Source organism: Leifsonia sp. 21MFCrub1.1 (assembly GCF_900107895.1).
GTDB lineage: Bacteria > Actinomycetota > Actinomycetes > Actinomycetales > Microbacteriaceae > Leifsonia > Leifsonia soli.
The window spans coordinates 1,238,949-1,295,568 of sequence record NZ_LT629867.1 but is presented as its reverse complement, the minus strand read 5'-3'; the positions used below and the strand labels follow the sequence as shown (position 1 = coordinate 1,295,568).

Sequence of the window (56,620 nt, the reverse complement as noted above, 5' to 3'; positions counted from 1 at the left end):
GACGCCTTGGCGGATCACCACGAAGCGGTAGACGGTGATGCCGATCTCGCGGACCAGGATGACGATCGTCACCCACCAGGGCAGCTCGCCCAGGATGGAGAGCGCGATGAGCGCTCCGCCGGTGAGCACCTTGTCGGCGATGGGGTCGAGGAGCTTGCCGAGATCGGTGACGAGTCCCTGGCGCCGGGCGAGGGCCCCGTCGACGCCGTCCGTCGCGATCGCGACGATGAACAGGGCCGCGGCGGCCCACCGGAGCCAGCCGTCGTCACCGCCGTCGGCGAGCAGCATCCAGACGAACAGCGGGGCGAGCAGGATGCGCACGACCGTGATCGCGTTGGGCAGGTTCCAGTTGCTCACGTGCTCAGTTCCGCCGTCCGCCGCGGCGGGCGGAGGGGTGTCGGGCACCGACATCGCGGTCGTCTACTCTCTGTCGGTCAGCTGCCAGGCGTCCTCGTCGGAGTCGCCCTCGACCTCAGGATAGCCCGCCGTCATCGCCGCGACCGGATCGTTTCCGTAGCGGTCGTCGATGTCGGAGCCTCCTGCCCCTGCTGCCGGGCCCGGCACCGCGGCCGCAGCGGCGCCGGCGCCTGCACCGACTCCGGCGGCCGCGCTCGGCGCGGACGGCGCCGCACCCGCCGGCGGCTCCTCGCCGCGCAGCCGGGCGATCACCTGCGGGAGCTGTTCGGCCGTCGCCAGGACGTCGCGCGCCTTGGACCCCTCGGACGGCCCGACGATCTCGCGGGACTCCAGGAGGTCCATGAGGCGACCGGCCTTCGCGAAGCCGACGCGCAGCTTGCGCTGGAGCATCGAGGTGGAGCCGAACTGCGACGACACCACGAGCTCGGCGGCGGCGAGGAGGAGTTCCAGGTCGTCGCCGATGTCGGAGTCGATCTGCTTCTTCTCGGCCGACACCGTGACGTCCTGGCGGTACTCGGGTCGCGCCTGCCGGGTGACGTGGTCGACGACCTTCTGGATCTCGTCCTCGTTCACCCACGCACCCTGCACGCGGATGGCCTTCGACGCGCCCATCGGCAGGAACAGGGCGTCGCCCTGGCCGATCAGCTTGTCCGCGCCGGGCTGGTCGAGGATGACGCGGGAGTCGGTGACGCTGGTGACGGCGAACGCGAGGCGCGAGGGGACGTTGGCCTTGATCAGACCGGTCACGACGTCCACCGAGGGCCGCTGGGTGGCCAGCACCAGGTGGATGCCGGACGCGCGCGCGAGCTGGGTGATGCGGACGATCGAGTCCTCGACGTCGCGCGGGGCGACCATCATCAGGTCGGCGAGCTCGTCGACCACCACGAGCAGGTACGGATACGGCTTGAGCTTGCGTTCGCTCCCGGCGGGCAGGACGATCTCGTCGTTCACGACCGCGCGGTTGAAGTCGTCGATGTGGCGGAAGCCGAAGCTCGCCAGATCGTCGTACCGCATGTCCATCTCCTTCACGACCCACTGCAAGGCCTCCGCGGCCTTCTTCGGGTTCGTGATGATGGGGGTGATGAGGTGCGGAACGCCGCCGTAGATCGTCAGCTCGACGCGCTTCGGGTCGATGAGCACCATCCGGACCTCCGACGGCTTCGCGCGCATCAGCAGGCTGGTGATCATCGAGTTGACGAAGCTCGACTTGCCCGAGCCGGTCGAACCGGCGACGAGGAGGTGGGGCATCTTGGCGAGGTTCGCGACCACGAAACCGCCGCCGACATCCTTGCCGACGCCGATCGTCATCGGGTGGACGCTCTTCGTGGCAGCGGGAGACCGCAGCACGTCGCCGAGCGACACGATCTCGCGGTCGCTGTTCGGGATCTCGATGCCGATCGCGCTCTTGCCCGGGATGGGCGACAGGATGCGGACCTCGTTGCTCGCCACGGCGTACGAGAGGTTCTTGCTGAGCGCGGTGACCCGCTCGACCTTCACGCCGGGCCCGAGCTCGATCTCGTACTGCGTGACCGTCGGGCCGCGTGAGTAGCCGGTGACCTTCGCATCGACGCCGAACTGGGTGAGGACGGACGTGATCGCTGCGACGATCTCGTCGTTCGCGCCCGAGCGCGTCTTCGCCGGTGTTCCGGCGGAGAGCATCGTGGCGGACGGGAGGTTGTATGGAGCAGACGGCTCGGGGAGCGCCGGCGGGGCGACATCCTCGTCGAAGTCTTCGGCGCCCGCCTGGAAGCCGGGGAGCACGGCCGCACCGCCGGGCGCTCCGCCGACGGGCGGGAGCGGCGCGACGGCCGTCGGGGGCTGCTCGCCGGTGAAACGGTGCAGGGCGTCCTCGGCGTTGGCCAGCTCGCTGAGCACCTCGGTGTTGTAGTGGTCGCTCGCGGGGTCGGGCTCGAGGGCGGTCGCGAACTCGCCCTTCCCTCGCCCTCCCGCGCCGAAGACCTCGGTGAGGCCGTCCGCCGGCGCGGCGTCGTACTCCGGGTCCTCTTCGCGCTGGGACTTGTTCCGGCGCCACCAGGGCAGGTTCGCCTCCTGCTCCTGTTCGCCGACGCCGTCGAGCTCGACCTGCTTCGTCCGCGCCTCCTTCGCCTCCTGGCGCTCGTCCTCCGTCGGGAGCTGCGCGCCGAAGAGGTAGGCGTACAGCTCGCGGATGCGCTCGGGCAGCTTGTTCGGCGGCGTCTTGGTGATGATGAAGAGGCTGAGGATCAGCAGCAGGATGATGACGGCGCCCGCGCCGTACGGGGTGATCAGCAGCGATAGCGGCGCCGCGATCAGCCACCCCAGCACACCGCCCGCCTGCGCGAGTGCGTTCACGCCGTCGCTCGGCGACGGGTGCGGGCTGAACAGATGGCACAGTCCGGACACCATGAGCAGCAGGATGCTCAGGCCGATGCCGATGCGCGTGTTGTCGTGCACCGAGCTGGGATGCCGGAACAGCCAGGCGGCGAACAGCACCATGACCACCGGGAGAGCGAACGCGACGCGCCCGAACAGTCCGCCGAACGTCCACGCGTCGAGGGTGCGCGCGACCTGGTCGTTGATCAGGAACCACTCCACAACCGCCCCGACGATCGCCAGCAGGACCAGGAAGAACGGGAAGCCGTCACGGCGCTCTTCTTTCGCCAGCTTCTCCGGGCCGAGCGCGCGGAACGCCCCGCCGGTGAGGTGGGCGAGGCCCATCCACGCGCGGACCAGCGGACTGGGCCCCGCATCGGCTGCCGGGTAGGCGACCGTCTTCTGCTGCGCGGTCTTCGACGCCGGCTTGCGCGCGGTCGACCCGCCGCGACCGGAGTTCCGGGCGCGTGCATTCGACTTGGTGCTCGTAGCCATGGCACAACGCTACGTCGTGCCCCCGTCATCACGCGGTTCCCGCGCCTGAGTTGTGGAAATCCGGCCGGGTCAGCGGACTGTGCGCACCATCGTGTCGGAGCCCTCGCCCGAGGCGACCGTCACGTAGCCCTCGCTGACGTACAGGCGCTGGGCGAAGTTGGAGCGCTGGACGCTGAGGCTGAGACGCGCGTGGCCGCGGGCTGCGGCCATGCGGGCCAGCTCGCGCAGCAGCGCCCGGCCGACCCCCTGCGCCCGCCAGTGCGGGTAGACGCCGAGCGTGAGCTCCGGGACGCCGGGCGCGACGAAGCCGTAGCCCGGATCGCTGGGCGAGAACAGCCGTGCCCACGTGGCGCCCACCGGAACACCGGCGGCATCCTCCGCCACGCAGCCGAAGTCGCCCGGCCGCTGCCAGCCGGCGATGTAGTGGCGGACGGACGGATCGTCGAGGACGGTCACCCGCGGCCTGGTGCGGCCCGGATTCCAGTTGGCGGCCTCCACCAGCATGTCCGCGAGCACCCGCGCGTCGCCGGGGACGGCGGGTCGGATGCGGAACGCGTTCATGGACGAACGGTACCCGCCGCCGTGTTTCGGGCGGGTAACGATCCCGGCCACGCCGCTCCCGACCGGGTCAGGCCTCGATCACCAGGGGCACGATCATCGGACGGCGGCGGTAGCTGGTGTTGACCCAGCGGCCGACGGTCCGGCGCACCACCTGCGAGAGCGCGTGCGAGTCGCGGACGCCGTTGTGGGCGGCCTCCGCGAGCGCGGCGGCGATCTTCGGCTTGACGTCGTCGAACACCGCGTCGTCCTCGGCGAATCCGCGGGCGTGCACCTCCGGGCCGGTCACGATGCGACCGGTGGCGGCCTCCACGACGACGATGATCGAGATGAAGCCCTCCTCCCCCAGGATGCGGCGGTCCTTCAGATCGGCGTCGGTGATCTCGCCGACGCTGGAGCCGTCGACGTACACGAAGCCCAGGTCGAGCTGGCCGACGACACGGGCGACGCCGTCGCGCAGGTCGACGACCGAGCCGTCCTCGGCCAGGATCGTGTTCTTCTCGGGAACGCCGGTGTCCATGGCGAGGCGCGCGTTCGCCACGAGGTGGCGGTACTCGCCGTGCACGGGCATGACGTTCTTCGGCTTCAGGATGTTGTAGCAGTAGAGCAGCTCGCCCGCGGCCGCGTGACCGGAGACGTGCACCTTCGCGTTGCCCTTGTGCACCACGTTGGCGCCGAGCTTGGTGAGCCCGTCGATGACGCGGTAGACCGCGTTCTCGTTGCCCGGGATCAGGCTCGACGCGAGGATCACGGTGTCGCCGGGGCCGACCTCGATCTGGTGGTCGAGGTTCGCCATCCGGGCGAGGACGGCCATCGGCTCGCCCTGCGAACCGGTCGACATGTAGACGATCTCGTCGTCGGGGAGGTCGGCGGCCTTCTTGTAGTCGATCAGCACGCCCTCGGGCACCTTGAGGTAGCCGAGTTCCGCCGCGATGGTCATGTTGCGGACCATCGAACGCCCGAGCAGGGCGACGCGGCGGCCGTTCGCGGCGGCCGCGTCGAGCACCTGCTGCACGCGGTGGACGTGGCTGGAGAAGCTCGCGACGATGACGCGGCGCGGCGCGCGGGCGATGACGGCGTCGAGCACCGGACCGATCGATCGCTCCAGCGGAGTGAAGCCGGGGACGTCGGCGTTGGTGGAGTCGGCGAGGAACAGGTCGACCCCCTTCTCGCCGAGCCGCGCGAAGGCGCGCAGATCGGTGATGCGGTCGTCGAGCGGCAGCTGGTCCATCTTGAAGTCGCCGGTGTGGAGGACGACGCCGGCCGGCGTGGTGATCGCCACGGCGAGCGCATCCGGGATGGAGTGGTTGACCGCGACGAACTCGAGGGAGAACGGTCCGAGCTGCTCGACCTGCCCCTCCTTGACCGTGAGCGTGTACGGCTGGATGCGGTGCTCCTTGAGCTTCGCCTCCACCAGGGCGAGCGTGAGGCCCGAGCCGATCAGCGGGATGTCGCGCCGCAGCTTGAGCAGGTACGGCACGGCGCCGATGTGGTCCTCGTGACCGTGCGTGAGGACGACGCCGACGACGTCGTCCAACCGGTCGCGGACCGGCTGGAAGTCGGGGAGGATCAGGTCGACGCCCGGCTGGTCCTGCTCCGGGAAGAGGACGCCGCAGTCGACGATGAGGAGCTTGCCTTCGTATTCGAAGACGGTCATGTTGCGGCCGATCTCACCGAGACCGCCGGTCGGGATGATGCGGAGTGTTCCGGGTTCGAGCGCGGGAGGCTCGGCGACGAGGTTGGGCATGTGCCCTCCTATTTCTGTGTTCTTCGCGGGGCTTCGCGCGCCCGCCATGTGTTCGACCGCCTGTGCGGTCGTCAGCGTGTGGTCCCGGCGATCTTCGGGAGCGCACCGCCCGCGGCCGCATTGCGGTCGGGGCGGAAGTTCGAGAAGTCGACACCGGGGATGTCGTGGACGAGGTCGAGCTCGTCTTCGATCTGAGCGGCCTCCCACTCCTCGGGCCCGACGAGCGGGAGACGCACGCGGGGGCTCGAGATGCGGCCGAGGCCGTGGAGGATGTACTTGGCAGCAACGGTACCGGGCACGTGCGTCATCACGGCGCGCACGAGCGGCTCGAGCTTGCGGTGGGCTGCGGTGGCGGTCGCCAGGTCTCCGGCGTTCACCGCATCCACGATCTGGCGGTAAGGGGTCGGAGCGATGTTCGCCGTGACGCCGATGAGCCCGCTCGCCCCGATGGAGAGGTGCGGAAGGACGTTGGCGTCGTCGCCCGAGAAGTAGAGGAGGTCGGTCTGGTTGAGCACGCGGCTGACCTCGCTGAAGTCGCCCTTCGCGTCTTTGATCGCGAGCACGTTCGGGTGCTTGGCGATACGGAGGATCGTCTCGTATTTGATGGGGACCCCGGTGCGGCCCGGGATGTCGTAGAGGATGACCGGCAGGTCGGTCGAGTCGGCGATCATCCGGAAGTGGGTGAGGATTCCGGCCTGCGTCGGCTTGTTGTAGTACGGCGTGACGACCATGACGCCGTCGGCCCCGGCCTTCTCGCTCTGCTGGTACAGCTGGATGGCGTGCGCGGTCTCGTTGGACCCTCCGCCGGTGATGATCTTGGCCCGGCCGGCGGCGACCGACTTGCCCACCTCCACCAGACGGAGCTTCTCCGCGTCGGTCAGCGTCGAGGTCTCCCCCGTCGTGCCGGTGACGACGATCCCGTCAGCACCCGCCTGGATCACGTCGTCGATGTGCTTCTCGACCGCCGCCCAGTCCACTTCGCCATCGGCGGTGAACGGGGTGACCAGGGCGACGAGGACCTGGCCGAACGGATTCTCGGAAGCAGCCATGCCACCAGGCTATCGGGTCGCCGTCACAGGAGGTCACATTCGGTGCGCTGTGGACGACGTCGGCGTAGCGTCCCGGGCTGTGAACGGATTCGCAGCTCTCGGCATCCTGCTCGGGCTCGTCGCCGTCGTCACGGCGGCCGGCCTCCTCTGGCGCGCGACGACCGGGCGCGCGCGGACGGTCGGCGGGCACGACGTCGTCGCCCCCTCCGAGGTCGGCGTCGACGCGTTCGGCGGCCGCGCCACCCTCCTGCAGTTCTCCACCGAGTTCTGCGCGCCCTGCCGCTCCACCGCGCGTGTGCTCGACGGCGTCGCGGCCGGCACCGACGGCGTGAGCCACACGGAGGTCGACCTGACGGACCGGCCCGAGCTCGCGACACGCTTCGGCATCCTCCAGACGCCGACCACCCTCGTCCTCGACGCCACGGGCGCCGTCCGCGCCAGGATCGGCGGCGCGGCACGCGCGGACGACGTCCGCCTCACCCTCCACCGCATCCTCGGGAGCGACCATGTCTCAGCCTGATCCGGCGGCGTCCGCCGCCACCGCCGCATCCCCCTCGACGGCGTCCGGTGCATCCGGCCGCCCCGGCATCGACCCGCGATCGCCGCGATTCGGCGCGGGGATCACGGCGGTGCTGCTCCTCGTCGACCTGTTCCTCTCGCTGATCGGGGCGACGACCGCGGCGGCGGTGCTGCTGCTCGTCATCGCGCTCCTCTTCGCCTGGGGCGCCGTCGCCGGCATCCGCCGCCACCCGTACGGACTGCTCTTCCGCGCCGTGATCCGTCCGCGCCTGGCGCCTCCCGCCGAGCTCGAGGACCCGGCGCCGCCCACCTTCGCGCAGGCTATCGGGCTGCTCGTCACCGGGGTGGGCCTCGTCCTGTTCGTGGCCGGTGTGCCGCTCGCGCTGCCGATCGCCGCAGCGCTGGCATTCGCCGCGGCGTTCCTGAACTCGGTGTTCGGATACTGCCTCGGCTGCCAGCTGTACCTCCTGCTGGTGCGCGCGCGACTCATCCGGCGCTCCGCCGGGGCCTGACCGCCCGCCGGGGCCTGACCGCCCGTCGAGCCGCGACCCCCGCCGGCCCAGCCGGGAATCCGCCCAGCACCCGGTGACGGCGCCGGAACCCGTCAGTAGGGTGGAGAGGCCCGGCCGCGCTCGGCGGCAGAGGGTCACGAGGAGGTCTTCATGGCAGTCACCAGCGCATCCACCACCGTCTGGAACGGCGATCTCACGAGCGGCTCCGGAACGGTCACGCTCGACTCGTCGCACGCGGCGGAGCTCTCCGTCAACTGGAAGGCCCGCTCCGAGGGCGGCGCCGAGGTCACGACCCCGGAAGAGCTCCTGGGCGCAGCGCACGCCGCGTGCTTCTCGATGGCGTTCTCGAACGTGCTCGCGCAGTTCGGCAACGCGCCGGAGAGCATCCGCACGACGGCGGCGGTCACCTTCGATCCCGCACAGGGCATCACCGGCAGCCACCTGACCGTGACCGCCCAGGTCCCCGGCCTCTCCGAGGAGGACTTCCAGCGCCTCGCCGACGAGGCCAAGCGCACGTGCCCCGTGTCGCGAGCCCTGGTCGGCATCCCGATCACCCTCGACGCGTCGCTGGCCTGAGCCGCAGGCGGCCGCACATGCGCGTACTGCTCGCCGGCGCGTCCGGCATGATCGGCGGCGAGCTGCGTCGTCAGCTGGCCGAAGCCGGACACGAGACGCGGAGGCTGGTCCGGCGTGAACCGGCCGGCTCGGACGAACTCCGCTGGGCGCCGGAGGAACGCTCCGTCGATCCCGGCGTGTTCGACTGGGCCGACGCGGTCGTGAACCTCTCCGGCAGCTCGCTGCAGCACCTTCCGTGGACGCGCGCGACCAAGCGGCGCATCCTGTCATCCCGGCTGCAGGCGACCGGGACGCTCGCCGAGGGGATGCGCCGGGCCGACAGCCCGCCCGCGGTGTTCGTCAGCGGGTCGGCGGTCGGCTACTACGGCGACCGCCCCGGCCAGCAGCTGACCGAGGCGGCGACGAAGGGACGCGGGTTCCTCGCCGACGTCGTCGACGCCTGGGAGGCCGCCGCCCGGCTCGCGCCGCCCGCCACGCGCGTCGCCCTCGCCCGGACCGGCGTGGTGATCGGCCGCGGCGGTGCACTCACGCCGCTGCTCCCGCTCGCCAAGGCGGGACTCGCCGGTCCCCTCGGCGGCGGTCGCCAGCACTGGCCCTGGGTCAGCCTGCACGACGAGGCGGCGGCGCTCGTCCACCTGCTGACCTCGTCGCTCGAGGGGCCGGTGAACATCGCGGGGCCGACGCCGGCGACCGCCGGGGAGATCGTGCGTGCGCTGGCGCAGGCGGTGCGCCGGCCGTACCTCCTGCCGGTGCCGCGGTTCGCGATCGAGCTGGTCCTGCAGGATGCGGGCCGCGAGCTGCTGCTCGCCGACCAGCTGGTGGTGCCGCGCGCGCTGCTCGACGACGGCTTCGTGTTCCGCGACCCGACGATCGAGGACGCGATGGACCGGCTCGTGGAGGTGCGAGCGGCCTGACGCACGGCTGCCGCCGTGCTCCGCCGGCGCGCCCAGCGGTCGCGCCCAGAGGCCTGTCAGCGTGCCGTCAGCGGGCCGTCAGCGGGCTGCGGGCCCGCCCGTTTTCGCCTGCGCCCGCTCCAGCCGGATCGCCTGCCGCAGCGCCTCGCGCGCGCGGCGGCGGTCCCCCGACGCGTCGTAGGCGAGCCCCAGCCGGAACCACGCCCGCCAGCTCTCCGGCTCCGCCTCGACCTCAGCGCGATAGCGCGGGAAGTCCCGGTCCGCGGCGTCGCGCAGCGGCCGGCCGCTTGCGCGCGTCGGCAGGTCCTCGACCGGGAGGCCGCCCTCCGCATCCAGCTGCCGCACCAGGCGTTCCGTGCGCGCGCCGAACAGCAGCTCGCGGCCGATCGCCCATGCCGCGATGAACGGGAGCACGATCAGGGCGACGCCCATGGCGATGCCGACGGGCTCACCGGTCAGCACGAGCATGACCGCGCGCTGGGTGACGAGCACCAGGTAGACGAGCAGGAGGACCGCCATCAGGAGGGCGGCCAGGCGGTTTCTCATCCGGGGAGCCGGCCTCTCATCGCTTCGCCGGTCATCGGCCGGGGTCGGTGCCGTCGTCGCCCGCGTCGCGGACGGTCGGGCGCGGCGGCTCGCCGTTCGGCTCGGCGATCCCCAGGTCGACGAGCTTGTCGAGGCCGACCGTCACGCCCGTCGCGGTCGCCGCCGCGCGCAGCGCGAGCAGGATGCCCGCTTCGTACGCCTCCGGGCCGACGGTGTCGTGCCGGATGGTCAGCTGCTCCCCGGCGCCTCCGAAGATCACCTGCTGCTGGGCGACGACCCCGCGCATCCGGAGGCTGTGGATGGGCACACTGGCGACCTGCTGCCCGCGCGCCCGCTGATCGGAGTGCGGCGCCTCCACCGGGCCGATCGCGGCGCGTGCCGCGCCGATGAGCTCCGCGGTGCGCACCGCCGTGCCCGACGGCGAGTCGACCTTGCCCGCGCCGTGCGCCTCCACGATCTCGATGGAGTCGAAGAAGCGGGCGGCGACGGTGGCGAACGCCGTTCCCAGGGCGGAGCCGAGGGAGAAGTTGGGGATGACGACGGCGCCCTGCCCGTCGTGCTCGGCGACGCGTCGCTCCAGGTCGAGGATGCGGTCCGCCGACCAGCCGGACGTGCCGACGAGCACATTCAGACCGTGATCGACCGCGAAGGCGACGATCCGGCCGCTGACCTGCGGCACCGTCATGTCGACGAGCACGTCGGCGCCGAGCATGTCCTCCAGGGGCGAGCGGGAGTCGAGCCGAGCTACGAGCTCCAGGTCGTCGGCCTGCTCGATGAGACGGACCGCCACGCTTCCCAGTTTTCCGGTCGCTCCGGCGACGGCCACGCGAATGCTCACCCGATCAGCCTACCCGCGGGGCGCGTTACGCTGGGCCGATGGTGTCTTTCGCAGACGTCGCCGTCACCGACGCGACCGCCCACCGGATGCTGTCCGACTACTTCGCCGAGCGCGCCGCGACCTTCCCGAGCGCCCAGGGCGCGTACCGCACGTCGTTCCCCGATCCCGGGCAGTTCGTCGCGCCGAACGGGGTCTTCCTGCTCGCCTACGACGAGGGCGTCGAGGTGGGATGCGGCGGCATCCGCGAACTGCGCGTCCCGTCGGCGGAGGCACAGGACGATGCATCCGTCGTGCGGTATGAGATCAAGCATCTGTGGGTGACGCCGTCGGCCCGCGGCAGCGGCTACGGCCGCGCCATCCTCGCCGAGCTCGAGCTGCGCGCCCGCGGCTTCGGTGCGACCGAGCTGGTGCTCGACACGAACGCGAGCCTGGAGGCGGCGGGCGGCCTGTACCGCTCGCACGGTTACGAGCCCATCCCGCCGTACAACGACAACCCCAACGCGACGGACTGGTTCCGCAAAGCCTTCGCCTGACGCCGACAGCTCCTGACTTTTTCGCGCGAATCGGCGCCCAGGGGGCGAAAAACTCAGGAGCTGCGGGCTTGGGGCGGGGCGGAGTCAGACGGGCTGGAGCTCGGGGAGGCCGGTGCGCAGTTCGACCGGCAGGTGCCCGAGGTCGTTGTGCACCACGAGGACGGGCGGCTTGGCCGAGCGCACGCGGATGATCGTCAGGCCGCAGTTCGCCTGGTTGAGCCCCAGCCAGCGCCAGGCCGGAGCGTCGAACACGTGCCGGACGAACCAGCCGATCACGAAGTTGTGCGTCACCAGCAGGTCGTGGCGGTCGCCCATCGCCGGGGTCAGGAACTCGTTGACGGCGTCGTCCATCTGCGCCCGGCCCGCCTCGATCTCCGCCTCCGTCACCGGGCCGAAGAACGACTCGAACGCCTTGGGCATGTCCGGCGTCGGGCCCGACGGGATGCAGTCGAACAGCAGGCTCGACGGCTGTGGCTCGAGCGCGGGCATCCGCTCGGCCATGATCGCCGCCGTCTCCGCTGCGCGCACCAGCGGCGAGTGGTACATCGAGGTGAACGGGATGCCGCTCAGCCGCTCGGCGACGAGCTGCGCCTGACGCTTGCCCCGCGGCGAGAGCGGGCCGTCCGGCAGGCCGTGCTCGGCATCCTGCTGCTCGCCATGGCGCACGAGGTAGATGTAGTGGGGCACGAACGGGACCTTTCGGAGATGGATCGGGAGAACGGGCTGGTCAGGAGGCGAGGCCGGCGAACACGTCGTCGGTGACGCTCCCCACCGCAGCGACGGAGACCGGCCGGTCCGCCAGATCGGCGGCGAGGGCGCGCACATCGTCCGCGGTGACGAGGTGGAGACGCCGGAGGCTCTCATCGAGATCGGCGAACTCGCCGAGCGTGATCTCGGCGCGGCCGAGACGGGACATGCGGGTGTCGGAGTCCTCGAGCGCGAGGGCCGCGCCGCCGGAGAGCTGGCCGACGGCACGGCGGAGCTCGTCGGCCGTGACGCCGCCGGACGCCAGCCGCTGCAGCTCGTCCAGCATCAGCTCGGTGACCTGGCGCGCCTTTGCCGGAGCGCATCCGGCGTACAGGCCGAACACGCCGGCGTCGGAGTACGAGCCGGAGAACGAGTAGACCGAGTATGCCAGGCCGCGGCGCTCGCGCACCTCCTGGAAGAGGCGGCTGGACATCCCGCCGCCGAGGATCGAGTTGAGGACGCTCATCGTCGTGCGGCGCTCGTCGGTGGCCAGGATGCCGGGCATGCCGACGAACACGTTGGCCTGCTCGATCGGGCGCTCGACCGTGACGATGGGGCTTCCACGGCGGATGTCGGCCGGGACGGCCGGGCGACGGTCGACGGGGGTGGCGGCGAGCTCCGGGTCCCAGCCCGCTGCGGCGAGAGCGCGCTCGACGCCGGCGACCAGGAGGTCGTGATCGACGGCGCCTGCGGCCGTCACAACGAGATCCTGCGGCCGGTAGTTGGCGCGGTAGTGCTCCCAGACGCCGTCGCGGCTCGCCGCGCGGATGGTGTCCGGGCGGCCGCCGATGGGACGGCCGAGCGGATGGTCGCCCAGGACGGCCTGGAACATCCGCTCGCTGGCGACGTCGGCGGGGTCGTCCTCCGCCATGGAGAGCTCTTCGAGGATCACGCCGCGCTCGTTCTCGAACTCGGCCGGATCGAGCAGCGACGAGGTGAGCATGTCGCCGATGACCTCGACCGCCATGGCGAGGTCCCGATCCTGGACCTTCGCGTAGTAGCAGGTGTACTCCTTGGCGGTCATGGCGTTGTGCTCGCCGCCCACGGAGTCGAACGAGACCGCGATGTCGAGCGCGGTGCGCGTGCGCGTCCCCTTGAAGAGGAGGTGCTCGAGGAAGTGCGTCGAGCCGAGCGATCCGGGATGCCCGGGCTGGCCGTCGCTCTCGTCGCGCGAGCCGACGGCGACCCAGTAGCCGAGCGTGGCGCTGCGGGCGCCGGGGACCTGCTCGCTGAGGATGCGGACACCGCTCGGCAGAACCGTCCGCCGGACCAGCGCTTCGCCGGACGCCGCGAAGGTGAGGTCGGCCATACCGAGCGGGAGGTCGACTGCGCTGTTCATCCCCTCCACCCTACGCCAGAGCACCCGGGATGCCTGGGCTGAGAAAAAGAGGACAAACAGAATCGTCTGTCTACCGCTATACTGTGAAGGCCATCGTGTCCGGCGCCTCGCGGCGGGCGCGATCGGCCTCTGACAGCAGCCCGGAGGCGCCCCTGCCTCCCCCGAACAAGGAGTCGTGCCGGATGGTCGTAAGTGCCCGAGCGACCATCCGGCCGCCCGCGCCGTCGAAGGTCAAGATTCTCGCGACGGCGGATCAGCTCTTCTACCAGGAGGGCATCCACACCGTCGGCGTCGACCGCATCATCGCGGGCGCCCGCGTGACGAAGGCGACGTTCTACAAGCACTACCGGTCGAAGGACCTGTTGATCATCGCCTACGTGGAGGGCCGCGACCGCCAGGTGCGCGACTGGTTCGCCCAGCAGGAGGCCGCGCACGACGACCCGCGCGACATCGCTCGCGCGCTGGTCGACTCGATCAACGAGCAGGCGGTGAGCCCGGGCTTCCACGGCGACCCGTTCATCAACGCCGCCGCGCAGTTCGCCGATGAGACGGACCCGGTGCGCGTGGCCGTGACGGCCCATCGCGACTGGTACGCCGACCGCATCGAGGAGCTGTTCCGCCAGATCGGGCACCCGCGACCGGGCGACGCGGCGGACGACCTCATCCTCGCGCGCGACGGCGCCATGGCCGGCGGCTATGTGGGCGACGCGATCGCCGCGGGCGCCGCGCTGCACCGCGCGCTCGACCGCATCCTGGCCGAGGTCTGACCCGCGCCGACACGTTCTATGGGGCGCAACACGCCGTGACGCACGTCGCGGAACGGCGTGTTGCGCCCCACAGGAGCGCGGGCGGGGACGCGGACTACTCGGAGACCCGGTCGAGGTCGAGCATCTGCGACCGCGTGAGGCGGATGCCCGCGGCGGCCATCAACGCGTCGACCTGGTCCGGGCGGCTGGCGCTGGCGACCGGCGCGGCGATCGTCCGCTTGGCGAGGAGCCAGGCGAGGGCGATGCTGGCGGGCGCGACACGGTGCTCCGCGGCGATCCGGTCGAGCACCGCGAGCACACGCTGACCGCGACGGTTCACATACGCGGAGGCGCGGACGCTGCGCGCGCCGGCCGTCAGGTCGCCCTTGCCGCGGTACTTGCCGGTGAGGAAGCCGTTGGCCAGCGCGTAGTACGGCATCACGGCGAGCCCCTGCGCCGCCGCGACGATCCGCGGCGCGCTCTCGAACTCGCTGCGGTGCATCAGGTTGTACTGGGTCTGGATGGCGACGAACTTCGGCAGGCCGGACGACGCCAGGATGCGCGCCTCGATCAGCCGGTCCGCAGTGAAGTTGGACGCGCCGAGGTAGCGCACCTTGCCGCTCTCGATCAGCCACTCGGCCGTCGCCAGGCTGTCCTCCAGCGGCGTCTCCGGGTCGTCCTCGTGGAAGTAGAGCAGGTCGATGTGATCGGTCTGCAGCCGCTCGAGGGACGCCTCGACGGCGCGGATCATGCTGACGGATCCGAGGCCCGGGTTGTCGTGGTGCCGCCCGACCTTGGTCGCGACGACCATGCGGTCGCGGTTGCGGCGCTCGCGCATCCACGTGCCGATGAGCACCTCGCTGCGGCCGCCGACGTAGCTGTCGGCGGTGTCGATGAAGTCGCCGCCGAGCTCGGTGAAGCGGTCGAGGATGGCGAACGAGGTGTCGCCGTCGGCCGTCCAGCCGAAGACGCTCGCGCCGAGCGACAGCGGGTACACCGCGAGGTCGCTCTCGCCGATGCGGCGGGGCGCGATGATCGACAGCGGGCCGGTGCTCGCGATGGCCGGGTCGACGTCGATGACGCCGGTCGGCGGCTCAGCGGAGCCTGCGCGCGGGTCGGCGGCGCTGCTGCGCAGACCGACGGTCTCGAGCAGGCGCAGGGGAAGCAGCTGTGGCATGTCTCCCCCTCCCCCGCGACCTCCAACCGCCGCGTATGTCCGTTCTCCGCGAATCGATGGCTCTCGAATCGATTCGAGAACGGTGGATTCCCGATTGAACACTTGCAGCGTACGACATGCCTCCGACGCGCGAAGGACGAAACGGGTGAACCGTGGAGGAAAGCCAGGTCACAGTTTCATCACGAACGCCGGAGCACCGCCCGGGCGTGCGCGAGCACCGGTCCGTCGACCATCCGGCCCTCGTGGCGGAACACTCCTCCGCCCGCGTTCTCGGCCGCCGCGAGCAGCTCCCGGGCGGCCTCGACCTCCGCAGGATCGGGCCGGTAGGCGGCGCGGATCGTCTCCACCTGACCGGGATGGATGCACGCGGTCGCAGCGAATCCGACGGCAACGGCATCCTCCGCCTCAGCAGCGAGCCCCGTGAGATCCGCGATGTCGAGGTGGACGGTGTCGACGGCGTGGACGGAGGAGGCGGCGGCCGCGAGCAGCACCGCCGACCGCGCGTGCACGGCCACATCGCGGTAGCGTCCGTCCGCGTGCCTGCTGGATGTGCCGCCCAACGACGCGACCAGGTCCTCCGCACCCCACATCAGGGCCATCACCTCGGGGACGGCGGCCAGCGAGGGCGCCGCGAGCACGCCCGCGGCGGTCTCGCAGAGGGCGATGACGGCGTAGTCGCGGAGCCCGTCGAGATCGGCCGGGCGCTCGGCCTTGGGCAGCATCACCGCGCGATAGGGGGTCGCCGCGAGCGCGGACAGGTCGGCGTCGTGGTCGTCGGTCCCGGCCGGATTGACCCGCACGATGACGCGCTCCGGGTCCAGGTCCGATGCCGCCAGGGCCTCCCGGGCGGCCACCCGCCGGGCGGGGTCGACCGCATCCTCGAGGTCGAGGATCACCGCATCCGCCCGCTCCAGCGCTTTCGCGTACCGCTCCGGCCTGTCGGCGGGGCAGAACAGCAGCGCGGGCCCCCAGGGGAACGCCGGGGCCTCGCTCACAGGATCCCGTCCGCATCCGACCCGGCGGCGTCCGCCCCGCCGGTGTCGGGGGCGCCCGGGTCGGCCGCGGCCGGCGAGACGTCCCGGCACCACACCATCACCTGGCGCGTCGCCGTCGCGACGACGACGCCGTCCTGGTTGCGTCCGGTGTGCTCGAGCGTGACGATCCCCTGGCCGGGGCGGGAGGCGGAGAGCCGCTTCGCCAGCACCACCGTCTCCGAGTAGAGCGTGTCGCCGTGGTGCAGCGGATGCGGGAAGGAGACCTCGCTGAACCCCAGGTTCGCGACGATCGTGCCCTGCGTCAGCTGGGTGACCGACGCGCCGACGATCGTCGCCAGCGTGAACATCGAGTTCACCAGCCGCTCCCCGAAGGGCTGCCGGGCCGACCACGCCGCATCCAGGTGCAGTGCCTGGGTGTTCATGGTGAGGGTCGTGAACAGGACGTTGTCCGCTTCCGTCACCGTGCGGCCCGGCCGGTGCAGGTAGCGCGTCTCCGGCTCGAACTCCTCGTAGTAGAGCCCGCGCTGCTCGATCTCCCTCATGCCGCCTCCTCCAGCTCGATGCGCAGCGGGGCGCCGGTCGCGGCGACCACCTCGTCGACGGTGACGCCCGGAGCCAGCTCGCGCAGCACCAGGCCGTCGTCGGTGACGTCGATGACCGCCAGATCGGTGATGATGCGGTCGACGCATCCCGTGCCGGTCAGCGGGAGGCTGCACTCTGTCACGATCTTGGGACGGCCCTCCCGGTCGACGTGCTCCATCATCACGATGAGCCGCTTGGCGCCGAACACGAGATCCATCGCCCCGCCCATGCCCTTCACCATCTTGCCGGGGATCATCCAGTTGGCGAGGTCGCCCCGCTCGGACACCTCCATGGCGCCGAGGACGGCCAGATCGACGTGCCCGCCGCGCACCATCCCGAACGACAGCGACGAGTCGAAGAAGGCGGCGCCGCGGTTCACGGTGACCGTCTCCTTCCCCGCATTGATGAGGTCGGGGTCGACGGCGTCGTCGGCGGGATAGGGGCCGACGCCGAGCACGCCGTTCTCCGAGTGCAGGATGACCTCGACGCCCTCCGGGATGTAGTTGGGGATGAGCGTCGGCATCCCGATGCCGAGGTTGACGTACTGCCCGTTCTCCAGCTCGCGCGCCACCCGGGCGGCGAGCTCGGTGCGGCTGAGGCTCATCGTGCGCTCCCTTCGGCGACCGTCCGCCGTTCGATCCGCTTCTCCACACCCGGCGCGTGCACCACCCGCTGCACGAAGATGCCGGGGCAGTGCACCGCCCCCGGGTCGAGCTCGCCCGGCTCCACCAGCTCCTCGACCTCGGCGATGGTGATGCGCCCGGCCATCGCAGCGAGCGGGTTGAAGTTCATCGCGGCCGCATGGAAGACGAGGTTGCCGTGCCGGTCGCCCTTCGCGGCGTGCACGAGCGCGAAGTCGGGGCGCAACGACCGCTCCAGCACGTACTCGGCGTCGTCGAACGTCCGCACCTCCTTCGGCTCGCTCGCGACCGCGACCGAACCGTCCGCGGCGTAGCGACGCGGGAGGCCGCCCGTCGCGATCTGGGTGCCGACGCCCGCCGGGGTGAAGAAGGCGGGGATGCCGGCGCCGCCCGCGCGCAGCTTCTCGGCGAGCGTCCCCTGCGGGGTGAGCTCCACCTCCAGCTCGCCGGAGAGGAACTGACGCGCGAACTCCTTGTTCTCGCCGACGTACGAGCTGACCATCTTGCGGATGCGGTGCTCGGCGAGCAGCAGACCGAGACCCCAGTCGTCGACGCCGCAGTTGTTGCTGACCACCTCGAGGTCGGTGGTCCCGGCATCGAGCATCGCCTGGATCAACGCGCTCGGGATGCCGCACAGGCCGAAACCGCCGACGGCGAGCATGCTGCCGTCCGGGATGTCGGCGACCGCCTCCGCGGCGCTTCCGACGGTCTTGTCGATCATGCGTCCTCCCCTTCGAGGGTCTCTCACCGCCGGCTCCTGAGTTTTTCCGGCGACACGCCGGGTGCAGCGCGGAAAAACTCAGGAGCTGTCGGCTGCGGGTTCAGGTTAGGCGGAGAAGCCCAGCGCGCGCGAGATCACCATCAGCTGGACCTCGCTCGTGCCCTCGCCGATCTCCAGGATCTTCGAGTCGCGGTAGTGGCGCGCGACGGGGTTCTCGTTGAGGAATCCGTATCCGCCGAAGATCTGCGTGGCGTCGCGGGCGTTGTCCATGGCGGCCTCGCTGGAGACCAGCTTGGCGATGGACGCCTCCATCTTGAACGGCTTGCCGGCCATCAGCTTGTAGCAGGCGTCGTAGTAGGCGAGCCGGGCGGTGTGGACCCTGGCCTGCATCCGCGCGATCTTGAAGGCGATGTGCTGGTTGGAGCCGATGGGGCGGCCGAACACGTTCCGGCTCGCGGCGTAGCGGATCGCCTCCTCCAGGCAGCCCTGCGCCGCGCCGGTGCAGAGCGCGGCGAACGCCACCCGGCCCTCGTCGAGCGTCGCGACGAAGTTCGCGTATCCGCGACCGCGCTCCCCCAGCAGGTTCGCCTCGGGCACGTGCACGTCGGTGAGGGTCAGCGGGTGCGTGTCGGAGGTGTGCCAGCCGACCTTGTCGTACACGGGCTCCGCCACGAAGCCGGGCGTGCCGGTGGGGACGATGATCGCCGACAGCTCCTTCTTCACGGAGCCGTCCGCGCGCTTCTCCTCGCCCGTGACGGCCGTGATGGTGACCAGCCGCGTGATGTCGGAGCCGGAGTTGGTGATGAACTGCTTGGTGCCGTTGATCACCCACTCGCCGTCGCGCAGCTCGGCCGTCGTCTTGGTGCCGGACGCGTCGGAACCCGCCTCGGCCTCGGTGAGCCCGAAGCCGGCGAGCGCCTCGCCGCGCGCGAGCATCGGCAGCCACTCCTGCTTCTGCTCCTCGGTGCCGCTGCGGAAGATCGGCATGGCCCCGAGACCGACGCCGGCCTCGAGAGTGACGCCGATCGACTGGTCGACGCGTCCCAGCTGCTCCACCGCGAGGCAGAGGGAGAGGTAGTCCTTGCCCTGGCCGCCGTACTCGACCGGGAACGGGAGGCCGAACAGGCCCATCCGGCCCATCTCGGCGATGATGTCGTACGGGAGGCTGCGCTTGGTGTCGTACTCGTAGGCCGCGGGCGCGACGACGGTGTCGGCGAAGTCGCGCACCTCGTCGCGGAGGCGGCGCTGCTCGTCGGTGAGCGCGAAGCCGGCGACATCGGTGTCGGCGGCCCCGGCGGCTCCGGCTCCGGCCGACGGGCCGGTAGGGCGGGTCATCTGCATGGTCATGCGGGTCCTGTCTCTCGTGGTGACTATCGCTGTGCGGCAGCCGGTCGTGTCGGCGCCGCGTCCGCCTGCTGGGGCGGAACGTCGGGGAGGGTGCTGGGCTCGCCGGAATCGCCCGCGTCGTCCGCGTCCACGCGGGCGACGAGCTGGTCGAGCCGGACCAGGTCGCCGGTTGCGACGTGCACCGAGACGACGCCGTCGACCGGCGCCACCAGGCGGTGCTCCATCTTCATGGCCTCGACCACGACGACCGTGTCGCCCGCGGCGACGCGCGCGCCGGTCCCGACGGGGACGGCGACGACGGTCCCCGGCATCGGCGAGCGGAGCTCGGGATGCGCGGCGAGCGTCCCGCGGTCGACGGCAGCCAGGCGTTCGGCCAGCCGCGTCGCGCGGTCGCGCAGCCGCAGCGGGCGCGAACGGCCATCGCGCGCCAGCCAGACGGTGTCGCCGTCGCGCGCGGTGTCGAAGCGGATGGTCTCCCCGTCGAGGTCGAGGAGCGCGACCGAGGGCCGCCCCGCGGCGTCCGGCTCGCTCAGGCGGAGGGACGCGCGGCGCGGCGCGGCGCGCGCCGCCTCGTGCGTATCCTCGTGCGCAGCACCAGCGGAATCCCGCAGCACGTGCACGGTCGCGTCGTCGGCCGGTCCGCCGACGGACACCGTGACGCCGTCGACGTCGTATCGCGCGGGGCGCGCCCGGCCGGGGCGCCATCCCGTCGGCGCACCCCACAGCGCCCCGACTCCGGCCGGCGGCTGCCGCCACCGGTCGCGGTGCGCGAGCAGCGCGGCCGCGATGAGCTCCGCCTCCGTCGCCGGCGCGGGCGTCTGCTCGGCGAAGCGGCGGTCGATCAGCGTGGTGTCCATCCGCCCGGCGCGGACGTCGTCGTCGGAGACGAGCCCAACCAGCCAGGCGAGGTTGGAGACGGCGCCCAGGATGCTGGTGCCGGCGAGCGCGCCGCGCAGCCGGGCGAGCGCCACGTCGCGGTCATCGCCCCAGGCGATGATCTTGGCGAGCATCGGGTCGTAGTCGGTGACGATCGGGATGCCCGCGACGATGCCGCTGTCGACCCGCACGCCGTCGCCCTCCGGCTCCCGCAGCGCCAGCACGTGCCCGGCGGCGGGGAGGAACCCGCGCTCCGGGTCCTCCGCGTACACCCGCGCCTCGACGGCATGGCCGTGCAGCCGCACATCGGCCTGGGCGAACGACAGCGGCTCCCCCGCGGCGATCCGCAGCTGCTGCTCGACGAGGTCGAGGCCCGTCACCAGCTCCGTCACGGGATGCTCGACCTGCAGGCGCGTGTTCATCTCCATGAAGAAGAACTCGTCCGGCGCATCGGCCGACACCAGGAACTCCACCGTCCCGGCTCCGACGTAGCCGACGCTCGCCGCGACCCGGCAGGCGGCCTCGCCGATGCGCGCGCGGGTCGCCAGGTCCAGCAGCGGAGACGGCGCCTCCTCCACCACCTTCTGGTGTCGGCGCTGCAGCGAGCACTCGCGCTCGCCCAAATGCACGATCCCGCCGTGGCGGTCGGCGAGCACCTGCACCTCGATGTGCCGGGGGGATGCGACCAGCCGCTCCAGGAACAGCGTGTCGTCGCCGAACGCGGCGGCCGCGACGCGTCGGGCCGCCCGCAGCGTCTCCGGGAGCTCCGCCGCGGCGCGCACCGCCTGCATCCCCTTGCCCCCGCCGCCCGCCGACGGCTTCACCAGCACGGGGAACCCGATGCGCTCGGCGGCCGCGATCAGCTCGTCGTCGCTCAGCCCGGGCTCTGCGATGCCGGGGATCGTCGGAACGTCGTGCTCGGCGACCGCGTGCTTCGCCGTGATCTTGTCGCCCATGACCTCGAGCGCGTGGACGCCGGGGCCGACGAAGACGATGCCGGCCGCCGCGCACGCCTCGGCGAGCGCGGGATTCTCGGACAGGAAGCCGTACCCGGGGTGGACGGCCTCGGCGCCCGTGCGGCGGGCGGCCTCCACGATCCGGTCGACGTCGAGGTAGCTCTCGCGCGCGGCGGCCGGCCCGATGCGGACGGCCACGTCGGCGAGCGCAACGTGCGGGGCATCGCGGTCGGCGTCGCTGTAGACGGCGACCGAGCGGATGCCGAGGCGCTGCAGGGTGCGGATGACACGGCAGGCGATCTCGCCGCGGTTGGCGACGAGGACGGTGCGGAAGGGGGTGGAGGTCACGCGATCACATCCGGAAGAGCCCGAAGGCGGTGTCGGGCAGCGGAGAGCGGGAGACGACGTCGAGCGCCAGGCCCAGCACGGTGCGGGTCTCGGCCGGATCGATCACCCCGTCGTCCCAGAGCCGGGCGGTCGAGTAGTACGGGTTGCCCTGCTCTTCGTACTGAGCGGCGATCGGGGCGCGGAACGCGGCCTCGTCGCCGGAGGACCATTCCTCGCCGCGCGCCTCCAGCTGGTCGCGCTTGACGGTGGCGAGCACACTGGCCGCCTGCTGGCCGCCCATCACCGAGATGCGGGCGGCCGGCCACATCCAGAGGAAGCGCGGCGAGTAGGCCCGCCCGCACATGGAGTAGTTGCCGGCCCCGAAGGATCCTCCGATCACGACGGTGAGCTTCGGAACGCGAGCGGTCGCGACGGCGGTGACCATCTTGGCGCCGTTCTTGGCGATCCCGCCCGCCTCGTAGTCGCGGCCGACCATGAAGCCGGAGATGTTCTGCAGGAAGAGCAGCGGGATGCCGCGCTGATCGCACAGCTCGATGAAGTGCGCGCCCTTGAGCGCCGACTCGCTGAACAGCACGCCGTTGTTCGCGACGATGCCGACGGGGTGCCCGTGGATGTGGGCGAAGCCCGTCACGAGCGTCGTGCCGTACTCGGGCTTGAACTCGTGGAAGCCGCTGCCGTCGACGATGCGCGCGATCACCTCGTGGACGTCGTAGGGCGCCTGCACGTCGACGGGAACGACGCCGTACAGCTCGGCCGGATCGGCCGCGGGCTCGACCGTCTCCGCCACCGCCCAGGCGGGCGCGGCGGGCGGCGGCAGCGTCGCGACGATGTCGCGCACGATGGCGAGCGCGTGCTCGTCGTCCTCCGCGAGGTGGTCGACCACGCCGGAGGTGCGGGCGTGCAGGTCGCCGCCGCCGAGCTCCTCTGCGCTGACGATCTCGCCGATGGCCGCCTTCACGAGCGGAGGCCCGCCGAGGAAGATGGTGCCCTGGTTGCGGACGATCACCGTCTCGTCGCTCATCGCGGGCACATACGCCCCGCCCGCGGTGCAGGAGCCGAGCACGGCCGCGATCTGCGGGATCTTTGCGGCCGAGAGCCGGGCCTGGTTGTAGAAGATGCGGCCGAAGTGGTCGCGATCCGGGAACACCTCGTCCTGCATCGGCAGGAACGCGCCGCCCGAGTCGACCAGGTAGATGCAGGGCAGCCGGTTCTCCAGCGCGACCTCCTGCGCCCGCAGGTGCTTCTTCACGGTCATCGGGTAGTAGGTGCCGCCCTTGACCGTCGCGTCGTTGCACACGACCATCACATGGCGTCCGGCCACCAGGCCGATCCCGGCGATGACGCCCGCCGCCGGGCTCTCGTCGTCGTACATCCCGGTCGCCGCCAGTGGCGCCAGCTCGAGGAACGGGCTGCCCTCGTCGAGGAGGGCGTCGATGCGGTCGCGCGGGAGCAGCTTCCCGCGGGCGACGTGGCGCTCGCGGGCGCGCTCCGGGCCCCCGGCGGCCGCGACGGCCAGCCGCCTCCGCAGATCGGCGACGAGCTCGCGCTGGGCGGCGTCGTTCTGCTCGAACCGGGCATCCGTCGCGGACGCCTCACTGGTCAGGGTCGGCATGCTGCTCCATATGTCGTCGTCGACATCCGGTTAGTGGTCACTAACTCGGTTTTTAGGTTAGTGTTCATTAACCGAAAAGTCCAGCGTCGCCGACCGGGCGGCCCGACCCCATCGAGGACGATGACCCAGCCGAGCCCCGCCGCTCCCCTCGAGCGGCCGACGCAGCGCAGCCAGGCCAAGGCCGACCGCCGTGCGGCGCTGCTCGACGCCGCGGCCACCCTGTTCGCCGAGCGCGGCTTCAACGGCGTGTCGATCGAAGACCTCGGAGCCGCCGTCGGCGTGAGCGGACCGGCGGTGTACCGGCACTTCTCGTCGAAGCAGGCCGTGCTCGGAGCGCTCCTGATCGGGGTCAGCGAGCGCCTGCTCGCCGGCGGTCAGGCGGTCGAGGAGGCCGCGACGGATGCCGCGACGGCGCTGCGCGCGCTGATCGGATTCCACATCGACTTCGCGCTCGGCGAGCCCGACACCATCCGCGTCCAGGACCGCGACCTCGACGCGCTCGACGACGCCGCCCGCCGCCAGGTCCGCCGGCTCCAGCGCCGCTACGTGGAGGTGTGGATGGGCGTGCTCGGCGCCCTGCAGCCCGCTCTCGCCGACGACGAGCTGCGCGTGCGCGTGCAGGGCACCTTCGGCCTCCTCAACTCGACGCCGCACACCGCGCGCGTCGGAGCGCTGCACGTCGCCCCCGGGGTCGTGCGCCCTGTCCTGGAGCGCATGGCCTGGGCGGCTCTCACCTCCGCCTGAGCGGCATCCCCCGCCGCCATTCGTGACGAATGCGCGCCGTTCGGCACGAATGCGGCGCATTCGGCACGAATCGTCGCGCGTCAGCGCGCCGGGCGCAGCGTCAGGGTCTGGTCTGCGGCCTTCTTCACGGCGGCCGGGGTGAACGGCCAGGGGCGGGTCCTCCCGACCGCCCACAGGTCCGTCTGGTCCGTGTAGTGCGCGTCGAACGCGTGACCGGACGCTCCCGTGAGATTGATCCACGTGCTCTTGTCGAAGTCGGACAGGTCGACGACCATCCGCATCGACGGCACGCGCTGCACCGCGAACCCCTCCGTCGCATCCCAGCCGATCGCGTCCACCACACTGCTGCCGCCGCCGACGTGCCACGGGCCGCGGTTGAGCAGCGCCTCGATCGGCGCGACACCCGACTCCCCCAGGCTCGCGTTCCTCAGCATGAGCGTGTGGAGGCGGTCCCAGCGCCACGACGACACGTCGCCGCCGAGCAGGCGCCCGGTCTCCTTCCACGCCCGGCCGGCCGCGTAGGCGACCATGGCGTCGCGGTCGGTGATGCCGAGGTCCGCGTCCGTCCACCACGGCGAATCGGGCCGGCCGATGAGGGAGCCGACGACGCTGAACCAGCGGTCGCCGCCGCTCGGCGCCGTCGCCGCCGGGATCTTGCGGGCGAAAATGTCGTGCAGCAGCTCGCGCCAGAACACCGCGAAGTAGGCCGCCGCCGCGCTGTCGGCGTCGTCGCGGTAGTCCCAGTCCGCCAGGAGGCGGGCCGCCTGCTGAACGTCGGCGGACGCATCCGGCTTCTCCGCCACCGCGCGGATCACCGGGACGAGGTTCGCCGCGTTCGCGTCGTAGGTGTCGGCCTGGATGGCCGACATGTCCTTCGCCGTCAGCTTCCGGCCATCGCCCATCAGCGCACTCAGCCGCACCTCGATCTGGTTGGCGCGGTAGCCCTGATCCCAGTCGGCCGTGATCAGCTGAGGGAAGCCCGGCCCGACGGCGGCATTGTTGGCCGTGACGATGTACCCGGACGGCGGGTCGAAGACCGACGGCAGCTCCTCGAACGGGATGCTGCCCGTCCAACCGTACGCGCTGGTCCACCCGGGCTGCGGCGTCGTGCCGTCGCCGCCGGCACGGGTCGGGATGAGACCGGGCGCCTGGTAGCCGATGTTGCCGTCCACGTCCGCGTAGACGAGGTTCTGCGACGGCACCTGGAACTGCTCGGCCGCCGCCCGGAAGCTCGGCCAGTCGCGGGCCGTGTCGAAGGCGAAGATGGCGTTCGCCGTGGTCCCCGGAGTGAGCGCCGTCCAGGCCAGCGACAGCTGGAACTGCTGCGCCGGAACGCCGAGCTTGCCGGCCTGGTCCTTCGCGATCACGGCGTACGCATCGCCGATGTCGGTGACGATCGGGCCGTGCCGCGTCGACCGGACGGTGATCGTGACGTCCTTCCCGCCGGCCACGCGGATGCGCTCCGTGCGCTTCTCCAGCGGCACCTGCTGGCCGTCGTACTCGTACGTGTCTCCGGTCACCTTCTCGACGAACAGGTCCGCGACGTCCGGTCCGAGATTGGTGAACCCCCACGAGATGCGGTCGTTGTGGCCGATGATGATGCCGGGGAAGCCCGAGAAGCTGAAGCCGGACACGTCGAACGGGCATGCCGGCCCGACGGTCGTGCAGTGCAGGCCCATCTGGTACCAGACCGACGGGAGCGCGGCGCCGAGGTGCGGGTCGTTGGCGAGCAGCGGCTTGCCGCTCGCGGTGTGCGCCCCGCCGACCACCCACGAGTTGGATCCGATGCCGTCGCCGGCCGGACCCATCAGCTGCGGCAGTCGGTCAACGCTCGCCGCGACCTGCTGCAGCTGCGACGCGTACGCCGTCGGCGGCAGCGCGGCATCCCCGGCCGCCGCATCGCCGGACGCGGAGTCGGCGACAGCGCCGGGCCGGGCGTCGGGCGTCACGGTCTGCGGGTTCCCGCCGCCGAGATCGGTGATCGTGGGGTGGCCCGTGTAGGGGTAACCCGGATGGAGCTCGGCCACCTGCTCCGGCTTCAGCTTGGTCGCCAGCAGCGCGCGGTCGATCTCGTCCTCGAGGTTCGACCGGAGGTCCCACGCCATCGCCTTCAGCCAGGCGATGGAGTCGGCGGGCGTCCACGGTTCCGGCTTGTACGACGGATTCTGCAGACCGAGGATGGCGTACTCCAGCGACAGCCCGGCGCCCGACCGCTGCTTCAGGTACGCGTTCACGCCGTCCGCGTAGTCCTGGTAGTACCGCAGCGAGGTGGGATCGAGGAGCTTCACCTCCTGCTCGGCTACGCGGCGCCAGCCGAGGGTGCGGATGAACGTGTCGGTGGGCACCTGGCTCGCACCGAACATCTCCGACAGCCGGCCGGCCGTGACGTGGCGGCGGAAGTCCATCTCCCAGAAGCGGTCCTGCGCGTGCACGTAGCCCTGCGCGCGGAACAGGTCGTCTGCGGTGGAGGCGGAGAGCTGCGGAACGCCGGCGTCATCCCGGTAGACCGTGACCGGCTTGGTGAGGCCGGGCACATCCACCGTCCCGGCGGTCTGCGGGAACGATCGCGTGATCGTCCACACGCCGACCCCGCCGGCGACGACCACGAGGACGAGCAGCAGAGCGAGGACGCCGCCGACCACCCGCAGGACGCGATGATGCCGTCTCAGCCGGGGGGTGTCGTCGCCCACATCGCTCCTTCGTCGGCCGGTGCCTCGTCTCCGATGACGTCGAGTCGTGACCAGATGTCCGAATCCGGACCGAATGGTGACATCAGATCACGACTCGGTGCCGGACGCACGGCTCAGCGGCCGAGGTCGCGCTCCGGGGAGCCGACGTACAGCTGCTGCGGACGGCCGATCTTCGTCGCCGGGTCGAGATTCATCTCGCGCCAGTGGGCGATCCAGCCCGGCAGGCGGCCGATCGCGAACAGCACGGTGAACATCCGCGTCGGGAAGCCCATGGCCTTGTAGATCACGCCGGTGTAGAAGTCGACGTTCGGGTAGAGCTTGCGGTCGACGAAGTACTGGTCGGCGAGGGCGACCTCTTCCAGCTCCTTCGCGATGTCGAGCAGCGGATCATGCACGCCGAGGGCCTCGAGCACCTCGTCGGCCGACTGCTTGACGAGCTTGGCGCGCGGGTCGAAGTTCTTGTAGACGCGGTGACCGAAGCCCATCAGCTTGACGCCGGACTCCTTGTTCTTGACCCGCTCGACGAACTTCTGGACGCTCTCGCCCGAGTCGCGGATGCCGGCGAGCATCTGCAGGACCGCCTCGTTGGCGCCGCCGTGCAGCGGGCCGTACAGGGCGTTGATGCCGGCGGAGACGGAGGCGAAGAGGTTGGCCTGCGTCGACCCGACCAGGCGGACGGTCGAGGTGGATGCGTTCTGCTCGTGGTCCTCGTGCAGGATGAGCAGACGCTCCAGCGCCCGCGACAGCACCGGGTTCACCTCGTACGGCTCCGCCAGGGTGCCGAAGTTGAGGCGCAGGAAGTTGTCGACGAAGCTCAGCGAGTTGTCCGGGTACAGGAAGGCCTGGCCCAGGCTCTTCTTGTGCGCGTATGCGGCGATGACCGGCAGCTTCGCGAGAAGACGGATCGTCGAGAGCTCGATCTGCTCCGGATCGTGCACGCTCAGCGAGTCCTGGTAGAAGGTCGACAGCGCCGAGACCGCGCTCGACAGCACCGACATGGGGTGCGCATCGTGCGGGAGCGCGTCGAAGAAGCGGCGCAGGTCCTCGTGGAGCAGGGTGTGACGGCGGATGCGCTCATCGAACTCCGCCAGCTCCGACGCCGACGGCAGCTCGCCGTGGATGAGCAGCCACGCCACCTCGAGGAACGTGGAGTTCCCGGCCAGCTGCTCGATCGGGTAGCCGCGGTAGCGCAGGATGCCCTGCTCGCCGTCGATGTAGGTGATCGACGAGCGCGTGGCCGCCGTGTTCACGAAGCCGTAGTCCAGGCTGGTCAGCCCCGTCTGCTTCGTCAGGGTCGAGAAGTCGATGCTCGACGCTCCGTCGACGCTCGGCCGGATCGGGAACTCGGCGACACCGCCCGGATAGGTCAGCGAGGCCGTCGCGAGGTCGGCCTCCGATACGGCCTTCTCGGTGCCAGTGCTCTCGGTGCCGAGTCCGCTCACAACGCCTCCTGGTGGGTTAGTCGCCCATATGGGTGGTCAAAGGTGCGCGCCGATCGTGGCAGCGCTGCCCGGCGCCGTCCGCTCGACAGGCCGTGCCGGTACAGCCTAACGAACGCCGGCGACAACTGCGGCATCGGGCAAAGGCCGCGCGGACCCGTTAGAGGTTGTCTCCAAAGGCTCGCAGGCGTTCCGCCGCGGCGGCCACGCGCTCGTCCGTCGCCGTGAGCGACAGCCGCACGTGCTCCGGGTAGACGTCTCCGTAGAAGTGGCCGGGGCCGGCGAGGATGCCGAGGTCGGCGAGCCGTCCGATGCTCTCCCAGGCGTCGCGTCCCTCGGTCGCCCACAGGTAGAGCCCGCCCTCGCTGCGGTCGATCCGGAACCCTGCGGCTTCGAGCGCCGGCTTCAGCTGCTCGCGGCGCGCGCGGTACCGCGCCTTCTGCGCCTCCACGTGGTGCTCGTCGCCGAGCGCGGCGACCATGGCGGCCTGCAGCGGCGCGGGGAGCATGAGGCCGGCGTGCTTCCGGACGTTGACCAGCCGCGCCACCACCGTGCGGCAGCCCGCGACGAAGGCGGCGCGGTAGCCGGCCAGGTTGGACTGCTTGCTGAGGGAGTAGACGGCCAGGATGTCGCGGCGGTCCTGCCCGATCACCCGCGGGTCGAGGATGCTCGGGACGCGCTCCGCATCCCACGGCGCCTCCCAGCCCAGCTCGGCGTAGCACTCGTCGCTCGCGAGGTAGGCGCCGAGCTCGCGGGCGCGGGCGACCGCGGCGCGCAGCTCGTCGACCGAGAGGATGCGGCCGTCCGGGTTGCCCGGCGAGTTCAGCCAGATCAGCCGCGTGCCCTCTGGCCACTCGGCCGGGTCGTCGCTCGCGACGGCGGTCGCGCCGGCCATCGCGGCGCCGATCGCGTACGTGGGGTACGCGGCGCGCGGGTGCACGACGATGTCGCCGTCGCCGAGCCCGAGCATGAACGGCAGCAGCGCCACCAGCTCCTTCGAGCCGATGGTCGGCAGCACGTTCTCGACCGTCAGCCCGGGAACGCCGCGCCTGCGTTCGAACCAGTCGACGATCGCCTCGCGCAATGCGGGCGTCCCGACGGTCTGCGGGTAGGCGTGCGCGTCGGTCGCGGCGGCGAGCGCCTCGCGGATGAGATCGGGCGTCGGGTCGACCGGCGACCCGATCGACAGGTCCACCAGGCCGCCGGGATGCGACCGCGCCCGCTGGGCGTACGGCGCCATCTGGTCCCACGGGTAGTCCGGGAGCTCCTGCAGCGCCACGTCAGCGCTCCTTCGTCATCGGTGCGCCGGGGTCAGTGCGCCTGCGGCGGCAGCGCGGCGATCAGCGGGTGGTCCTTGGAGATCACGCCCACCTTCGACGCTCCGCCGGGCGAGCCGATGTCGTCGAAGAACTCCACGTTCGCGCGGTAGTAGTCCTTCCACTCCTCGGGCAGGTCGTCCTCGTAGTAGATCGCCTCGACCGGGCAGACCGGCTCGCAGGCGCCGCAGTCGACGCACTCGTCGGGGTGGATGTACAGCGACCGTTCGCCCTCGTAGATGCAGTCGACCGGACACTCGTCGATACAGGCCCTGTCCTTCACATCGACGCACGGGAGAGCGATGACATAGGTCACAGTGGATCGGATCCCTTCAGGTGGAGCTGTCCCTCTAGCTTAGGCCGTCGCGGGCGGGCTGCCGGGTCTTCACGTCGGGCCACGCGATCACGACGGCCGCGATCAGGATGGGGCCGACCAGCCAGACCTGTCCGGCGAGGTCGTTCTGGATGAGCACGGAGCCCCCGGCGCTCTGCTGCGCGAACACGAGGATCACGGCGATGCAGCCGAGCGCCGCCAGCAGCGCGGGCAGCCGGCTGTGGCCGAGGAGCCGCAGACCGACGAGCAGCGCCGTGACGGCCAGGAGCGAGCCGATCAGACCGAGCGGGATGGCGATCCCCCAGGTCACGGAGTACTGGTGGGCGATCGTCCCGATCGCCCCGAAGACCGCTCCCGCCAGCACGAGGAGGATGGCGCTGACGATCCGGCTGAGCATCCTCGCATCCTATCTGGACAGTTCCAGGAGCGTGCTCTACGCTCGGTTGGGTAAGGTTAGCCTTACCAATCATCATCCCCTCCCCCGACGAAGGTCCCCCGTGCTCGCGAACTACCTGATCGGCCTCCGCGAAGGCCTCGAGATGGCCCTCATCGTCACCATCCTGGTGGCCTACGTGGTCAAGCTCGGCCGCACCGACGTGCTGTCCAAACTCTGGATCGGCGTCGGCATCGCGCTCGTCGTCCCGCTCGGCATCGGGGCCGTCCTCACCTGGGGCCCGTACGGCATGAGCTTCCAGGCGCAGGAGATCCTGGGCGGCTCGCTCTCGCTGGTCGCGGTCGGGTTCGTCACCTGGATGGTGTTCTGGATGGGCAAGACGGCCCGCAGCATGAAGTCCACCCTCCACTCCCGGCTCGACTCGGCCCTCGTCGGCGCGGGCTGGGGCGTCGTCGTGCTCGCCATGCTCAGCGTCGGGCGCGAAGGGATCGAGACCTCGCTGTTCGTCTGGGCCACCGTCGCCAGCACCGGCGGCAGCTGGGAGCCCGCGGTCGGCGCCCTGCTCGGCATCGCCACCGCCGCGGTGATCGGCTTCCTGCTCTACCGCGGCATGGTGAAGATCAACCTCGGCCGGTTCTTCACCTGGACCGGCGCCTTCCTCATCCTGGTCGCCGCCGGCGTTCTCGCCTACGGCCTCGGAGACCTGCAGGAGGCCGGGCTGCTCCCCGGCGGCGGCGTCCACGCGTACGACATCAGCCGGGCGATCCCCGCCTCCAGCTGGTACGGCACCCTCGCCGCCGGCATCCTCAACTTCAACCCGTCGCCGACCGCCCTCCAGGTCGCGGCGTGGTTCATCTACCTCGCGGTGGTCGGATACTTCTACATCCGCCAGCACCGCTCCGCGAAACGGCCGGCTCCGACGCCGACCGCGGCCGCAGCGCCGCACGCGCCGATCCCGTCCTGATCTCCCCTTCCAGCCCCGTTCCCGACCCCTCGCCGCCCCACGAGAGAAAGCACAGCACACCCATGCCCCGATCGCGCCAGGCGACCACCCGCACGCCCGTCTCCCGTCCGGCCCGCCGCCGCCTCACGGCCGCCGCCGGCTCCCTCGCCGGGACCGCCGCTCTCGCCGTCGCGCTGACCGGCTGCGTGCCGAACCAGGCCACCGCCTCGGACGAGGCCATCGCGGTCACGCTGAGCGACGACACGTGCACGGTGTCCACCAACACCGCGAAGGCGGGACCGATCACGTTCCAGGTGACCAACACCGGCACCGACGTGAACGAGTTCGAGCTGCTGGCCACCGACAAGCTGCGGATCGTCGGCGAGAAGGAGAACATCGGCCCGGGCACGACCGTCAACTACGTCGTGCAGCTGGCCGAGGGCGACTACTTCTCGGCGTGCCGCGTCGGGATGGTGGGCGAGCCGGCGCACGTCGCGAAGTTCACCGTTGCGGCGGGCTCCGGCACCACGGTCTCGCAGAGCGAGAGCAAGCAGGTCGCCCAGGCCGTCGCCAACTACACCGGCTACGTGAAGGACCAGTCCGGCGCGCTGCTGACCGCCACCAAGACGTTCGCCGCCGCCTACGCGGGCGGGGACGACGCGGCCGCCCGCGCGCAGTACGCCGCGGCGCGCTCCTTCTACGAGCGCATCGAGCCCACCGCCGAGCAGTTCGGCGATCTCGACCCGGCGCTCGACCTGCGCGAGGCCGACCTGGCCGAGGGCCAGGATTGGACCGGCTGGCACCGTATCGAGAAGGACCTCTGGGCTCCCGCCGGCTACACGCCGTCCGACGCCGCCACGCGCACGCAGCTCGCCGACAAGCTCGTCACCGACACCCAGCGCCTGTACGACCTCGTGCACGCCAAGGACTTCACCCTCACGATCGACCAGATCTCCAACGGCGCCATCGGCCTGATGGAGGAGGTCGCCGGATCGAAGATCACCGGTGAGGAGGAGGCCTTCTCGCACACCGATCTGCAGGACTTCCAGGCGAACCTCGAGGGCGCCCAGGTGGCGTACGGCGTCGTCCGCGACATCGCCGAGCAGAAGGGCAGCAGCGGCAAGGATGTCGTCGCCAAGCTCGACGGCGAGTTCCAGACCATCGAGAAGACGCTCGCGCAGTACCGCTCCGGGGACGGCTTCGTCAGCTACACGGAGCTCAGCACCGAGCAGGTGAAGGAGCTCTCCGACCAGGTCAACGCGCTCAGCGAGCCGCTCAGCCACCTGACCTCGATCATCGTCAAGTAGTCACGTGAGCACGAAGCACCACGACGCCGAGCGCCCGGAGACGGAGCGCCCGGAGACCGAACAGGTCGCCGGGCGCTCCGGCCTGTCCCGCCGCGGGATGCTCGGCCTCGCCGGCGCGACCATCGGCGCAGGAGTCGTCGGCCTGGGAGCGGGCGTCGCGGTCGACCGCGCCGTGGCCGGCGCGACCGCGAGCTCGGGGACGACGTATCCGTTCTACGGCCCGCACCAGGCCGGCATCACGACGCCCGCGCAGGACCGCCTCCACTTCGCCGCGTTCGACGCCTCCCCCGGCCTCGACCGCGACGGGCTGATCGAGCTGCTACGCGACTGGACGGTCGCAGCGGCACGCATGACCCAGGGACGCCCGGCGGGGAAGTACGGCCCGGCGTCCGGTCCGATGGACGCACCGCCGGACGACACCGGCGAGGCGCTCGACCTCCCGCCCGGCGGCCTGACGCTGACCTTCGGCTTCGGCCCGACGCTGTTCCGCACCGCGAGCGGCGACGACCGGTTCGGCATCGCCTCCCGCCGGCCCGCGGCGCTGGTAGACCTGCCCCGGTTCCCCGGCGACGCGCTGCTCGAACCGATCAGCGGCGGCGACCTGTGCGTGCAGGCGTGCAGCGACGACCCCCAGGTGGCGGTCCACGCCATCCGCAACCTCTCGCGCATCGCCTTCGGGCGCGCGGCGATCCGCTGGTCGCAGCTCGGCTTCGGCCGCACCTCGTCGACCTCCCGCGCCCAGGTGACACCGCGCAACCTGTTCGGCTTCAAGGACGGCACCGCCAACATCAAGTCGGAGGACCAGACCGTGGTCGACGACCAGGTCTGGGCGTCCGGCAGCGACGGCGCGGGGTGGATGGCCGGGGGCTCCTACCTCGTCGCGCGCAAGATCCGCATGGTCATCGAGACCTGGGACCGCCAGCAGCTCGGCGAGCAGGAGCGCATCATCGGGCGCGACAAGGGCGAGGGGGCGCCGCTCTCCGGCGGCAGCGAGTTCAGCGATCCGAACTTCCTGGCGCTCGCGAAGGACGGCGGGACCGCGATCGACCCGGACTCGCACGTGCGGCTCGCGCATCCCACCACCAACGGCGGCGCGCAGCTGCTGCGCCGCGGCTACAACTTCGTCGACGGCAACGACGAGCTGGGCCGCCTCAACGCCGGTCTGTTCTTCATCGCGTTCCAGCGGGATCCGCGCACGCAGTTCATCCCGATCCAGCAGCGGCTGGCGCAGAACGACCTGATGAACGAGTACGTCCGCCACGTCGGGTCCGGCGTGTTCGCCGTCCCGCCCGGGGCGCACGAGGGCTCCTACGTGGGGGCCGGACTCTTCGCCTAGCCGGCCGAGGGCGTCGGGCTCGGCGCGCTGCCCTTCGACACCGAGTAGTTGGCGACCCAGCCGTTGCTGCCCGCGTCGGTCACGACGACGAGCACACCGTAGGTTCCGTTGCTGAAGGTGCCCGTTCCGCCGCCGTTCGGGCCGCGCGTGCCGAACTGACCCGTGAACCCGGCATCGGTGAGCTGCTTCTCGATGGCGGTGTACGCGTCGCCGTTCTCGACCTTGACGGTCACGTTCCACACCTTGTCGGCGCCCGAGCCGAGGCCGGCGCCGAACACGACGTCGCCGGAGGCGAGCGGCACCTCCTTCGGGAAGTCCGCCGGGACGGATTTGCCACCCAGATCGACGTTGCCGCCCGACACATCCTTCACGACGCCCTGGAAGCTGCACGCGGTCAGCGCGGGCGCAGCGCCCAGGAGCAGGACGGCGGCGAGGGGCAGGGCGACGAGACGGCGTTTCATGCTGTCCATTCTCCCGGATGACCGCCCGGCCCTGGCTAGGCAGTGCCGTCCGCGGCCATCCGGTTGACGCAACACGCCGTCCCGGCCGGAGCCGGAACGGCGTGTCGCGTCAACGGGGTGGTGCGTCGCGATCAGACGGCGGCGGCGTCCTGGCGCTTGAGGCGGGCGGCGGCGCGACCGCGGGCGGTCGCATCCAGCTCGACCTTGCGGATGCGGACGGCCTCCGGAGTCACCTCGACGCACTCGTCGTCGCGCGCGAACTCCAGGGACTCCTCCAGCGTCAGCTGACGGGACGGCGTCATCGACTCGAACGTGTCGGCCGTGGAGGAGCGCATGTTGGTGAGCTTCTTCTCCTTGGTGATGTTCACGTCCATGTCGTCCGCGCGCGAGTTCTCGCCGATGACCATGCCCTCGTAGACCTCCTCCGTGGGGTTCACGAAGAACGTCATGCGCTCCTGGAGCGCGATGATGGCGAACGGCGTCACGACGCCCGCGCGGTCGGCCACGATCGAGCCGTTGCTGCGGGTGACGATGTGACCGGCCCACTCGTCGTAGCCGTGCGAGATCGCGTTCGCGATGCCGGTGCCGCGGGTGGTGGTGAGGAACTCGGTGCGGAAGCCGATCAGGCCGCGCGACGGGACGATGAACTCCATGCGAACCCAGCCGGTGCCGTGGTTCGCCATGTTCTCCATGCGGCCCTTGCGGGCGGCGAGCAGCTGCGTGATCGCGCCGAGGTACTCCTCGGGGGCGTCGATGGTCAGGTGCTCGTACGGCTCGAAGGTCTTGCCGTCGACCTTCTTGGTGACCACCTGCGGCTTGCCGACGGTCAGCTCGTAGCCCTCGCGGCGCATCTGCTCGACGAGGATGGCCAGGGCCAGCTCGCCGCGGCCCTGCACCTCCCACGCGTCGGGGCGGCCGATGTCGAGGACGCGCAGCGAGACGTTTCCGACCAGCTCGCGGTCGAGGCGGTCCTTCACCATGCGCGCGGTGAGCTTGTGGCCCTTCACCTTGCCGACCAGGGGCGAGGTGTTGGTGCCGATCGTCATCGAGATCGCGGGCTCGTCGACGTGGATCGCGGGGAGCGGACGCACGTCGTCCGGGTCGGCCAGGGTGTCGCCGATCATGATGTCGGCGAACCCGGCGACGGCGACGATGTCGCCGGGGCCGGCGGACTCGGCCGGGTAGCGGTCGAGGGCCTTCGTCATCAGCAGCTCGGTCACGCGGACGTTGTGCACGTCGCCGTCGTGACGGACCCACGCGACCGTCTGGCCCTTCTTGAGGGTGCCGTTGAAGATGCGGAGCAGCGCGAGACGGCCGAGGAACGGCGACGCGTCCAGGTTGGTCACGTGCGCCTGCAGCGGCGCCTCGGGGTCGTAGCTCGGGGCCGGGATGTGCTCGAGGATCGCCTCGAACAGCGGCTCGAGGTCGTCGTTGTCCGGCAGCTCGCCGTTCGCGGGCTTGTTGCGGCTCGCGGCGCCGGCGCGGCCGGAGGCGTACACGACGGGGACGTCGAGGATCGCGTCCAGGTCGAGGTCGGGAACGTCGTCCGACAGGTCGCTCGCGAGGCCGAGGAGGAGGTCCTGGCTCTCGCCGACGACCTCGTCGATGCGGGCGTCGCCGCGGTCGGTCTTGTTCACCGCGAGGATGACGGGGAGCTTCGCCTCGAGCGCCTTGCGCAGCACGAAGCGGGTCTGGGGCAGCGGGCCCTCGGACGCATCCACCAGCAGCACGACGCCGTCGACCATGGAGAGGCCGCGCTCGACCTCTCCGCCGAAGTCGGCGTGGCCGGGGGTGTCGATCACGTTGATGGTGATCGGGCCGTTCGGGGCGTGCTTGCCCTTGTACGAGATCGCCGTGTTCTTGGCGAGGATGGTGATGCCCTTTTCGCGCTCGAGCTCGTTCGAGTCCATCGCGCGCTCCTCGACGTGCGCGTGCGCGTCGAAGGAGTTCGTCTGCTTGAGCATGGCGTCGACCAGCGTGGTCTTGCCGTGGTCGACGTGGGCGACGATCGCGACATTGCGCAGATCATCGCGGCGGGCGACGGCGTTCTCGGACATGCGTACAGACTCGACTCTCGTCAGAAGGAAGAAGGGGAACGGTCCATTCTATCGTGGATCCGCCCCCCTTCCTCCGTGTCCGCTGTCAGCGAGCCGTCCGGCCCGAAAGAGGGCCTGTCCTGAGCGGTCGGGGCGGCTTACAGCCCCTGCGCGACCGGCGGCTCCGGCTGCTGCGGCTCCGGCACGACCGTCGGCGTCGCGGCGGTGTCGTCGGAACCCGCGGCGAGCAGCTCGAGGCGCAGCGCGCGGCGGGCGCGCTGCTGCTCCGGGTCCGGAAGCGGCACGGCCGCCAGCAGGCGCTGCGTGTACGCCTCCTTCGGGTAGCGGAGGATCTCGTCGCGCGTCCCCACCTCGACCAGGCGACCGTGGTGCATCACCGCGATGCGGTCGGCCAGCACGTCGATGACGGCGAGGTCGTGGGTGATGAACAGACAGGCGAAGTTCATCTCCTTCTGGAGGGTCTGCATCAGCTGCAGCACGCGCGCCTGCACCGACACGTCCAGGGCGCTCGTCGGCTCGTCGGCGATGAGCACCTGCGGCTTCAGCGACAGCGCTCGGGCGATGCCGACGCGCTGCTTCTGGCCGCCCGACAGCTCGTGCGGGAACCGGCTGCGGTAGGCGCGCGGCAGTTCGACGCTGTCGAGCAGGCGGTCGACCTCTTTCGAGAGCTCCGCACCCTTGAGCTTCTTCGCGAGGCGCAGCGGCTCGGCGATGGAGTCCGCGATCTGGAGGCGCGGGTTCAGCGACGACGATGGGTCCTGGAACACGATGCCGACGTTGCGGTGCAGCTTGCGGATCTCGTCGCGGCTCGGGCTGCTGATGTCCTGTCCGGCGACGACGAGCTGACCCGAGTGGATGGGCAGCAGCCCGATCGCGGCGCGGCCGAGCGTCGTCTTGCCGGAGCCCGACTCGCCTACGAGGCCGACGACCTCGCCCTCGTGGATCTTCAGGTCGACGTCGCTCGCCGCGCGGAACGCGGGCACACGGCCGTGCTTCGGGTACTCGATCGCGACGTTGCGGAAGTCGACGACGATCTCGCGCTTGTCCATCTCGGCCTTCTCGTGCTCGGCCTGCGCCGCGCGCTCGTTGGCGCGGATGCGCTCGGTGAACGACGCGTCCGGGTTCTCCGTGCCGGCGGCGAGGGCGGCCGTCGTGTCGATCTCCTCGTCCTCGCGCTGGCCAAGGTGCGGCACCGCGTCGAGCAGGGCGATCGTGTACGGGTGCTTCGGCTCGGCGAACACCTGCGCGACCGTGCCCGACTCGACGATGTCGCCCTTGCGCATGACGACGATGTTGTCGGCGAGGTCGGCGACGACGCCCATGTCGTGCGTGATCAGCAGGATGGCGCTGTCGAGCCGGTCGCGGAGGCTGCGCAGCAGCTCCAGGATCTCGGCCTGAACCGTCACGTCGAGCGCGGTGGTCGGCTCGTCCGCGATCAGCAGCTTCGGGTCGCACGAGATCGACTGGGCGATCATCGCGCGCTGACGCTGGCCGCCGGAGAGCTGGTGCGGGTACGAGTTGAACGCCTTCTTCGGGTCGGGCAGCTCGACCATGGCGAGCAGCTCGAGCGCGCGCTCCTTGGCCTCGTGCGGCGACATGCCGAAGTGGATGCGCAGCGTCTCGACGATCTGGAAGCCCACCGTGTACACCGGGTTCAGCGCCGTCATCGGCTCCTGGAAGATCACGGCGACCTGACGACCGCGCACGCGACGCATCTGCGGCTGGCTGAGGCCGGTCAGCTCGCGGCCGTCCAGCTTGATCGAGCCGCGGACGCGCGAGTTCTTGGGCAGGAGGTCGAGGATCGCCATCGAGCTCGCACTCTTCCCCGAACCGGACTCGCCCACGATCGCGAGCACTTCGCCCGCCTTGATCTGGTAGTTCAGGTTCTTCGCGGCGGGCACCCAGACGCCGTCCACACCGAAGTCGACGGAGAGGTCGTTCACCTCGAGGACGGGGCCGCCGGCCTGCGCCGTCGCCCGGACCGGATTGGTCTCGGTCATGATTCGTGGTTCCTTTCGGGGGCGTTCCGGCGGGATGAGAGCATGGACCCATGCCCTACGTCTCCCCCGCCGAACGCGAGGTTTTCGTGTCCCGGTTCAACCGGGTCCTTGCCGTTCTGATCTGGGCGGCCGCTGCCGCCCTGACCATCGGCCTGCTGTTCAGCGTCCACGACGCCCGGCTGCTCTACATCGTGCCCGGCGCGCTGTTCGCGTTCGTCGCCTGGGCGATGCTCTGGCGTCCGCAGCTGACGGTCGCCGACGAGGGCATCACGGTCGTCAATGTCACCCGCACCGTCCGCATCCCGTGGGAGGCGCTGATCGCGGTCGACACCAAGTACGCCCTGACGCTGTACACCCCTGGCTGCAAGATCCCGGTGTGGGCCGCTCCCGCGCCCGGCACCGGCAGCACGCTCCGCGCCACCCGCAACGAGACGAAGGGCCGCATCGGCCGCCCGCGGGTCGAGGACAGCGTGCGCCGCCCCGGCGACCTGCTGGGCACCGAGTCGGGTGCTGCCGCCGAGGTCGTGCGCCGCCGCTGGGGCATGCTGCAGGACGCGGGGGCCATCGACGCGGGCCGTGCCGACGAGACGCCGGTCACGGTGCGCTGGCACCTCGCCGGACTCGCGGTGCTGGTGCTCCTGCTGGCGGGCACCGTCGCCGCGCTGCTCCTGGCCTGAGCCGGCCGGGAGCAGCGCGACGCGGGCGGGCGTCACAGCACGTCCTCCGCGAGGGCCGCTCCGGTCTTCGGGCTCCGGCCATCGCCCTCGCCCTCCTCCGGCTCCTGCTCGCGCATCGTGCGGAGGTTGAACCGGCGGTGGCGCGGGTCGAACGCGTCGCGCAGGCCGTCTCCGACGAAGTTGACGAGCAGCGCGAGCGTCACGATGAACGCACCGGGCCACCAGAACAGCCACGGACGGGTCTGGAACGCCGACTGGTTCGAGCTGATCAGGAGGCCGAGCGAGACGTCCGGCGGTCGGATGCCGTAGCCGAGGTACGACAACGCGGTCTCGAGCAGGATGGCCGAGGCCATGATCAGGGTCGAGGCCACGATGACGACACCGATGGCGTTCGGCAGGATGTGCTTGAAGATGATGCGCGCGTCGGAGGCGCCGGCGACCCGGGCCGCCTCGACGAACTCCCGCTCGCGCAGCGACAGGAACTCGCCGCGCACCAGACGGGCGATGCCCATCCACGAGAAGAACCCGAGCATCAGCGCCAGGAAGAACGCGCCGAGGCCGCCGAACGCGTGACCGACGACCGAGCCGATGACCAGCGCGGGGATGACGATGAACACGTCGGTGATGCGCATCAGGATGGCGTCGACCACGCCGCGGAAGTAGCCGGCGACGGCGCCGACGACGACACCCACGACGCTCGCGATCAGGCCGAGGACGACCATCACGAGGATCGAGTTCTGGATGCCGCGCATCGTCAGCGCGAAGTAGTCCTTGCCGATGCGGTCCTGGCCGAACGGGTGCTCCCAGGTCGGCGATCCCTGCTGCACCTGGTCATTGAGCTCGGTGAAGTTGTACTTCCACCAGCCGGGGATCGGGCCGAGGCCGATCGCCGAGATGGAGAACAGCAGGATCAGGATGAACAGGATCGCGCTGGCGACGGCGATCTTGTTGGAGAGGAACCGTTTCCAGACGAGCTTGCCCTGGCTCACGGGCGGGGCGCTCGGCGCCTGCAGCTCGTCGGCGATACGTGTGTCGTTGACGGACATTTATCGGACCCTCACTCTCGGGTCGAGTGCGGCGTACGCGAGGTCTGCCAGGAAGTTGAACAGGATGGCCATGGCCGCGATCACCAGGAAGTACGCCATGACCGGGTTGAGGTCACCGCGGCTGAGGCCCAGGTTGAACAGGGAGCCCATGCCGGGGATCGCGAACACGCGCTCCGTGATGACCGCACCACCGAGCAGTGCTCCCACGTCGAACGCGACGAGGGTCGTGATCGGGATGAGCATGTTGCGGAACGCGTGCCGCACGACCACCGTCCGCTCCGGCAGGCCCTTGGCGCGCGCGGTACGGATGAAGTCCTGGTTGAGCACCTCGAGCATCCCGGCCCGCGAGTAGCGGGTGTACGACGCGAACGAGATGAGCAGCAGGGCGATCGTCGGAAGCACGAGGTGCGTGAACGTGTCGAGTCCGGTGACCCACATGTCGCCCTCGAGGCCGGGGGTCGAGGAGCCGACGGTCGCGATCGGGCGGCCGTTGGTGTCCTGGAAGTACTGCGGCCAGGCCTGCATGAAGCGGTCGACGATGATCAGGAAGCCGGAGACGATCGTGACGATCACCGAGATCCGCATGTTCTGACCGCGGTCGTAGCCGCCCACGAACCAGCCGATCGCGAGGCTCACGATGATGGCCACGATCGCGAGGATCACGATCGTGCCGATGGTCGACACGTCGAACAGCGGCTGCAGCGCGAAGTAGCAGACCAGGCTGACCGCGCCCGCGATGGCCGCCGAGATGAGCGCCCGCCGGTTCTGCAGGCCGGAGATCAGAGCGGTCACGCCGATGACCGTCGCGGCGATGAGGATGATCATCACCACCGGGCCGAGTCCCGGCACGAGGAACCAGTTCATCGCCGACATCAGCAGCAGGACGCCCGCGGTCGCGACGCCGGAGATGACGAACGTCAGCAGCCGCCGCCTCCGATCTCCGCCGATCAGCGACTGCCAGATGAGGCCGGCGACCACACCGATGAGCACGGCCACCCACCACGGGATCGTCGGATGCGCGAGGAAGTTGTTGAAGCCGATCGCGACGAACTCCTTCAGCAGCACCGCCACGAGGAACGCGGGCAGCGAGTACAGGAAGAAGCTGAGGAACGTGACGACGTTGTCGAGTCCGCTGTACTGCCGCAGGGCGGTGACGATGCCGATGGTGACACCGAGCAGGATCGCGAGGATGAGGGCGAACGTGACCAGCTGCACCGTGGACCCGAGGGCCTGCGGGAGGATGTCGGTCACCTTCGCGTTGGAGACGGTGGACCCCAGATCGCAGGCGTTGGCGAACGGGATGAGGCACTTCGCCGCACCGCCCAGCCAGAGCAGCCAGCGCAGCGGCGGCGCGACGTCGAGCTGCAGGAGCTGGATGCGCGCGTTGATGAGCTGCGTCTTATTGGGGGAATTGCTGCCTCTGAGGTCCTGGAGCGGGTCGGCGCTGTAGGCGACCAGCATGTACATCAGGAACGAGGCGGCGATGATGATGAGCACTGAGACCAGAAGGCGCCTCAGGATGAAACTCGCCATAGGTTCAAAACCTTCACTGACAGGACGCGCCGATCGGGGGTGCGGCGGAGGGGGGTTTGCCGCCAGGCGCGTATCTCACGGGGTGGACGGGTCACGTCCACCGACTACATGATACGGGGCGCCGGCCGGAACCGACGCCCCGCCGCAGTAAGAGTGCCCGGGGTTCGCCCGGGCACTCTCACTTGCGGAGCTGTTACTTCTTGGAGGACGACTTGACCGACCACTCCCAGAAGTTCCAGAACGGGCCGGACTGCCCGCCGTTGTACTTGACGCCGTCAACCCGCGAGGTGGTCGCGAAGACACCCGGGAGCTGGAACAGCGGCAGGCCGTAGCCGTCGGCGAAGGTCTGCTTGTCGATCTGGTACTCGATCTTCGTCAGCTCATCCTTGTCGAGGGTGGTCTGCGACTTGAGCGCCAGGTCGTTGGTGCCGGTGTAGCGGTTGTAGTTTCCGCCACCCTGCGAGGCGAACACCTGCGGCAGCTGCGTGGTGCCTGCACCCGGGCTGATCCAGCCGAAGAGCGAGGCGTCGTAGTCGCCACCCGGGAGCAGCTTGCTCCAGTCGGGCGAGCCGGCGTCGACGACCTTGAAGCCGGCCTTGGCGGCCGAGGACGAGATCGACTGGAACTCGTCGACACGGTTCGGGTTGTTGGTGTTGTAGAGGATGCGCACGGTCGGGGTGGCACCGGCGAGCAGCTGCTTGGCGCCCTCGATGTCGACCTTGTCGTACTTGTCAGAGCCGTTCTGCTTGACGCTGCCCTCGTACTGCTCCTGGTTCGGCAGGAAGATCTGCGAGTTCAGGACCTTGGCCTTCGAGTCGACCGGGGTGACGATCGAGTCGAGGATCTGCTGACGCGGGATGGTCTTGAGGAACGCCTCACGGACCTTCGCGTCGGAGAAGACCTGCGAGCCGAAGTTCAGGTCGAGGTGGTCGTACGACGCCTGCGCACCGGTCAGGATCTTCGCGCTGGTCTGCTTGAGCGCGGTGATCGTGTCGGCGGACGCCTGCGGGTTGATGATGTCGACCTCACCGTTCTGGAGAGCGGTGACCTGCGCGTTCGCGTCCGGGATGATGCGGAAGACGATCTTGTCCACGTTCGGCTTGAGACCGCCGGCGTAGTACTTGTTCGGCGTCATCGTGAGCGACTGGCCGGGGGTCCACGACGAGACGACGAACGGGCCGGAGGAGACCAGCAGGTCCTTGTCGGTCGGGAACGCGGTCACGTCGTAACCGGTGTTGACGAACTCCGCCGCCTTCTTCAGCGTCGGGTCGGCCGGGGCCGGGTTCGCCGGGTCGCCCTTCGGCAGGCCCTTGAGCAGCTTCGTCAGGTCGGCGGCCGAGGAGAGGCCCGCCTTCTTGGCGACGATGTGCGCGGGCTGCGCGATCGGGTTGACGAGCTCCCAGTCCACGTACGGCGTGGCGTACTTGAGGGTGATCGTGCGGTTGTCGTTGCTCACCGTCGGGAAGTCGGTCGCATCCACACCGGCGGTCGAACCCGCGATCTGGAAGTACTGGGTGCCGCTGGTGACGTTGCCCTCGTCGTCGAACTTCGCCGAGTCGTAGTGGCCCGAGGCGATGGCCCAGGCGAGGATCATGTCATCGGCGGTGACGGGCTCGCCGTCCGACCACTTGTCGTCCTTGTTCAGGGTGTACTTGACGGTCAGCGGGTCGTCCGAGGTCTTCTCGAACGTTCCGAACTTGTCGTCGTGGACGATCTTGTAGTTGTTGTCGATGTACTGGAAACCGGTCCCGTACGAGCCGTTGAGGTAGCCGACCTGGCCGTTGGTGTCCAGGTTGCCCTGCGGCGTCTGCGAGTTGAACGAGGTGAAGTCGTTCACGACCGCCACCGTCACGGTGCCGCCCTTGGCAGCGGACGAGGTGCCGGTGCTCCCGGACGTGGTGCAGGCCGACAGCGCGAGTGCTGCGACGCCGGCGACGGCGACCGCGCTGACCGCGAACCTGCCCTTTCTTCCGTTGATGTGCAATGTTCCTCCTGTGCGAAGTGTGCGTCGGAACGGGCATGCGAGAAGCCTGGTCCGCGCGGGATAAGAATGACCCTAGGTATCGCTGCCAGCGATTGCAAAACAGCGCGGGAAAACGTTACAGAGTGGTAACTCAGTCGGCGGATTCGTGCACGTTGCGCACAAAAACGGTGGATTTGATCGCGCAATGCAATGATTCAGTGGTTTGCCCTCCGGGCTGGCAGGATGCCGGTATGGCTGACGTGCTGACCTGGGCCGGGGAGACTCCCGTGGAGCGCGCCGCGCGCCCGCGGCTGTGGTGGGAGGTCGCCATCGTGCTCGGGCTCTCGCTCGGGCAATCGGCGATCTACTCCATCGTCACCATCATCGACCGGTCGACGCAGAGCACTCCCCTGGCGGACCAGAAGGCGGACGTCAACCCGGTCCAGTCCAGCCGCGAGGTGTTCGACTTCCTGTACCAGGTGCTCGGCAACCTGTTCCCCCTGTTCGCGGTCGCCCTGGTGGTCTACCTGCTCTGGCAGCCGCAGCGCAGCGGCTTCCGGCGGATCGGATTCGACCTCACGCGGCCCGCCCGCGACCTGGGCGGCGGGGCGCTGCTGTTCCTCGTGATCGGCATCCCCGGCATCCTCTTCTACGCCCTCACCCGGCTGCTCGGGATCACCGTCACCGTGCAGGCCTCCACACTGGACGCGCACTGGTGGACGGTGCCGGTGCTCATCCTCGCCGCCCTCCGCGCCGCGCTGCAGGAGGAGGTCATCGTCGTCGGGTACCTCTTCACGCGGCTGCGTCAGCTCGGCTGGGGGACGTGGTCGATCATCCTGGGGGCCGCGGTGCTGCGCGGCAGCTACCACCTGTACCAGGGCTTCGGGCCGTTCGTCGGCAACGCGATCATGGGGATCGTCTTCGGCTGGTGCTACACGCGCTGGGGCCGCGTGATGCCGCTGGTCGTCGCCCACACGATCATCGACATCGTCTCGTTCGTCGGCTATCCCCTCGCCGTCGCCCTCTTCCCCCACATCTTCGCCTGACCTCCCACCGTCGAGTCCGCGATCTTTGCACGCTTCGCGGGGCGATTCTGTGCAAAGTTTGCGGACTCGACGGTGGGCGGGGAGGAGCGGGGAGGTGGGGTACGGGTCAGGCGAAGGCCTCGGGGGGCGGGCAGGCGCAGAAGAGGTTGCGGTCGCCGTACGCCTGGTCGATGCGGCGCACGGGCGGCCAGTACTTGTTGCGGACCAGGGCCGGGACGGGGTACACGGCCTGCTCGCGCGAGTACGGGTGCGTCCAGTCGGACGCGACCGCGGCCTCCGCGGTGTGCGGAGCGTTCCGCAGCGGGTTGTCGTCGGACGGCCAGTCCCCCGCCGCGACGGCGTCGGCCTCCTCGCGGATCGCGATCATCGCGGCCACGAATCGGTCGAGCTCGCCGAGGTCCTCGCTCTCGGTCGGCTCCACCATGAGGGTGCCGGCAACGGGGAACGACATCGTCGGAGCGTGGAAGCCGTAGTCGATGAGCCGCTTCGCGACATCGTCGACCGTGACCCCGGTGCGCTCGGTCAGCGGACGCAGGTCGAGGATGCACTCGTGCGCGACCAGGCCGTCCTCCCCCGCGTAGAGCACAGGGAAGTGCTCCCGCATCCGGGCGGCGACGTAGTTGGCCGACAGCACGGCCGCTCCCGTCGCATCCTTCAGACCGTCGGCCCCCATCATCCGGACGTACGCCCAGCTGATCGGCAGGATGCTCGGGCTGCCGTACGGCGCGGCCGAGACCGGCGCACCGCCGTGCTCGACCCGGCCGCCGCCCGCGAGCGGATGCGTCGCGTCCTGCGCGAGCGGATGCCCGGGGAGGAACGGCGCCAGGTGCGCCTTCGCGGCGACCGGCCCGACGCCGGGGCCACCGCCGCCGTGCGGGATGCAGAACGTCTTGTGCAGGTTGAGGTGGCTGACGTCACCGCCGAAGTCGCCGAACCGGGCGTAGCCGAGCAGCGCGTTGAGGTTCGCGCCGTCCACGTACACCTGGCCGCCCGCGTCGTGCACCGCCTGGGTGATGGCGACCACCTCGTGCTCGTACACGCCGTGGGTCGACGGGTAGGTGATCATCAGCGCGGCGAGGGTGTCCGCGTGCTCCGCGATCTTGGCGCGCAGGTCGTCGAGGTCGACGTTTCCGAGCTCGTCCGTCGCCACGACGACGACGCTCATGCCCGCGAGCACGGCGGAGGCCGCGTTCGTGCCGTGGGCGGACTGCGGGATGAGGCACACCGTGCGCTGCAGGTCGCCCCGCGACCGGTGGTAGCCGCGGATCGCGAGCAGGCCGGCGAGCTCGCCCTGGCTGCCCGCGTTCGGCTGCAGCGAGACGGTGTCGTAGCCGGTGACGTCGGCGAGCCAGCGCTCCAGCTGGTCGATGAGCTCGAGCGACCCGGCGACGTCGGCCGCGGGCGCGAAGGGATGCAGCGCAGCGAACTCCGGCCAGGTCACCGCCTCCATCTCGGTCGCCGCGTTGAGCTTCATGGTGCACGAGCCGAGCGGGATCATGCCGCGGTCGAGCGCGTAGTCGCGGTCCTGCAGCAGCCGCAGGTAGCGCATCATCGCGGTCTCGGAGTGGTGCGTGTTGAACACCGGGTGGGTGAGGTAGCCCGACTCGCGGGTGAGCGCCGGGTCGTACGATGCCTCGCCCGTGAGGGCGAGCGTCGCCGTCCCGTCGACCGTCCCGCCGAGCACCTCGATGAGGTCGCCGAGCGGGAAGTCGCCGTCGCGCAGGTCCTCCGCGGACTCCTCGTCGATGCTCAGCGAGACGAGACCGGCGTCCGTCGCGTGCAGCAGGAGGCCGCGGTCGTGCGCCCGGGCGACGACGGTGGACGCGTCGTCCACCTCGACCTGCAGCGTGTCGAAGAAGGAGCGCGAGACGACCTCGACACCGGACGCGTGCAGCGCCTCGGCGACTGCGGCCGTCGTGAGGTGCACCTGGCGCCCGATCGCGCGCAGCCCGGCCGGCCCGTGGTAGACGGCGTACATCGCCGCCATCACGGCGAGGAGCACCTGGGCGGTGCAGATGTTGGAGGTCGCCTTCTCGCGGCGGATGTGCTGCTCGCGGGTCTGGAGCGTGAGCCGGTACGCGGGCTTGCCGACCGCGTCCTGCGAGACGCCGACGAGGCGGCCGGGGAGCTGCCGCTCCAGGCCCTTCCTGACGGCCATGTAGCCGGCGTGCGGGCCGCCGAAGCCCATCGGGACTCCGAAACGCTGGCTGGTTCCGACCGCGACATCCGCGCCGAGCTCGCCGGGGGCGCGCAGCTGGGTGAGGGCGAGCAGGTCGGCGGCGGCCACGATGACGGCCCCCGCCTCCTTCGCGGTGCGGATGACGGCGCTCGGGTCCCACACGCGCCCGGAGGCGCCGGGGTACTGCACGAACAGGCCGAACGCGTCGCTCAGCTCCGGGGAGTCGGCCGGCAGGCCGGCCAGGTCGAGGACGACCAGGTCGATGCCGACCGCCTCCGCCCGGTTGCGCAGCAGCGCGAGCGTCTGCGGGAAGGTGTCGACGTCGACGACGAAGCGCGGCGACTTCGCCTTGGATGCGCGGCGCGCCAGCAGCATCCCCTCGACCACCGCGGTCCCCTCGTCGAGCATCGAGGCGTTCGCCGTGTCGAGGCCCGTGAGGTCGGAGACCATGGTCTGGAAGTTGATCAGCGCCTCCAGCCGGCCCTGCGAGATCTCCGGCTGGTACGGCGTGTACGCCGTGTACCAGCCCGGGTTCTCGAGCACGTTCCTCTTGATGACGGCGGGCGTGATGGTGCCGTAGTAGCCGAGCCCGATGAGGCTGCGGTTGACGGTGTTGCGGGCGGCGAGCGCACGCAGCTCGCGGAGGGCGGCGCGCTCGCTCAGCGGGGCCGGGAGCGCGGACACGCGGTCGTCGTCCACGCGGATGGAGTCGGGGACGGCCGCGTGGACGAGGTCCTCGACGGAGGCCCACTCACGGGAGGCGGCCGCGCCGATCGCGGACAGCATGGTGCGCTGCGCGTCGCCGTCCGTGCCGATGTGACGCGTTGGGAAGAGGTCGGTCATGTGAGGTGGGGGAACCTTACTCGCCGGTCAGGGCGGCGTACTCGTCGTAGCTCAGGAGGGTGTCGGGCAGCTCGGTGAAGCGGACCTTCACGAGCCAGCCGGCGCCGAACGGGTCGGAGTTGACGAGCTCGGGGGCGTCGACGACGGCGCTGTTGGCCTCGGCGACCGTGCCGTCCACCGGGGCGAACAGCTCGCCGACGGACTTGGTCGACTCGATCTCGCCGACCACGCGGCCGGCGGTGACATCGCTGCCCTCCTCGGGCAGCTCGACGAACACGACGTCGCCCAGCTTCTCGGCGGCGTACGCGGTGATGCCGACGGTCGCGACGTCGCCGTCGACCAGGAGCCACTCGTGCTCGGGCGTGTACTTCAGGTCTCGTTCTGCGGCCATGGCTAGCGCTTCTTTCTGCTGTAGAAGGGGAGGGCGGTGACGGTGAACGGCAGGCGGGTGCCCCGCACATCCACGTGGAGCACGGTGTTCTCACGGGCGAAGCGCGGCGCGACGTACGCCATCGCGATGGGCATCCCGAGCGTCGGGGAGAGCGCACCGGACGTGACGACGCCGACCTCGGCGTCCTCGCCGGTCACGTCGTCCTTCGCGAAGACGGGGTACCCGGCGCGGGCGGCGCGCTTCCCCTCGCCGGTGAGGCCGACGAGCACGCGGGCGTCGGGATGCGGGCCCTCCTCGCTGGCCGCGCGGCCGATGAAGTCGGTGTCCTTCGCCAGGTTGACGACCCGGCCGAGCCCGGTCTGCGCCGGCATCGTGTCGAGGCCGAGCTCGTGGCCGTACAGCGGCATCCCGGCTTCGAGGCGGAGGGTGTCGCGGCTGGCGAGACCCGCGGGGACGAGCCCCTGCTCGGTGCCGGCCTCGACGAGCGCGTCCCACAGGGCCCGGGCGTTGTCGGGGGCGACGTAGAGCTCGAAGCCGTCCTCGCCGGTGTACCCGGTGCGCGCGATGAGCACGGGATGCGTCTCGAACTCCGCAGGGAGCGACCAGTAGTACTTGAGGGCCGAGAGGCGCTCGCCGAAGTCGGAGCCGCCGATCGCTCCGACGTCCGCCGACAGCCCGGGGGTGGCGAGCAGGATGGAGAGCGCGGCGGGCCCCTGCACCGCGATCAGCGCGATGTCGTCGGACTCGTCGAAGACCTCGACGTCGAAGGGGGCGGTGCGGTCGCGCAGCTCGGCGGCCACCGCATCCCGGTTCGAGGCGTTCGCGACCACCATGTAGCGGTCGTCGCCGGTGCGGTAGACGACGAGGTCGTCGACGATGCCGCCGGAGCGCGACAGCAGGAGGCTGTACTTGGCCTGGTCGACGGCGAGCGCCGAGAGCCTGCCGGCCAGCGCGTAGTCGAGGGCCCGACCGGCCTCGGGGCCGATGAGCACGATCTCGCCCATGTGCGAGAGGTCGAAGAGACCGGCCGCGGTGCGCACCGCGTGGTGCTCGGCGAGGTCGGAGGAGTACCGGACGGGCATCTGCCAGCCGGCGAAGTCCGTGAAGGAGGCGCCCGCGGCGACGTGGGCGTCGTGAAGCGGGGAGGTGCGCTCGGCGTCCGTACCGTTTGGCGTGCTCTGCGAGGTCATGAGTTCTCCGATCGCCGGCCGTCGGCCGGGGGCTGCGGAAGCGTGGCCGCTCCCGGGAAGAACTCCCCCTCTGTCATCCGGCCTGAGAGTTTCACCTCGCCTCCCGGACGGGATGCGCGGCTTTCACCGTGGGCGAGGGCGGCGGGCGCCGTCCTGCTTTTCAGAGTGGCCAGTCCGATGCGGTACGCGTACCTGAGAGATTGTCGGGGAGGATTGCTCCTTCGGTGCCGCGCTCGTGCGCGCGACTCTCCCGCATCGACCTCGTTGGCCCGGTATTCGGTTGTCCGGCCAGCATATCCGCTCCCGCCGTCCCGTGCGCGCCTCGCTCCTCGCGCCATTCGTCACGAATGGGCGCCATTCGTCACGAATGGCGCTTATTCGTGACGAATCAGCGGCGGTGTTCAGGGATGTTCGCGTTTTGGTCGCAGTGACACTAAGATGGGCAGGACGTTAGAGTCAAGGTGACCTTTAGGTGGACGGGAGTGGAGCATGACGGCACGGCACGAACGCGCGAGTGCGATCCTCGCCGTGTCGACGGTCATCTTCGCGCTTCGCACCGACGACGAGACGGGCGGCGTCCCCCAGGTGTGGCTGCCGCTCGTGCGCCGCATCCGCGAGCCGTTCGAGGGACGCTGGGCGCTGCCCGGCGGGCCGCTCCGGGTCGGCGAGGACCTCGCCTTCGCCGCCGCCCGGACACTCAGCGACACGACGGGCCTGACGCCGAGCTACCTGGAGCAGCTCTACGCCTTCGGCGATGCCGACCGCTCCCCCGGCGCCGAGCGCGTGGTCTCCGTCGTCTATTGGGCGCTCGTCCGGAGCGAGGAGGCCGAGCGCGCGAGCGTCGGCGACAACGTGCGCTGGTTCCCCGCAGACGACCTCCCCGAGCTCGCGTTCGACCACAACGTGATCGTCGAGTACGCGCTCTGGCGCCTGCGCACGAAGATGGAGTACTCCCGCATCGCCCACGCCTTCCTCGGCGAGCGCTTCACGCTGGCCCAGCTGCGGGGCGTGCACGAGGCCGTGCTGGGCAGGGCGCTCGATCCCGCCAACTTCCGCCGCACGATCGAGGCCTCCGGCGCGGTCGTCGCCACGGACGAGTACCTCACCGGAACCCCGCACCGCCCGCCGCGGCTGTACCGCTACAACGACCAGATCGACCTCGCCGACGCGGGGCCGCTCCCCCGCCAGCAGCACCCGTTCGAAGGAAGAAACGCATGACCATCGCTTCGGTCGACACCACCATCCGGCTCATCGCCGCCGGACAGCTCGACGGCGACACCTGCACCCCCGACCTGGTGGAGGCGCCGTGGACGTTCGACGCCGCCGCCCCCTCTTACGGCCCCGGCGCGTCGCTCGGCGACCCCATCCCGGCGAACGCCCCCCGCCAGAGCGAGCTGCCCGAGGAGTACCGCACCGCGACCGCGCAGGAGCTCGGCGACCGCATCCGCGCCGCGAAGGAGACCCTCGGCGACCGTGTCGCGGTGATGGGCCACTTCTACCAGCGCGACGAGGTCGTGCAGTACGCGGACTTCGTCGGCGACTCCTTCCAGCTCGCCAACGCCGCGAAGGCCCGCCCGGAGGCAGAGACGATCGTCTTCTGCGGCGTCCACTTCATGGCGGAGACGGCGGACATCGTGTCGCGGCCGGAGCAGCGCGTCATCCTCCCGAACCTGGCCGCGGGCTGCTCGATGGCCGACATGGCCGACCTCGACTCGGTCGAGGAGTGCTGGGAGCAGCTCGAGGAGCTGTACGGCACCGAGCCGGACGCCGACGGCCGCGTCCCCGTCATCCCGGTCACCTACATGAACTCGTCGGCCGCGCTGAAGGCGTTCTGCGGCGAGCACGGCGGGATCGTCTGCACCTCCTCCAACGCCGCGACCGTGCTGGAGTGGGCGTTCGAGCGCGGGCAGCGCGTCCTGTTCTTCCCCGACCAGCACCTGGGCCGCAACACGGCGAAGGCCATGGGCGTCCCCGTCGAGCGGATGCCGCTGTGGAACCCGCGCAAGGCGTGGGGCGGGACGGACGCGCAGACGCTCCAGGACGCCCAGGTCATCCTGTGGCACGGCTTCTGCTCTGTGCACAAGCGCTTCACCGTCGGTCAGATCGAGCACGCGCGCGCCGAGTTCCCCGGCGTCCGCGTGATCGTGCACCCCGAGTGCCCGATGGACGTGGTGGATGCGGCAGACGAGTACGGCTCCACCGACTACATCGTCAAGGCGATCCAGGCCGCGCCCGCCGGCTCGACCTTCGCGATCGGCACCGAGATCAACCTGGTACAGCGGCTGGCCGCCCAGTTCCCGCAGCACACCATCTTCTGTCTCGACGCCGTCGTCTGCCCGTGCTCGACGATGTACCGCATCCACCCCGGCTACCTCGCCTGGGTGCTCGAGGGGCTCGTCCGCGGCGAGGTCGTCAACCAGGTGAGCGTGCCCGCGTCGGTCGCGGAGCCGGCCCGGGTGGCGCTCGAGCGGATGCTGGCAGCCCGGCCCGACACCACGATGGCGGCCTGACATGAGCAGCGTGGTGGTGGTCGGGAGCGGCATCGCCGGGCTCACCGCGGCGTTGCGTGCGCACACGCTCGGCCACGACGTCACGGTCGTCACCAAGACGTCCGTCGCCTCCGGAAGCACCCCGTACGCGCAGGGCGGGATCGCCGCGGCGCTCTTCCCCGACGACTCGGTCGACGCGCACATCGCCGACACCCTCCGCGCCGGAGCCGGGCTCGCCGTCCGGGAGGCCGTGGAGGCGCTCTGCACCGACGGTCCGGACCGCGTCCGCGAGCTGATCGCCCGCGGCGCTGCGTTCGACCGGGACGGCGATACGCTCGCGCGCGGGCTCGAGGCGGCGCACTCGTCGGCCCGGGTGCTGCACGCCGGAGGGGATGCGACGGGGGCCGAGCTGGAGCGCGCGCTGGTCGCCGCGGTGACGGCGGCACGCATCCCGGTCGTCGAAGGGGCGTTCCTCCGCGACGTCATCGTCGAGGGCGGCCGGGCGGCCGGGGTGTCGCTGACCGTCGACGGCGAGGCGCTGACCATCGAGGCCGACGCGGTGGTGCTGGCCACGGGAGGCTGGGGCCGGCTCTACGCGCACACCACCAATCCGTCGGTCGCCACCGGGGACGGCGTGGCGGCGGCCTGGCGGGCGGGAGCCCTGCTCGCCGACCTGGAGTTCACCCAGTTCCATCCGACCGCGCTGCAGGGCGGTGCGGACGACGGCGCGGCGGACGACGGCGCGGCGGGCGACGGCGCAGGCGCGTTCCTGGTCTCCGAGGCCGTGCGCGGCGAGGGCGCCGTGCTGCGGAACGCAGCAGGCGAGCGCTTCATGCTCGATGTCCATCCCGACGCCGAGCTCGCGCCGCGCGATGTCGTGGCCCGCGGCATCGCGGTCGAGATGGCCGCGCAGGGCGGCCGCCCGGTGCTGCTCGACGCGACGGCGCTGGGCGCGGAGTTCCTCGCCGGACGGTTCCCGACGATCGACGCCGCCTCGCGCGCCGCCGGCCACGACTGGGCGCGCCGCCCCATCCCGGTCACTCCCGCCGCGCACTATGCGATGGGCGGCGTCGTGACGGACGCGGAGGGGCGCACCAGCGTCCCCGGGCTGTTCGCCGTCGGCGAGGTGGCCTGCACGGGCGCCCACGGCGGCAACCGGCTGGCGTCCAACTCCCTGCTCGACGGCCTCGTGTTCGCCCACCGCGCCGCCGGCGCGATCGACGCCCCCTGGGCCGAGCCTCCGGCGTGGACGCAGGAGGCGGTTCGCGTGCAGGCGGATGCCTCCGGGGCCGCCGTTCGGTCGAGTTCGGGCTCCACCGGCGTCGCGCATCCCGCACGCGCCTTCGACCGCGGCCGGCTGCGCGCGCTGATGTGGGAGGCCGCCGGCGTCCACCGCGACGGCTCCCGTCTCGCCGAGGCAGCCGACGAGCTCGCCGCCACCGCGATGCCCGCCCTCGACGCGACCCCGTCCTCCGGAGAGGATGCCAACCTCCTCACCCTCGCCCGCCTCGTCGTCGCCGCGGCGCTCGCCCGCGAGGAGTCGCGCGGGGCGCACTTCCGCTCCGACTTCCCGCTCCCGGGCTCCGGAGAGCCCGCCCACACCGTCCTGCTCCCCCAGCCGACCCGTCTCGAGGTTCCCGCAGCATGCTGACCCGCCCGCTCATCCACACCGTCGTCCAGGCCGCCCTCGTCGAGGATGCGCCGTGGGGAGACGTGACCAGCCAGCTGCTCATCCCCGAGACGGCACGGGCGACGGCGCGCCTGGTGGCGCGCGAGCCGGGCACCTTCGCGGGCGGCGAGGTGTTCGCGGCCGCGATGACGCTGACCGACCCGGCGATCGCCGTGACCGTGCACATCCCCGACGGCGCGACGTTCGCGACCGGCGACGCCATCGCGACGGTCGAAGGACCGGCCCGCTCGGTGCTGCAGGCCGAGCGGGTCGCCCTCAACTTCGTGCAGCGGATGAGCGGCATCGCCACGCAGACCGCCGCCTTCGTCGCCGAGGTCGCCGGCACCTCCGCCCGCATCGTGGACACGCGGAAGACCACGCCGGGCCTGCGCGCCTTCGAGCGGCACGCGGTCCGTGCGGGCGGCGGCCACAACCACCGCTACTCGCTGTCGGACGCCGTCATGGCGAAGGACAACCACCTCGCGGTGCTGACCGCCGAGAGCGGCCTCTCGGTGACGGAGGCCCTGCTGCGCGTGCGCGAGCAGCTGTCGCACACCACCCACCTGGAGGTCGAGGTGGACCGCATCGACCAGATCGAGCCGGTGCTCGCGGCCGGCGTCGACACGATCATGCTCGACAACTTCACCGTCGACGAGCTGCGGGAGGGCGTCGCCCTGATCGCCGGCCGCGCCATCGTGGAGGCGAGCGGCACCGTGAGCCTGGCGACGGTCCGCGCCATCGCGGAGACGGGTGTCGACGTGATCTCGTCCGGCGCGCTGACCCACAGCGTCCGGTCGCTCGACCTCGGACTGGACGTGGTGGTGGAGTGATCTACCTCGACGCGGCCGCCACCTCCCCGGTCCGCCGGGAGGTGCTGGAGGCGATGTGGCCCTACCTGACGGGCGACTTCGGCAACCCGTCGAGCCACCACGCCGTGGGCGAGTCCGCCGCCCGCGGCCTGGCCGACGCCCGCGCGGCCGTGGCGGAGTGGCTGGGCTGCCGCGCATCCGAGGTCACCTTCACCTCGGGAGGGACGGAGGCCGACAACCTCGCCGTGAAGGGCATCGCGCTGGCGAATCCGCGCGGACGCCACCTCGTGACGACGCCGATCGAGCACGAGGCCGTTCTGGAATCGGTGGACCACCTCGTCCGGCTGCACGGCTTCGAAGCGACGATCGTCCCGGTCGGCCGGGACGGGCTGGTCGACCCGGCGGCCTTCGCCGCGGCGCTCCGGCCCGACACCACCCTCGCGAGCGTGATGCTCGCCAACAACGAGGTCGGGACCGTGCAGCCGATCGCCGTGCTCAGCACCATCGCGCACGAGCACGGCATCCCGTTCCACACCGACGCGGTGCAGGCGGCGGGATGGCTGCCGCTCGACGTGCGGACGCTGGGAGTGGATGCGCTGAGCGTCTCCGGCCACAAGCTCGGAGCGCCGAAGGGCGTCGGCGCGCTGTACGTGAAGGGGCGCATCCCGCTGGAGCCGGTGATCCACGGCGGCGGCCAGGAGCGCGGGCGCCGGTCGGGAACGGAGAACGTGGCCGGGGCGGTGGCGCTGGCGACGGCAGCGCGGCTCAGCGCCTCCGGTCTGGAGGAGCGTGCGACGGCCGCTGCTGCAGCACGCGACGCGTTCGTCGCGGCCGTGCTCGCTGAGGCGCCGGGCGCATCCCTGACCGGGCATCCCACGTCGCGGCTCCCCGGCACGGCCTCGTTCGTCTTCCCCGGCATCAACGGGGAGGCGGTGCTGCTGGAACTCGAACGGCGCGGTGTCGTGTCGTCCAGCGGATCGGCGTGCGCCGCGGGCAGCGAGGACGCCTCCCACGTGCTGCTGGCGCTCGGCTACCCGGAGGACGTCGCCCGGACGGCCGTACGGTTCTCGTGGGGGCCGGAGGTGACGGCGGGTCAGCTCGCCGCCGTGGCGCCGGCGGTCGGCGAGGCGGTGCGGGCCGTGGCGGGGCTCGGCGGATAGGCGCGGCCGGACGGCGTCGGACGCGATTTATTCCCCCGTTCTGCGGTCAGCGAACTCATCCACAGTTCGGGTCGCGGACACCCCGAGCGTCGGTGGTCACCGATAGGTTGTACCGGTGACTGAGAAGACCTCACCTGTGCCTTCGGTCGATGCCGGCGCCATCGGGCAGCCGGCCACGCCCGCTGCCGCGCCGCGCATCGCCCCGCGCGACCAGCGCGTGATCTGGCTGCTGCTCGCGGCCACGTTCGTCGTGATCCTCAACGAGACGATCATGACCGTCGCCATCCCCAAGCTGATGGACGACCTGCACGTCGACGCGCTCGCCGCGCAGTGGCTGTCGACGGCCTTCATGCTGACGATGGCGGTGGTCATCCCGATCACGGGCATCCTGCTGCAGCGGTACACGACGCGGCAGATGTTCATCGCCGCCATGTCGCTGTTCTCCCTCGGCACGCTGTCGGCGGCGCTCGCGCCCGGATTCCTGGTGCTTGTGGCCGCCCGCGTGGTCCAGGCGTCGGGCACGGCGATCATGATCCCGCTGCTGATGACGACGCTCATGACGCTCGTCCCTCCGGCCATGCGCGGACGGACGATGGGCAACGTCTCGATCGTGATCTCGGTCGCCCCGGCCATCGGCCCGACCATCTCCGGCCTCATCCTGAACTTCCTGCCGTGGCGGTGGATCTTCCTGATCGTGCTGCCGATCGCCCTGATCATGCTGCTGATCGGCATGAAGTTCGTCGAGAACGTGACCGAGACAGAGAAGGTGAAGATCGACGTGCTGTCGGTCATCCTCTCGGCGCTTGGGTTCGGCGGCCTCGTCTACGGCCTGACGCTCTCGGGCGAGTCCGGCGCCGCGTCCGCGAGCCCGGTCATGCTGTGGGGGTCGCTCATCGTCGGCGTGCTGGGTCTGGCCGCGTTCATCACGCGCCAGCTGCTCCTGCAGCGCCGGGATCGGGCCCTGCTCGACCTGCGCACGTTCCGGTTCCCGATCTTCACGATCTCGATCGTGCTGATGGCGATCACGACCGCGTCGATGTTCGGCGTCATCATCGTGCTGCCGCTGTACCTCCAGCACGTGCTGCACCTCGACACGCTCTCGACCGGGCTCATCCTGCTCCCGGGCGGGCTGATCATGGGGCTGGCGGCGCCGTTCGTCGGCCGCCTGTACGACCGGTTCGACCCGCGGGTGCTCGTCGTCCCCGGCTCGATCCTCGTGAGCCTGGTGCTGTGGTCGCTCACGATGGTGACCGAGCACACGCCGGTGGGTCTCGTCATCGCCGCGCACGTCGTCATGAGCCTCGGGCTCGCGATGATGTTCACGCCGCTCTTCACCGCCGGTCTCGGCGCCGTGCCGCCGCACCTCTACTCGCACGGCAGCGCCATCCTCGGCACCATCCAGCAGGTCGGCGGAGCCGCAGGCACGGCCCTCCTCATCGCGGTGCTGACGCTGCAGGGCAC

49 protein-coding genes and 2 riboswitches (2 of these 51 only partly in view) are annotated in these 56,620 nt (G+C 70.9%); of the genes, 18 read left to right on the top strand and 31 right to left on the bottom strand.

Features of this window, described 5'->3' with window-relative positions; all coding sequences use genetic code 11:
• The 5 genes from pgsA to dapA form a co-directional block, all read right to left on the bottom strand.
• On the bottom strand, nt 1-411 hold the 5' portion of the coding sequence (gene pgsA / locus BLW09_RS06090) for a CDP-diacylglycerol--glycerol-3-phosphate 3-phosphatidyltransferase (protein ID WP_089909832.1). 213 nt of this gene lie to the left of the window's left edge; the window shows 411 of its 624 coding nt (coding positions 1-411); its start codon is at nt 409-411; its stop codon lies off the left edge, out of view.
• Nucleotides 412-420: 9 nt separating this feature from the next.
• The gene (locus tag BLW09_RS06085) at nt 421-3,264 is read right to left on the bottom strand and encodes an FtsK/SpoIIIE family DNA translocase (protein WP_089909829.1); all 2,844 of its coding nucleotides are present in this window, start codon (nt 3,262-3,264) and stop codon (nt 421-423) included.
• 69 nt (nt 3,265-3,333) lie between these two features.
• Nucleotides 3,334-3,825 carry a GNAT family N-acetyltransferase gene (locus BLW09_RS06080; protein ID WP_089909825.1) on the bottom strand — a complete coding sequence of 164 codons (492 nt, stop codon included), beginning with the start codon at nt 3,823-3,825 and terminating at the stop codon, nt 3,334-3,336.
• Nucleotides 3,826-3,892: 67 nt separating this feature from the next.
• Nucleotides 3,893-5,569 carry a ribonuclease J gene (locus tag BLW09_RS06075; RefSeq protein WP_089909821.1) on the bottom strand — a complete coding sequence of 559 codons (1,677 nt, stop codon included), beginning with the start codon at nt 5,567-5,569 and terminating at the stop codon, nt 3,893-3,895.
• Between the two features lie 71 nt (nt 5,570-5,640).
• Nucleotides 5,641-6,618 (bottom strand): 4-hydroxy-tetrahydrodipicolinate synthase, encoded by a 978-nt coding sequence (gene dapA, locus BLW09_RS06070; RefSeq protein WP_089909818.1) that lies wholly within the window; start codon nt 6,616-6,618, stop codon nt 5,641-5,643.
• Nucleotides 6,619-6,697: 79 nt separating this feature from the next.
• Here dapA and BLW09_RS06065 point away from each other — a divergent pair, with 79 nt between their 5' ends.
• The 4 genes from BLW09_RS06065 (at nt 6,698) to BLW09_RS06050 (ending at nt 9,139) form a co-directional block, all read left to right on the top strand.
• Nucleotides 6,698-7,138: a TlpA family protein disulfide reductase gene (locus BLW09_RS06065; RefSeq protein WP_089916654.1), complete on the top strand. Its 441-nt coding sequence runs from the start codon at nt 6,698-6,700 to the stop codon at nt 7,136-7,138.
• Nucleotides 7,125-7,649 (top strand): DUF4395 domain-containing protein, encoded by a 525-nt coding sequence (locus BLW09_RS06060; protein WP_231947096.1) that lies wholly within the window; start codon nt 7,125-7,127, stop codon nt 7,647-7,649. Before BLW09_RS06065 ends, BLW09_RS06060 begins: the two co-directional genes overlap by 14 nt.
• Before the next feature lie 150 nt (nt 7,650-7,799).
• Nucleotides 7,800-8,225 carry an OsmC family peroxiredoxin gene (locus BLW09_RS06055; RefSeq protein ID WP_089909815.1) on the top strand — a complete coding sequence of 142 codons (426 nt, stop codon included), beginning with the start codon at nt 7,800-7,802 and terminating at the stop codon, nt 8,223-8,225.
• A 17-nt stretch (nt 8,226-8,242) separates the two neighbouring features.
• Nucleotides 8,243-9,139, top strand: coding sequence for a TIGR01777 family oxidoreductase (locus tag BLW09_RS06050; RefSeq protein ID WP_089909813.1), 897 nt, complete (start codon nt 8,243-8,245; stop codon nt 9,137-9,139).
• 78 nt (nt 9,140-9,217) lie between these two features.
• Here BLW09_RS06050 and BLW09_RS06045 read toward each other — a convergent pair whose 3' ends face one another.
• Nucleotides 9,218-9,685, bottom strand: a complete 468-nt coding sequence (locus BLW09_RS06045) for a tetratricopeptide repeat protein (protein WP_172824175.1) — start codon at nt 9,683-9,685, stop codon at nt 9,218-9,220.
• A gap of 31 nt (nt 9,686-9,716) precedes the next feature.
• Nucleotides 9,717-10,523, bottom strand: coding sequence for a 4-hydroxy-tetrahydrodipicolinate reductase (gene dapB, locus BLW09_RS06040; RefSeq protein WP_089909810.1), 807 nt, complete (start codon nt 10,521-10,523; stop codon nt 9,717-9,719).
• Nucleotides 10,524-10,561: 38 nt separating this feature from the next.
• Between dapB and BLW09_RS06035 the strand changes: the two genes are divergently transcribed.
• Nucleotides 10,562-11,056 carry a GNAT family N-acetyltransferase gene (locus tag BLW09_RS06035; RefSeq protein WP_089909807.1) on the top strand — a complete coding sequence of 165 codons (495 nt, stop codon included), beginning with the start codon at nt 10,562-10,564 and terminating at the stop codon, nt 11,054-11,056.
• Nucleotides 11,057-11,140: 84 nt separating this feature from the next.
• On the opposite strand, the gene BLW09_RS06030 is transcribed toward BLW09_RS06035, so the two are convergent.
• Together BLW09_RS06030 and BLW09_RS06025 are read right to left on the bottom strand one after the other, a co-directional pair.
• On the bottom strand, nt 11,141-11,743 hold the full coding sequence (locus BLW09_RS06030) for a histidine phosphatase family protein (RefSeq protein ID WP_089909805.1): 603 nt from the start codon (nt 11,741-11,743) through the stop codon (nt 11,141-11,143).
• A gap of 40 nt (nt 11,744-11,783) precedes the next feature.
• Nucleotides 11,784-13,142, bottom strand: a complete 1,359-nt coding sequence (locus BLW09_RS06025) for a M16 family metallopeptidase (RefSeq protein ID WP_089909802.1) — start codon at nt 13,140-13,142, stop codon at nt 11,784-11,786.
• A 182-nt stretch (nt 13,143-13,324) separates the two neighbouring features.
• Here BLW09_RS06025 and BLW09_RS06020 point away from each other — a divergent pair, with 182 nt between their 5' ends.
• Complete coding sequence (locus BLW09_RS06020) at nt 13,325-13,909, top strand: TetR/AcrR family transcriptional regulator (RefSeq protein ID WP_089909799.1); 585 nt, start codon at nt 13,325-13,327, stop codon at nt 13,907-13,909.
• A gap of 94 nt (nt 13,910-14,003) precedes the next feature.
• On the opposite strand, the gene BLW09_RS06015 is transcribed toward BLW09_RS06020, so the two are convergent.
• From BLW09_RS06015 to BLW09_RS05980, 8 genes are all read right to left on the bottom strand, one after another.
• The gene (locus tag BLW09_RS06015; RefSeq protein ID WP_089909796.1) at nt 14,004-15,065 is read right to left on the bottom strand and encodes an aldo/keto reductase; all 1,062 of its coding nucleotides are present in this window, start codon (nt 15,063-15,065) and stop codon (nt 14,004-14,006) included.
• 179 nt (nt 15,066-15,244) lie between these two features.
• On the bottom strand, nt 15,245-16,060 hold the full coding sequence (locus BLW09_RS06010; protein WP_089909793.1) for an HpcH/HpaI aldolase/citrate lyase family protein: 816 nt from the start codon (nt 16,058-16,060) through the stop codon (nt 15,245-15,247).
• Nucleotides 16,057-16,602 carry a MaoC family dehydratase gene (locus tag BLW09_RS06005; RefSeq protein WP_089909790.1) on the bottom strand — a complete coding sequence of 182 codons (546 nt, stop codon included), beginning with the start codon at nt 16,600-16,602 and terminating at the stop codon, nt 16,057-16,059. The genes BLW09_RS06010 and BLW09_RS06005 overlap by 4 nt, the downstream gene beginning before the upstream one ends.
• Nucleotides 16,599-17,246 carry a CoA transferase subunit B gene (locus tag BLW09_RS06000; RefSeq protein WP_089909786.1) on the bottom strand — a complete coding sequence of 216 codons (648 nt, stop codon included), beginning with the start codon at nt 17,244-17,246 and terminating at the stop codon, nt 16,599-16,601. Before BLW09_RS06000 ends, BLW09_RS06005 begins: the two co-directional genes overlap by 4 nt.
• Nucleotides 17,243-18,004 (bottom strand): CoA transferase subunit A, encoded by a 762-nt coding sequence (locus BLW09_RS05995; protein ID WP_089909783.1) that lies wholly within the window; start codon nt 18,002-18,004, stop codon nt 17,243-17,245. Before BLW09_RS05995 ends, BLW09_RS06000 begins: the two co-directional genes overlap by 4 nt.
• 105 nt (nt 18,005-18,109) lie before the next feature.
• The gene (locus tag BLW09_RS05990; protein WP_089909780.1) at nt 18,110-19,351 is read right to left on the bottom strand and encodes an acyl-CoA dehydrogenase family protein; all 1,242 of its coding nucleotides are present in this window, start codon (nt 19,349-19,351) and stop codon (nt 18,110-18,112) included.
• Nucleotides 19,352-19,374: 23 nt separating this feature from the next.
• A complete protein-coding gene (locus tag BLW09_RS05985) occupies nt 19,375-21,531 on the bottom strand; it encodes an ATP-binding protein (protein ID WP_089909777.1) in 2,157 nt (718 codons plus the stop codon).
• Between the two features lie 4 nt (nt 21,532-21,535).
• The gene (locus tag BLW09_RS05980; protein WP_089909773.1) at nt 21,536-23,143 is read right to left on the bottom strand and encodes a carboxyl transferase domain-containing protein; all 1,608 of its coding nucleotides are present in this window, start codon (nt 23,141-23,143) and stop codon (nt 21,536-21,538) included.
• Nucleotides 23,144-23,263: 120 nt separating this feature from the next.
• Here BLW09_RS05980 and BLW09_RS05975 point away from each other — a divergent pair, with 120 nt between their 5' ends.
• Nucleotides 23,264-23,887, top strand: a complete 624-nt coding sequence (locus BLW09_RS05975; protein ID WP_089909771.1) for an SACE_7040 family transcriptional regulator — start codon at nt 23,264-23,266, stop codon at nt 23,885-23,887.
• 80 nt (nt 23,888-23,967) lie between these two features.
• Here BLW09_RS05975 and BLW09_RS05970 read toward each other — a convergent pair whose 3' ends face one another.
• The 5 genes from BLW09_RS05970 to BLW09_RS05950 all read right to left on the bottom strand — a co-directional run bounded on the left by BLW09_RS05970 (nt 23,968) and on the right by BLW09_RS05950 (nt 30,063).
• Complete coding sequence (locus BLW09_RS05970) at nt 23,968-26,577, bottom strand: penicillin acylase family protein (RefSeq protein WP_197682052.1); 2,610 nt, start codon at nt 26,575-26,577, stop codon at nt 23,968-23,970.
• Between the two features lie 113 nt (nt 26,578-26,690).
• A complete protein-coding gene (locus BLW09_RS05965) occupies nt 26,691-28,019 on the bottom strand; it encodes a citrate synthase (protein WP_089909768.1) in 1,329 nt (442 codons plus the stop codon).
• Nucleotides 28,020-28,176: 157 nt separating this feature from the next.
• Nucleotides 28,177-29,295 (bottom strand): succinyldiaminopimelate transaminase, encoded by a 1,119-nt coding sequence (dapC, locus tag BLW09_RS05960; RefSeq protein WP_089909765.1) that lies wholly within the window; start codon nt 29,293-29,295, stop codon nt 28,177-28,179.
• 32 nt (nt 29,296-29,327) lie between these two features.
• Entirely contained in the window at nt 29,328-29,648 is a 321-nt protein-coding gene (gene fdxA, locus BLW09_RS05955) for a ferredoxin (RefSeq protein WP_018191484.1), read from the bottom strand.
• Nucleotides 29,649-29,682: 34 nt separating this feature from the next.
• Nucleotides 29,683-30,063: a hypothetical protein gene (locus BLW09_RS05950; protein ID WP_089909763.1), complete on the bottom strand. Its 381-nt coding sequence runs from the start codon at nt 30,061-30,063 to the stop codon at nt 29,683-29,685.
• Between the two features lie 100 nt (nt 30,064-30,163).
• Between BLW09_RS05950 and efeU the strand changes: the two genes are divergently transcribed.
• From efeU to efeB, 3 genes are all read left to right on the top strand, one after another.
• Nucleotides 30,164-31,024 (top strand): iron uptake transporter permease EfeU, encoded by an 861-nt coding sequence (gene efeU, locus BLW09_RS05945; RefSeq protein WP_089909760.1) that lies wholly within the window; start codon nt 30,164-30,166, stop codon nt 31,022-31,024.
• A gap of 62 nt (nt 31,025-31,086) precedes the next feature.
• A complete protein-coding gene (efeO, locus tag BLW09_RS05940) occupies nt 31,087-32,310 on the top strand; it encodes an iron uptake system protein EfeO (RefSeq protein WP_089909756.1) in 1,224 nt (407 codons plus the stop codon).
• A 4-nt stretch (nt 32,311-32,314) separates the two neighbouring features.
• Nucleotides 32,315-33,646 (top strand): iron uptake transporter deferrochelatase/peroxidase subunit, encoded by a 1,332-nt coding sequence (gene efeB / locus BLW09_RS05935; RefSeq protein ID WP_089909754.1) that lies wholly within the window; start codon nt 32,315-32,317, stop codon nt 33,644-33,646.
• Here efeB and BLW09_RS05930 read toward each other — a convergent pair.
• The 3 genes from BLW09_RS05930 to BLW09_RS05920 all read right to left on the bottom strand — a co-directional run bounded on the left by BLW09_RS05930 (nt 33,643) and on the right by BLW09_RS05920 (nt 38,164).
• Nucleotides 33,643-34,107, bottom strand: coding sequence for a hypothetical protein (locus BLW09_RS05930; protein ID WP_089909752.1), 465 nt, complete (start codon nt 34,105-34,107; stop codon nt 33,643-33,645). The two genes, efeB and BLW09_RS05930, sit on opposite strands and share 4 nt — an antisense overlap.
• A gap of 131 nt (nt 34,108-34,238) precedes the next feature.
• Nucleotides 34,239-36,164 carry a translational GTPase TypA gene (gene typA / locus BLW09_RS05925; protein ID WP_089909748.1) on the bottom strand — a complete coding sequence of 642 codons (1,926 nt, stop codon included), beginning with the start codon at nt 36,162-36,164 and terminating at the stop codon, nt 34,239-34,241.
• 137 nt (nt 36,165-36,301) lie between these two features.
• Complete coding sequence (locus tag BLW09_RS05920) at nt 36,302-38,164, bottom strand: ABC transporter ATP-binding protein (RefSeq protein ID WP_089909743.1); 1,863 nt, start codon at nt 38,162-38,164, stop codon at nt 36,302-36,304.
• A gap of 50 nt (nt 38,165-38,214) precedes the next feature.
• Here BLW09_RS05920 and BLW09_RS05915 point away from each other — a divergent pair, with 50 nt between their 5' ends.
• A complete protein-coding gene (locus tag BLW09_RS05915) occupies nt 38,215-38,841 on the top strand; it encodes a PH domain-containing protein (protein WP_089909740.1) in 627 nt (208 codons plus the stop codon).
• A gap of 32 nt (nt 38,842-38,873) precedes the next feature.
• Here the strand turns inward: BLW09_RS05915 and BLW09_RS05910 are convergent, their stop codons facing one another.
• From BLW09_RS05910 to BLW09_RS05900, 3 genes are all read right to left on the bottom strand, one after another.
• Nucleotides 38,874-39,887, bottom strand: a complete 1,014-nt coding sequence (locus tag BLW09_RS05910) for an ABC transporter permease (protein WP_089909737.1) — start codon at nt 39,885-39,887, stop codon at nt 38,874-38,876.
• Nucleotides 39,888-41,420, bottom strand: coding sequence for an ABC transporter permease (locus BLW09_RS05905; RefSeq protein ID WP_089909733.1), 1,533 nt, complete (start codon nt 41,418-41,420; stop codon nt 39,888-39,890).
• Nucleotides 41,421-41,613: 193 nt separating this feature from the next.
• Nucleotides 41,614-43,404 (bottom strand): ABC transporter family substrate-binding protein, encoded by a 1,791-nt coding sequence (locus BLW09_RS05900; RefSeq protein WP_089909730.1) that lies wholly within the window; start codon nt 43,402-43,404, stop codon nt 41,614-41,616.
• 230 nt (nt 43,405-43,634) lie between these two features.
• On the opposite strand from BLW09_RS05900, the gene BLW09_RS05895 reads away from it, so the two are divergent.
• The gene (locus BLW09_RS05895; RefSeq protein ID WP_089909727.1) at nt 43,635-44,429 is read left to right on the top strand and encodes a CPBP family intramembrane glutamic endopeptidase; all 795 of its coding nucleotides are present in this window, start codon (nt 43,635-43,637) and stop codon (nt 44,427-44,429) included.
• Nucleotides 44,430-44,535: 106 nt separating this feature from the next.
• On the opposite strand, the gene gcvP is transcribed toward BLW09_RS05895, so the two are convergent.
• The 3 genes from gcvP to gcvT are packed head-to-tail and all read right to left on the bottom strand — an operon-like array spanning nt 44,536 to nt 49,032.
• Complete coding sequence (gene gcvP, locus BLW09_RS05890) at nt 44,536-47,451, bottom strand: aminomethyl-transferring glycine dehydrogenase (RefSeq protein WP_089909724.1); 2,916 nt, start codon at nt 47,449-47,451, stop codon at nt 44,536-44,538.
• A 16-nt stretch (nt 47,452-47,467) separates the two neighbouring features.
• A complete protein-coding gene (gcvH, locus tag BLW09_RS05885) occupies nt 47,468-47,842 on the bottom strand; it encodes a glycine cleavage system protein GcvH (RefSeq protein WP_089909723.1) in 375 nt (124 codons plus the stop codon).
• Between the two features lie 2 nt (nt 47,843-47,844).
• Nucleotides 47,845-49,032 carry a glycine cleavage system aminomethyltransferase GcvT gene (gene gcvT / locus BLW09_RS05880; RefSeq protein WP_089909721.1) on the bottom strand — a complete coding sequence of 396 codons (1,188 nt, stop codon included), beginning with the start codon at nt 49,030-49,032 and terminating at the stop codon, nt 47,845-47,847.
• A gap of 63 nt (nt 49,033-49,095) precedes the next feature.
• A riboswitch (glycine riboswitch) is annotated at nt 49,096-49,201 on the bottom strand.
• Nucleotide 49,202: 1 nt separating this feature from the next.
• A riboswitch (glycine riboswitch) is annotated at nt 49,203-49,295 on the bottom strand.
• Nucleotides 49,296-49,521: 226 nt separating this feature from the next.
• On the opposite strand from gcvT, the gene BLW09_RS05875 reads away from it, so the two are divergent.
• The 6 genes from BLW09_RS05875 to BLW09_RS05850 form a co-directional block, all read left to right on the top strand.
• A complete protein-coding gene (locus BLW09_RS05875; RefSeq protein ID WP_089909718.1) occupies nt 49,522-50,250 on the top strand; it encodes an NUDIX hydrolase in 729 nt (242 codons plus the stop codon).
• Nucleotides 50,247-51,542 (top strand): quinolinate synthase NadA, encoded by a 1,296-nt coding sequence (gene nadA, locus BLW09_RS05870; RefSeq protein WP_089909714.1) that lies wholly within the window; start codon nt 50,247-50,249, stop codon nt 51,540-51,542. The genes BLW09_RS05875 and nadA overlap by 4 nt, the downstream gene beginning before the upstream one ends.
• 1 nt (nt 51,543) lies before the next feature.
• Complete coding sequence (gene nadB / locus BLW09_RS05865) at nt 51,544-53,172, top strand: L-aspartate oxidase (RefSeq protein ID WP_089909711.1); 1,629 nt, start codon at nt 51,544-51,546, stop codon at nt 53,170-53,172.
• Entirely contained in the window at nt 53,166-54,020 is an 855-nt protein-coding gene (gene nadC / locus BLW09_RS05860) for a carboxylating nicotinate-nucleotide diphosphorylase (protein ID WP_089909708.1), read from the top strand. Before nadB ends, nadC begins: the two co-directional genes overlap by 7 nt.
• Nucleotides 54,017-55,159: a cysteine desulfurase family protein gene (locus BLW09_RS05855; RefSeq protein ID WP_089909705.1), complete on the top strand. Its 1,143-nt coding sequence runs from the start codon at nt 54,017-54,019 to the stop codon at nt 55,157-55,159. Before nadC ends, BLW09_RS05855 begins: the two co-directional genes overlap by 4 nt.
• A gap of 136 nt (nt 55,160-55,295) precedes the next feature.
• A protein-coding gene (locus BLW09_RS05850) for a DHA2 family efflux MFS transporter permease subunit (RefSeq protein ID WP_089909702.1) crosses the window boundary here: on the top strand, nt 55,296-56,620 show its 5' portion. The gene runs 163 nt beyond the window's last position; the window shows 1,325 of its 1,488 coding nt (coding positions 1-1,325); the start codon lies at nt 55,296-55,298; its stop codon lies off the right edge, out of view.

Excerpts from the sequence above, each read along its gene's own strand:
- BLW09_RS06085 (WP_089909829.1), bottom strand. The coding sequence starts at position 3,264 with ATGGCTACGAGCACCAAGTCGAATGCACGCGCCCGGAACTCCGGTCGC.
- BLW09_RS06080 (WP_089909825.1), bottom strand. The coding sequence starts at position 3,825 with ATGAACGCGTTCCGCATCCGACCCGCCGTCCCCGGCGACGCGCGGGTG.
- BLW09_RS06075 (WP_089909821.1), bottom strand. The coding sequence starts at position 5,569 with ATGCCCAACCTCGTCGCCGAGCCTCCCGCGCTCGAACCCGGAACACTC.
- dapA (WP_089909818.1), bottom strand. The coding sequence starts at position 6,618 with ATGGCTGCTTCCGAGAATCCGTTCGGCCAGGTCCTCGTCGCCCTGGTC.
- BLW09_RS06060 (WP_231947096.1), top strand. The coding sequence starts at position 7,125 with ATGTCTCAGCCTGATCCGGCGGCGTCCGCCGCCACCGCCGCATCCCCC.
- BLW09_RS06055 (WP_089909815.1), top strand. The coding sequence starts at position 7,800 with ATGGCAGTCACCAGCGCATCCACCACCGTCTGGAACGGCGATCTCACG.
- BLW09_RS06050 (WP_089909813.1), top strand. The coding sequence starts at position 8,243 with ATGCGCGTACTGCTCGCCGGCGCGTCCGGCATGATCGGCGGCGAGCTG.
- BLW09_RS06045 (WP_172824175.1), bottom strand. The coding sequence starts at position 9,685 with ATGAGAAACCGCCTGGCCGCCCTCCTGATGGCGGTCCTCCTGCTCGTC.
- BLW09_RS06035 (WP_089909807.1), top strand. The coding sequence starts at position 10,562 with ATGGTGTCTTTCGCAGACGTCGCCGTCACCGACGCGACCGCCCACCGG.
- BLW09_RS06025 (WP_089909802.1), bottom strand. The coding sequence starts at position 13,142 with ATGAACAGCGCAGTCGACCTCCCGCTCGGTATGGCCGACCTCACCTTC.
- BLW09_RS06020 (WP_089909799.1), top strand. The coding sequence starts at position 13,325 with ATGGTCGTAAGTGCCCGAGCGACCATCCGGCCGCCCGCGCCGTCGAAG.
- BLW09_RS06015 (WP_089909796.1), bottom strand. The coding sequence starts at position 15,065 with ATGCCACAGCTGCTTCCCCTGCGCCTGCTCGAGACCGTCGGTCTGCGC.
- BLW09_RS06005 (WP_089909790.1), bottom strand. The coding sequence starts at position 16,602 with ATGAGGGAGATCGAGCAGCGCGGGCTCTACTACGAGGAGTTCGAGCCG.
- BLW09_RS06000 (WP_089909786.1), bottom strand. The coding sequence starts at position 17,246 with ATGAGCCTCAGCCGCACCGAGCTCGCCGCCCGGGTGGCGCGCGAGCTG.
- BLW09_RS05995 (WP_089909783.1), bottom strand. The coding sequence starts at position 18,004 with ATGATCGACAAGACCGTCGGAAGCGCCGCGGAGGCGGTCGCCGACATC.
- BLW09_RS05990 (WP_089909780.1), bottom strand. The coding sequence starts at position 19,351 with ATGACCATGCAGATGACCCGCCCTACCGGCCCGTCGGCCGGAGCCGGA.
- BLW09_RS05980 (WP_089909773.1), bottom strand. The coding sequence starts at position 23,143 with ATGCCGACCCTGACCAGTGAGGCGTCCGCGACGGATGCCCGGTTCGAG.
- BLW09_RS05975 (WP_089909771.1), top strand. The coding sequence starts at position 23,264 with ATGACCCAGCCGAGCCCCGCCGCTCCCCTCGAGCGGCCGACGCAGCGC.
- BLW09_RS05950 (WP_089909763.1), bottom strand. The coding sequence starts at position 30,063 with ATGCTCAGCCGGATCGTCAGCGCCATCCTCCTCGTGCTGGCGGGAGCG.
- efeO (WP_089909756.1), top strand. The coding sequence starts at position 31,087 with ATGCCCCGATCGCGCCAGGCGACCACCCGCACGCCCGTCTCCCGTCCG.
- BLW09_RS05930 (WP_089909752.1), bottom strand. The coding sequence starts at position 34,107 with ATGAAACGCCGTCTCGTCGCCCTGCCCCTCGCCGCCGTCCTGCTCCTG.
- typA (WP_089909748.1), bottom strand. The coding sequence starts at position 36,164 with ATGTCCGAGAACGCCGTCGCCCGCCGCGATGATCTGCGCAATGTCGCG.
- BLW09_RS05920 (WP_089909743.1), bottom strand. The coding sequence starts at position 38,164 with ATGACCGAGACCAATCCGGTCCGGGCGACGGCGCAGGCCGGCGGCCCC.
- BLW09_RS05915 (WP_089909740.1), top strand. The coding sequence starts at position 38,215 with ATGCCCTACGTCTCCCCCGCCGAACGCGAGGTTTTCGTGTCCCGGTTC.
- BLW09_RS05910 (WP_089909737.1), bottom strand. The coding sequence starts at position 39,887 with ATGTCCGTCAACGACACACGTATCGCCGACGAGCTGCAGGCGCCGAGC.
- BLW09_RS05905 (WP_089909733.1), bottom strand. The coding sequence starts at position 41,420 with ATGGCGAGTTTCATCCTGAGGCGCCTTCTGGTCTCAGTGCTCATCATC.
- BLW09_RS05895 (WP_089909727.1), top strand. The coding sequence starts at position 43,635 with ATGGCTGACGTGCTGACCTGGGCCGGGGAGACTCCCGTGGAGCGCGCC.
- gcvP (WP_089909724.1), bottom strand. The coding sequence starts at position 47,451 with ATGACCGACCTCTTCCCAACGCGTCACATCGGCACGGACGGCGACGCG.
- gcvH (WP_089909723.1), bottom strand. The coding sequence starts at position 47,842 with ATGGCCGCAGAACGAGACCTGAAGTACACGCCCGAGCACGAGTGGCTC.
- gcvT (WP_089909721.1), bottom strand. The coding sequence starts at position 49,032 with ATGACCTCGCAGAGCACGCCAAACGGTACGGACGCCGAGCGCACCTCC.
- BLW09_RS05875 (WP_089909718.1), top strand. The coding sequence starts at position 49,522 with ATGACGGCACGGCACGAACGCGCGAGTGCGATCCTCGCCGTGTCGACG.
- nadA (WP_089909714.1), top strand. The coding sequence starts at position 50,247 with ATGACCATCGCTTCGGTCGACACCACCATCCGGCTCATCGCCGCCGGA.
- nadB (WP_089909711.1), top strand. The coding sequence starts at position 51,544 with ATGAGCAGCGTGGTGGTGGTCGGGAGCGGCATCGCCGGGCTCACCGCG.
- nadC (WP_089909708.1), top strand. The coding sequence starts at position 53,166 with ATGCTGACCCGCCCGCTCATCCACACCGTCGTCCAGGCCGCCCTCGTC.